Genomic DNA, 47,879 nt, shown 5'->3' on the forward strand with positions numbered 1-47,879 from the left:
GCCAGCGGCCTCGGCGGCGCCCAGGCGGGCGGCTCCACGGCCAGCGGCCTCGGCGGCGCCCAGGCGGGCGGCTCCACGGCCAGCGGCCTCGGCGGCGCCCAGGCGGGCGGCTCCACGGCCAGCGGCCTCGGCGGCACCCAGGCCGCCAACCCTCAGGCTCGGCGCCATCCGGCCCGGCCATCCGACACCCGAGCGGCAGTCACACTCAACGACGCCGCGTCCGGCATCCTCACAACGACCCGGCGTTCCAACGCCGCTTCGCGGCAACACCCACGCAGTTCGTCGGCACGCTCAGCGCGGCTCCGCACGCCGAGATGTCGCCGGCGGCAGTACCGCCAGCTGGAGGTTCTTCCGGTCGGCGACCCAGCCGTGCAACCGGACGCCGCTTAGGGGGTGTCTCGTACATTATGACGGCCTGTTGCACGGTCTCAGCCAACGCGAGTAGGCCCTCTCCGCCGGCGGCCGCGATCACCGCGCTCAAGGACTTCGAGTGGCGTCGCCGGCCGGAGCCACAGCCGGCGCTGGTCGCGGTGGCGACTGACGCTCCATGCCGGCGGGCGCCCGGCCCATACCGGCCGCATCCCGCGCCGCCAGAGGGTTCACCGGCGCGGGACCACACCAGCTCACTTCAGCTGAGGTCGAACTCCTCGCCCCGCACCCCACGCAAAAAGTCCTGAAAAGTCTCCCGGCTGAACGACAGCACAGCGCCCTGTGGGTTCTTGGAATCCCGGACAAGGATCGCCTGCGGCCCGGCGCTCACCTCGACACAGTTGCCGCTGGAGCTGCGCTTGCTCTTGCGCCACTGATGGACCTCGTCGGGCGTGTTCATCCGGCCTCCAGCTGTATAAGAGCGCCCGGCGGTCGAAGCACCCCAGGCTGATAAGTCTGATTTTACGTTTTTGTCCGCGTCTGACCCGGAACTAACGCAAGCAAAAATGGATGCTAGACCATGCCGGTGCAAACATCCAGTTGCAAATTGCACTAAGGTAAGGGAGATCCACGATTGCCGACGTCACCGGAGTTGATCATGACCGAGCCGGTCGGCCCAGCCATCGCGCGCCTGCGGTTGCACACCTATCTGCGTGAGCGGCGGGAGGCGCAGGGACACACCGCTTCCGCTGTCGCCCGCAAGATGCGGTGGTCGCAGAGCAAGCTCAACCGCATCGAGAACGGCGTCGTCACGATCCAGCCGATCGAGGTCAAAGCCCTCCTGGAGTTCTACGACGTCCAGGATCCGGCCGAGGTCGAGCGGCTGATGGACCTCTCCGAGATCTCCCGGGAGCGCCGGTGGTGGCGTGAGGAGAAGCTGTCGCAGGAGTTCAAGGACTTCGTCGCCTTCGAGAGCGAAGCCTCCGGCCTGTACGGCTACTTCGCCCTGTTCATCCCCGGCCTCCTGCAGACCCCCGAGTACGCCAAGGCACTCAGCTCGCCGGTGATCAAGGAGGCCGTCGCCGACTCGACGGGGATGAATCTGACCGAGGTTCGCCGCAAGCGTCAGGAGACCCTGTTCGACCGGCTCGACAGCAGCCGCCCCCCGGCGCTCAACATGGCCGTGGACGAGGCCGTGCTGCTGCGTCCGGTCGGCGGGACCGAGGTGATGGCCGCCCAGCTCGATCATCTGCTGGCCGTCTCCAAGCGCCCGACGGTGCATCTCACCGTGGTTCCGCTCGACCTCGGCGCCCACGGTGGCCTGGGCGGCACCTTCGAGCTGCTGGAGTTCGCCGGCCGCCAGGACGACGACGTGGTCTTCATCGAGACGCCGGCGGACGATTTCCTGCTGACCGACAAGACCAAGACGGAGACCTTCCGCAAGATCATGGACGACCTGCTCTCGTCGGGACTGTCCGGCAAGCACGCCACCGACGAGATCGGCCGGGCCCGCCGGCGCCTGAAGGTCTGAGCGGGTCACGGGAACGGGGAGCGGTTGATCTCGAGGGCCCGGATCAGCGCGCGGCGGACCCGTTCGAACTGGGCCCGGTCACCGGTGCCATAGAGGACCACCTCCGTGCCGTGGTGCAGGGCGCGGATCTCCCGCCAGCGCAAGCCACGCCGGGGGTCGAGCACAACGGCGACGTCCTCGAGGTCGGGAATCCGGTAACGCTGGTGCTGCGTCTCGACGTACCAGCTGGTGACGACGATGCGGCGGTCGGCGTAGTAGACGGCCCAGCCGCATCGAGGGGCGCTCGGGGAAGTGCGGTCGATCGACATCTCGGTCCCCTTACCTCGATCCTGCCTCCGATTGTCCGCAGAAATTTCCGGACAGCAACAGTCTGATCACAAATTTCTAACGGCTAAGCGCTATCTGCAAAATGCACTCTGGGTCGGCGACCCTGGATCTTCACCCGGCTAGAGTCTTGGTCGAACGATGAGCGCGCCGATTCGGCCTCGTCGTTTATCGTGGGGGCACACCGCAAACTGAACTTCCCTTCAGGCCGGTCGCAGGGAAGGCCAGCTGCAACGAAGGTCAGTCGCAACGAAGGAGGGAGCGGCTCCCATCCAGCTCAGGACGACGGCGTAGTCGGACCTCACCAGTGGAAGAGGCTCGTCATGTCACAACCCACCGGACCAGCACTCGCCCGCGATCGGCTCCTGGCCCCGCTGAGCGAGCTGCGAGATTCACTGCGACTGTCGTCTGATCACCGGGATCGGGACAGCGACTGGTGGGCGCTCCACCAGTTCACCATCGAATACCCGCGCTTCCTCGACCACGAGGCCCGGGCCGCCCAGCTCGGCGTGTGCCAGCCGCTGGTCGTGCCCGGCATCCTGCAGACCCCGGCGTACGCGCTCGCGGCGACCACGGCGATCACCGGGCGGGTGCCCGACGATCCTGCCGCTCTGGCCCGCGTCGAGGTACGCCTGGGACGGCAGTACGAGCTGCTCGACCGGATGTGCGGGGCAGAGCCGCCGAGGCTGACCGTGGTGCTGGACGAGTTCGTCCTGCGCCGGCCGGTCGGCGGCGTCGAGGTCCTCAAGGCACAGCTGGAAGACCTGCTCTACCTGGGCGAGCTCGAGACGATCACTCTGGTGGTCAAGCCGGCCGAGGACGGCGCGCACGCCGGCCTCGGCGGATACTTCGAGCTCCTGCGGTTCGCCGACGACAGCGCCGAGGTGCTCTTCCTGGAGTCGACCGCGACCGACTCACTGCTCACCGGCGCGGCGGCGACCAGGCCGTACAGCGACTGCCTGGACCGGCTGCTGGCCGGCACCGACGGCAACGCCGCGGCCCTGGCCACCGTCCGCCGGATCCGCGACTCACTGCCCTCGGACCCGTCCTAGAAGACCACGACCGAACGGGCCCCCTCGCCACGGGCCATCCGCTCGAAGGCCGCCGGGACGCCGGCGAGCGGAATGCGGTCGGTGATCAGGTGGTCGAGCTTCAGCGCGCCCGAGAGCACGTCCTGGGCCAGCGCCGGCACCTCGACGTCCGGGTCCGACGAGCCGTAGACCGAGGCCCGCAGCGTACGGGCGCTGGAGAAGATGTCCAGCGCGCTCAGTTCCACCATGTCGTCCGCGCGGCCCATGCCCACCACGGTCACCTGGCCGCCGCGGCGGGTCGCCCGCCACGCCGCCCGGATGGTCGCCGCCCGGCCCACGCATTCGAAGGCGTGGTCCGCGCCCAGCCGGTCCGTGCGCGACCGGATGTCCTTGGACAGGTTTTCCGAGGAGACCACGAAGTCGGTCGCCCCGGCGGCCTCCGCGAGCGCCTTCTTGGCCTCCGACACGTCCACCGCGATGACCGTCGCGGCACCGGCGGCCCGGGCCGCCGCGACCACCGACAGACCCACCCCGCCGAGGCCGATCACCACGACCGAGTCACCCTCGGCGACCCGCGCGGTGTTGCGCACCGCTCCGGTGCCGGTCAGCACCGCGCAGCCCAGCAGGGCCGCGCTTTCCCAGGCCAGTTCATCCGGTACGGGGATGACGGCCCGCTCCGGCACCACGACCTGCTCGGCGAAAGCGCCCAGCCCCAGCGTCACGTGCACCGGCGCACCGTCCAGCGTGCTGCCGTTCTCCAGCGCCGCCACGTTCGCCGTCGAGCACAGCCACGGCTCGCCGTGTGTGCAGAACCAGCATTCGCGGCAGGGCGGTGACCAGTTCAGCGCCACGTGACTGCCCGCGCGTACCCGGGTCACGCCGGTGCCGGCCTCCACCACCTCGCCCGCCGCTTCGTGCCCGAGGACCAGCGGGTGCGGCGGGCTCAGCGTGCCGTTGACCATGGACAGGTCGGAGTGGCAGACGCCGGCCGCGCGGATGCGGACGCGGACCTGGCCGGGGCCGATCTCGGGCAGGCGCAGCTCCTCGACCGCGGGTGCCGTGCCGGCCTCCCGGACGACCAGGGCCTTGATGTAAGAGGTCACCGCTGAATCGCTTTCGTCTGCTGGAACTCGCTGAGGCCGTACGCGCCGAGCTCGCGGCCGAGGCCCGACTGCTTGTAGCCGCCGAACGGGGCCACCGGGTTGAACGAGCCGCCGTTCACGTCGACCGCGCCCGTACGCATCCGGCGGGCCACGGCCAGCGCCCGGTCCGGTGAGCCCCACACGCCACCGGCCAGACCGTACTTCGAGTTGTTGGCGATCTCCACCGCGTGGTCGTCGTCGTCGAAACCGATGATCGACAGCACCGGGCCGAAGACCTCCTCCTGGGCCAGCTCGCTCGCCGGGTCGACGTCCGCGAACACGGTCGGCGCGACGAAGTAACCCTTGTCCGGGACCGGGGCGTCGCCGGCCACCTGCCGCGCGCCGGCGCGGGCGATGAAGCCTCGGACCCGCTCGCGCTGCGCCGCGGACACCAGCGGCCCGAGCCGGGTGCCCTCGTCGAACGGGTCACCGGTGGTGTACGCCGAGGCGGCGGCCGCGGCGAGCTCGACAGCGGCGTCGTAGTGGCTGCGGTGCACCAGCATCCGGGTCCAGGCCGTGCAGGTCTGGCCGGAGTTGAGGAAGGCGTTGCCCACGCCCACCTTGACCGCCTTGGTGAGGTCGGCGTCTTCGAGGATGACGTTGGCCGACTTGCCGCCGAGCTCCAGCGCCACCCGGGCGATCCGGTCGGCGGCCGCGTGGGTGATCGCCCGCCCGGTCGCGGTCGAGCCGGTGAACGACACCATGTCCACGTCCGGGTGCCCGGCGATCGCCGCGCCCACCACCGGTCCGGTGCCGGGCACCAGGTTGAGCACCCCCGGCGGCAGCCCGGCCTCGTCGGCCGCATCGATCAGCAGGTACGCCACCAGCGGCGTCAGCTCGCTGGGCTTGAGCACCACTGTGCAGCCGGCCGCCAGCGCTGCGGCCACCTTGGCGACGACCTGGTGCAACGGGTAGTTCCACGGAGTGATCGCCCCGACCACGCCGACCGGCTCGTGCACGATCAGGGAGTTGCCGATGGTCTCCTCCGGCACCGGCTGGGCGGCCAGGTCGGCGTACCCCCGGAGGACCGTGAGCGGCAGTCCCGCCTGGACCGCCTTCGCGACCTTGAGCGGCGTGCCCAGCTCGAGTCCGACGGTGCGGGCGATGTCGCCCGCGCGGGCGGCGAGCGCCTCGTGCAGCTTGCCGAGCACCGCCCCGCGTTCGGCCATCGGCGTCCCGGCCCAGCCGGGGAAGGCGGCCCGGGCGGCCGCGACGGCCCGGTCCACGTCCGCGGCGGTGCCGGCGGGCACGTGGCCGAGGATCTCCTCGGTCGCCGGGTTCTCCACCGGGATGGTCTCGGTGCCCACGGCAGCCGTCCAGGCCCCGTCGAGGTAGATCCGGTCGCGGGAGAGGGTCATGTCAGGCTCCCTTTCAGCGGGTCGAGCCGGGCCTTGAGCGCGTCCAGGCCGGTGAGGACGGTTTCCAGGCCGAGGGCGAACGCGCCTTCGTCGACGCTGCGCCGGTGTTCGGCCAGCAGGTGGGCGTCGCGCAGGTGCGGGTAGCGCTCGGCGTACAGCTGGGGGTCCTCGTCGAAGCCTAGGGCGAACGAGCCGAGGGCCGCACCGGTGACCAGATAACGCATCACGGCGCCGATGTGGGTCGCCCGGGCCGGCGGCCAGCCGGCGGCGATGAGACCGCCGTAGACCGTGTCGGCCATGGCCAGCGCGGCCGGCCGGCGGCCGGGGCCGTGGGCCAGGACCGGCACGATGTTGGGGTGGGCGGAGAGCTCCGCGTGATACGAGTACGCCCAGAGCCGCAACGCCTCGCGCCAGTCGTGGTCGGCGAAGAACGAGACGTCCACCCGGGCCACCACCGCGTCGGCGACCGCGTCCAGGATCTCGGCCTTGGTCGGGAAGTGGTTGTAGAGCGAGGGCCCGGCGACGCCCAGCTCGGTGGCGAGCCGGCGCACGGAGACGGCCTCGAGTCCTTCGGCGTCGACCAGCTGGCCCGCCACCTCGACGATCCGCTCTCGGCTGAGCAGGGTGTGCCGGGGCCGGGCCATTTAACGCTCCTGAAACTCTGGACGGCACAAAACTTACACCGCTAGTTTTATCACGTGGACTTTCAACTCAGCGACGAGGAGCGGGCCGTTCGCGACACCGCCCGTCAATTCATCACCCGCGATGTCATGCCGCTGGAGCAGGAAGCTCTGCGGCGCGAGCGCAACCACCAGCCCGGGCTGGAGCGCAGCGAGCTGCGCGAGTTGCAGCTCAAGGCGAAGAAGTTCGGCTTCTGGGGCCTGTCGACCCCGGAGGAGTACGGCGGCATGGACCTCCCCGCGGTCCTGCAGTCACTGATCTGGACCGAGGTCGGCCGCACGTTCGTGCAGTTCAAGTTCGGTGGCGAGGCCGACAACATCCTGTATTACGCCAACGACGCGCAAAAAGCCGAGTATCTGGTGCCGACCATCGAGGGCGACCGGATCTCCTGCTTCGCCATCACCGAGCCGGGCGCCGGCTCGGACGCGGCCAACATCAAGCTCAGCGCCCGCCAGGACGGTGACGACTGGATTCTCAACGGCGAGAAGACGTTCATCACCAACGGCAACGACGCGGACTTCGTCATCGTCGTGGCAGTCACCGACAAGGAGAAGGGCGTGCGCGGCGGTGGCACGACCGCCTTCCTGGTCGACCGGGACATGGGCTGGCGCTCGGAGTTCATCCAGACCATGGGCGAGGGCGGCCCGGCCGCGCTGATCTTCGACAACGTCCGGGTGCCGTCGCGCAACATCCTCGGCGAGCTCGGCCAGGGCTTCGAGCTGGGCATGAAGTGGATCGGCAAGGGCCGCTACCTGATCCCGTCGAACGCGGTGGGCATCGCCGAGCGGGCCCTGGGCATGGCGATCGAGTACGCCAACACCCGCGAGACCTTCGGCCGCACGATCGGTTCCAACCAGGCCGTCCAGTGGATGATCGCCGACTCCGAGGTCGAGCTGGAGGCGGCCCGCTGGCTCATCCTCAAGGCGGCCTGGACCGTGGACCAGGGCTGGGACCCGCGGCACGCGTCCTCGATGGCCAAGCTGTACGGCGCCAACATGGTCAACAACGTGGTCGACCGGGTCATGCAGATCCACGGCGGCATGGGCTACACCCGCGAGCTGCCGATCGAGCGCTGGTACCGCCAGGTCCGGCTGATGCGCATCTACGAGGGCACCGACGAGATGCAGCGCCTGATCATCTCCCGCGATCTGCTGCGTGGTTACACCAAGATCGGAGGCCATCTCTCATGACGATGTTGTCGCTGGCGGCTGTGCTGGCCGAGGCCGCCCGGCGGTATCCGGACAAGGTCGCGATCGTCGACCACGCCGAGCGGATCAGCTACCGCGATCTCTGGCAGCAGTCGCTGGCGTACGCGGCCGGGCTGCGGGAGCTGGGCATCGGGCCGGGCGACACCGTCGCCGTGCTGATCCCCAACGTGGCCGACTTCCCCCGGGCGTACTACGGGGCGCTGGCGGTGGGCGCCCGGATCGTCCCGGTCCACCTGCTGCTCACCGCGGACGAGATGGCGTACGTCCTGCGCGACAGCCGGGCGGACCTGCTTGTGTCCCACTCCAGCCAGCTGAAGACGGCAATGGGCGCCGCGAGCATCTCCGGCACGCGGGTCGCCAGTGTCGGCCCGATGCCGCCCGGAGTGCCGGACGCCCCGCCGCGGCTGGAGGAGGTGTCGGCCGCGGTCCCGCCGCTGCCGACGTACGTGAGCCGCGAGGCCGAGGACGTCGCGGTGGTGTTCTACACCAGCGGCACCACCGGGGAGCCCAAGGGCGCCCTGCTCACCCACCTCAACCTGGTCATGAACGCGACCGTCAACGTCTTCGACGCCAACGAGGTACGCGCCGACGACGTGGTCATGGGCTGCCTGCCGCTGTTCCACACCTTCGGGCAGACCGTGGGCATGAACGGCACCTTCCGGCTCGGCGGGACCCTGGTGCTGCTGGCCCGCTTCACCGGTGAGGCCGCGATCGACCTGATGGTGCGTGAGCGGGTGACCGTCTTCCACGGCGTGCCGACGATGTACATCGGCCTGCTGGAGGCGGCGGCGAAGGCCGACAAGCTGCCGGAGCTGCGGATCTGCGTCTCGGGCGGGGCGTCGCTGCCGGTGGCCGTGCTGGAGCGCTTCAGCGAGACGTTCCACTCGACGGTGTTCGAGGGCTACGGGCTGTCCGAGACCTCACCCACCGCGACCACCAATCAGCCGGCGTTCGGCACCCGGGCCGGCACCATCGGCCACCCGATCTGGGGCGTCGAGGTGGAGATCGCCCGCGCGGAGGTCGACGAGCGCATCGAGCTGTTGCCCACCGGCGAGCTCGGCGAGATCGTGATCCGCGGTCACAACGTCTTCGCCGGCTACCTGAACCGGCCCGAGGCCACCGCCGAGGCGGTCGTCGACGGCTGGTTCCGCAGCGGTGACCTGGGCACCAAGGACGCCGACGGGTTCATCACGATCGTCGACCGCAAGAAGGACCTGGTGATCCGGGGCGGCTTCAACGTCTATCCCCGCGAGGTGGAGGAGGCGCTGGCCCGGCACCCGGCCGTCGTGCAGGTCGCGGTCATCGGCGTGCCGGACCCGGTGCACGGCGAGGAGATCTGCGCGGTCGTGGTGCCCGATCCGGGCGGCATCACCGAGCAGGAGCTGATCGACTGGTCCCGGGAGAAGCTCGGCAAGCACAAGTACCCGCGGCAGATCCGCTTCGTGGAGGCGCTGCCGATGGGACCCAGTTTCAAGGTGCTCAAGCGCGAGCTACGCCGGACCTTCGGCCAGTAGCACCGGTAGTTCCGCGACGATCGGCCTGTCCGCCGGCAGCCAGGGCACACTGTCCAGCTCGTCGGCGGCCAGCCAGCGCATCGCCGTGTGTTCGAGGGCGCGCGGCTCGTCGCCGTTCAGCAGCGTCACCGTGAAGACGCGCAGGACGGCCCGGCCGTGCGCCAGCGGCACGTCCGGCCCCACCCGGGCCCCGACGGCCACCCGTACGCCCAGCTCCTCCGCGCACTCGCGGGCCAGCGCCTGAGCGTCGGTCTCCCCGGGCTCGACCTTGCCGCCCGGGAACTCCCAGCGCCCGGCGACCTCCGGCGGCGCGGAGCGCTCACAGGCGAGCACCCGGCCGTCCTGCACGATCACTGCCGCGACAATCACCCTCGGTGACGGACGGCCGTTGACGTGGCGTTCATGGGACATGAGCCAAGAGCGTGCCACAAAACTTGACCGATCAGGTTGAACGATGCGTCCCGATCGTCACGAGAACACGGATATGTGGGCGTGGACATAGTTGACGGGGAAGACAAGACTGTGGGCACCGACCATGACGACACGGCGACAGTTTGGCCACAAGCCGGCAACGACGCCAGGGAGGTGCGGCCATGCGGGGCAGGAAACTACGGGGTACCCGCTCCGACTACTTGAGTGACGCGCTCGCGGTGCTGGGCGGATGGACCCAGGACGGGGTCCAGCTCAAGCGCATCCTCGCCTGTGACGACAGCCAGCATGCCGCTCTGACGGAGCGGATCAAGGTCGCCGCCGACACGTTGCGCCTTCGGCCCAGCATCCGGCGCATGGACGGTCACACGCAGATCCTGCTCGGCGCGTCCGACGGCGAGACCATCACCGACGGTGAGGTCACTCTCGCGGCCCGGATCGAGGACGCCTACCGCACAGTGGTCGGGCCTCAGTAACCTCGGGATCATGACGGCGCCGATTTACGACAGCAAGGGCCAGCTCCAGCAGATCGAGAGCGGCCTGCTCGAGGGTGAACAGATCATCGCGGTGTACGACGCCGTCGGCGCCGGCACCGGCTTCATCGGGCTCACCACCCGTCGCGTGATCATCCAGGACAAGTCCTTCGTGGGGAAACGCTTTGCGATCACCAGCATCCCGTACTCCAAGGTGAGCAGCGTGAGCGTGGTGAGCAACAAGAGCTGGGCCGGGCAGTTCTTCTCGACCGGCACGATCGCGATCAGCGTGGGCACCCACACCTACGAGGTCGAGTTCCGCGGCTCGGAGAAGACCCAGCACGTGCACAACGTGATCCTGCACTACGCGTCCTGACGCGTTCTTTCGTCATCACGATGCGTCGCCCACGTCGGGCGGCGCATCTTTTTGTTGCAATCGACAAAAGTCCATGCCGTCGTGTCAAAAGTATGGACAGCTGAGCGAGAAGTTACTAACGTTTGCTCACTGTTACATGCCGGTAACACGCGACGCGGTCATTCCCCGGACCGCGCCGCCGTTGCCCACACCTGGCAATTCCCCTACGTCAGGAAAGGGACGGTCACCCGTGTCCCCAAGATATCGACGCATGCCCAGACTTCGATACGCGGCCGGCGCTGCCCTGCTCGTCGCCGCGAGTCTGGTCGCCACCGCCGCACCGGCCGCGGCCCACGACATCAACCCCGCCGACTTCCAGCAGGTCACGCTGGCCAAGGGCGTCGCCGAGATGGGCGAGCCGATGGCCCTCGCGGTGCTGCCCGACTCCTCGGTGCTGCACACCGCCCGCAACGGCACGCTGCGGCGTACCGACAAGAACGGCACCACCGCGGTCATCGGCACCCTCGCGGTCTACAGCCACGACGAGGAAGGGCTGCAGGGCGTCGGAGTCGACCCGGGCTTCGCCACCAACCGGCAGATCTACCTCTACTACGCGCCGCCGCTGAGCACCCCGGCCGGGGACGCCCCGGCCAGCGGCTCGGACTTCTCCGCCTGGACCGGCGTCAACCGGCTCTCCCGCTACACGCTCAACGCCGACTTCACCCTCAACACCGCCAGCAAGGTCGACGTGCTCGACGTGCCGGCGAGCCGTGGCCTGTGCTGCCACGTCGGCGGGGACATCGACTTCGACGCGGCCGGCAATCTCTACCTGTCCACCGGGGACGACTCCAACCCGTTCGAGTCCGCCGGCTACTCGCCGCTGGACGAGCGCACCGACCGCAACCCCGGATACGACGCGCAGCGCAGCGCCGGCAACACCAACGACCTGCGCGGCAAGGTGCTGCGGATCAAGGTGAACGCGAACGGGACGTACAGCGTCCCGGCGGGCAACCTGTTCGCACCGGGCACGGCGAACACCCGTCCCGAGATCTACGCGATGGGCTTCCGCAACCCGTTCCGGATGAGTGTGGACAAGGCCACCGGCGTCGTCTACCTCGGTGACTACGGTCCGGACGCCGGTTCCTCCGACCCCAACCGCGGGCCCAGCGGCCAGGTCGAGTTCAACCGGATCACCAGCCCGGGCAACTACGGCTGGCCGTACTGCACCGGCAACAACACCAGTGCCGAGACCTACAACGAGTGGAACTTCGCCAACGGCACCACCGGGGCCAAGTACGACTGCGCCGGCGGGCCGACGAACAACTCGTTCCGCAACACCGGCCTGAGCAAGCTGCCGCCGGCCCGGGCGGCCTGGATCCGGTACGCGGGCGACGCCGGCACCCCGCCCGAGTTCGGCGGCGGCTCGGAGTCCCCGATGGCCGGTCCGGTCTACCGCTACAACGCGAACCTCAACTCCCCCACCAAGTTCCCCGCCGCGCTGGACGGCCACTTCTTCGCCGGTGAGCTCGGCCGCGGCTGGATCAAGCCGATCCACGTGGGCACCGACGGCTCGGTGGGCGAGATCTCGACCTTCCCCTGGGTCGGCAAGCAGGTGATGGACATGGCGTTCGGCCCCGAGGGCTCGCTGTACGTCCTGGACTACGGCACCGGCTACTTCAACGGTGACGTCAACTCGGCGCTGTACCGCTTCGACTACCTGGCCGGCTCGAACCGGGCGCCGACCGCGGTGGCCGGCGCGAACCGGACCTCCGGGCAGGCACCGCTGGCCGTGACGTTCTCCTCGGCGGGATCGTCCGATCCGGAGGGTGGTGCGCTGACGTACTCGTGGAACTTCGGTGACGGCACCACGTCCACCGCGGCCAACCCCACCAAGACGTACACAGCCAACGGGACGTACCAGGTGACGCTCACCGTGCGGGACCCCGAGGGGCTGACCGGTACGGCCAACGTGACCATCGGGGTCGGCAACACCGCCCCCACGGTGACGATCAACAACCCGCCCAACGGCACGCTCTTCTCCTACGGCGACAGCATCCCGTTCTCCATCACGGTCACCGACCCGGAGGACAGCTCGATCAACTGCGCGAACGTCAAGCTGACCTACGTGCTGGGCCACGACAGCCACGGTCACCAGATCACCTCGCAGAACGGCTGCACCGGCACCATCACCATCCCGGTCGACGGTGAGCACGACTCGGCGGCCAACATCTTCGCGGTCTTCGACGCCGAGTACACCGACGCCGGCGGCCTGACCACGCACACCCAGCACACCCTGCAGCCACGGCACCGGCAGGGCGAGCACTACAAGACGTCGTCCGGTGTGGACAAGATGAGCAAGACGGCGGCCGAGGGTGGCCAGACCGTCGGCAACATCAACAACGGGGACTGGATCGCGTTCGAGCCGTACCGGCTCAGCGGGGTCACCTCCTTCACGGCCCGGGTCTCCTCCGGCGGCGTGGGCGGCACGCTGCAGCTGCGTACCGGCTCGGCGACCGGCACGGTCGTCGGCTCGGCCGCGGTGCCGGTGACCGGCGGCTGGGACACCTTCACCAACGTCACCGGTACGGTCAGCGGCGCCCCGAACACCACCGGCCCGCTGTACCTGACCTTCGCGGGCGGTGCCGGCGCTCTGTTCGACCTGGACGCGTTCACGCTGAACGGATCCGCGGCCCGCGTCGGTCCGATCGTCGGGCTGGCCGGCAAGTGCCTCGACGTGGCCGGCGGCGCCACCGCCGACGGCACGAAGATCCAGCTCTACACCTGTAACGGCAGCGCGGCGCAGAACTGGACCGTGACCGCCGGGAGCACGGTCAAGGCCCTGGGCAAGTGCCTCGACGTGGCCGGCGGCGCCACCGCCAACGGCACCAAGGCCCAGCTCTACACCTGCAACGGCAGCGCCGCGCAGAACTGGACCGCGAACGCCGACGGCAGCCTGCGCAACCCGCAGTCGGGCAGATGCCTCGACGTCAGTCAGAACAGCTCGGCCGACGGGCAGCAGATCCACATCTGGGACTGCCTGGGCGCCGCCAACCAGAAGTGGGTGTTGCCATGATCGGCAAAGTGCTAGGTGCCCTGCTGTTGATCCCGGCCTCGGTCGCGATCGCCTCCCCGGCCGCGGCCGCGGACGACCCGTACGACGTGCTGGTCTTCTCCCGGACGGCAGGCTTCCGGCACGACGCCATCCCGGCCGGCATCCAGACCATCCGGGATCTGGGCGCGGCCAACGGTTTCTCGGTCACCGCGACCGAGGACCCGGCGGCGTTCACCACAGCCGGGCTGGCCACCTACGAGGCCGTCGTCTTCCTCAACACCACGGGTGACGTGCTCAACGCCACCCAGCAGACCGCCTTCGAGGGCTACATCCGCGGCGGTGGCGGCTACGTCGGCGTGCACGCCGCGGCCGACACCGAGTACGACTGGCCGTTCTACGGTCAGCTGGTCGGCGCGTACTTCGCCTCGCACCCGGCGATCCAGCCGGCCGCCGTGGTGATCGAGGACCGCGCCCACTCGGCGACCGCGCACCTGCCGCAGCGCTGGAACCGCACCGACGAGTGGTACAACTACCGCACCAACGCCCGGTCCACGGCGCACGTGCTGGCCACTCTGGACGAGAGCTCGTACTCGGGCGGTGGCATGGGCGCCGACCACCCGCACGTGTGGTGCAAGACCTACGAGGGCGGCCGGTCCTTCTACACCGGCGGCGGCCACACCATCGAGTCGTACGCGGACCCGGCCTTCCGGGCCCACCTGCTCGGCGGCATCCGGTACGCGGCCGAGGCCAGCAACGCCGACTGCCGCCCGGAGACGGGTTACACGCCGCTCTACAACGGCTCCACCGCCGGCTGGTCGCAGGCCGGTCCGGGCGCCTTCACCAACAGCGACGCGACGCTCACCTCGACCGGTGGCATGGGCCTGTTCTGGTACAGCCAGAAGCAGTTCACCAACTACTCGCTGAAGCTGGACTGGAAGCTGGCCGGCGACGACAACACGGGCGTCTTCATCGGCTTCCCCCCGTCGACCGACCCGTGGTCAGCGGTGAACAACGGCTACGAGGTGCAGATCGACGCGACCGACGCCGCCGACCGCACCACCGGCGCCGTCTACACGTTCAAGTCGGCGGACCTGGCGGCCCGCGACGCCGCCCTCAACCCGCCGGGCGAGTGGAACACCTACGAGCTGCTGGTCGAGGGTGAACGGCTGCAGGTCTTCCTGAACGGCACGAAGGTCAACGACTTCACCAACACCGACCCGGTGCGCTCACTGGCCGGCCACATCGGACTCCAGAACCACGGTGACGGCGACGACGCCGCCTTCCGCAACGTACGGATCAAGGAGCTCGGTGGCACCCAGCCGCCGCCCGCCGGCACCGGCCCGATCGTCGGCCTCGCCAACAAGTGCCTGGACGTCGCCGGCGCCGGCACCGCCGACGGCACCAAGATCCAGCTCTACACCTGCAACAACAGCAACGCGCAGAAGTGGACCGTGACCGCCAACGGGCCGGTCAAGGCGCTGGGCAAGTGCCTCGACGTGGCCGGTGGCGCCACCGGCAACGGCACCAAGGCGCAGCTCTGGACCTGCAACGGCTCGGGCGCACAGGTCTGGTCGGCCCAGCCGGACCAGAGCCTGCGCAACCCGCAGTCGGGCCGATGCCTGGACGTCAGCCAGAACAGCTCGGCCGACGGCCAGCAGATCCACATCTGGGACTGCCTCGGCGCCGCCAACCAGAAGTGGAAGCTGCCTCAGTAGTTCAGTAGTCCAGCACCCGGGTGGGCAGCGGCGTCTCGGTCACCGAGCCGTCCGCTGCCCGCTTGAGTTCGTACCCCCGAGGTCCTTGCTTGTCGGCCACGACCTCCGCCAGGCTGGTGCCGCGGTAGACCAGCCCGGCCCCGTCGTCGGTCGCGTAGCCGTCGCCCAGCGTGCCGTCGCCGATGAGCTTGTGCATCATCGGCCGGCGCTGCTCCTCGGCGTCGTAGTGCACGCCGTTGCTGTACGGCAGCCAGCCCAGCCCGTCGGTGAACGCCCGCAGGTCGGGCCCGAAGCTGTCGGTGCTGCCGCCCTGGTGCCAGCAGATCGAACCGGCCGAGACGCCGCCGAGCACCACGCCGGCCTGCCACGCCTCGTGCAGGATCTCCTCGAGCCCGTGCACCCGCCACACCGCCACCAGGTTGGCCACGCTGCCGCCGTTCACCCAGATCACGTCCTGGTCGAGCAGGTGGGCGCGGATGTCGTCGTGGTTGGGCATCGGGAAGAGCTGCAGGTGCGAGGCCCGGTAGCGGGTCTTGGCGAAGGCGGCGTAGGTGGCCCCGATCCAGTTGTCGGGATCACCGACGGCCTGGTGCAGGAAGCAGAACTTGGCGGTGTCCCCCGCGTTCGCCAGATCGGCGGCGAAGCGGTGGACCGGGCCGGGACGCATGTCGAAGGGGCCGTACCGGCCGCGGGCGAATCCGGCGCTCGTGGCGAGGATGGTCGGTTGATCGGCGGTCATCGCGTCATCATGGCGCACGCGTCGGCCGTCTCCAGAACGAGGTCGGCCGCCGCGTCGAGAGCCGCGGTCAGATGCACCGGATCGCCGTCCACCGCGGTGAAGACGGCGTCGACCTGTGCGCGGAACCTCGGCGGGGCGCCGGGCAGGGCGGCGGCCGCGGCGACGGCGCCCTTCTCATTGACGAGCCAGCGGCCGGCCGCACCGTGCAGGGCGTGCGCGCAGACGCCGACCAGGCGGAACAGGCAGCCGGCCACGTAGGCGGCGTCACCGCGGGTGACCGCCTTGCGGCCCAGCCCGGTCAGGAAGTCGGCCTCCCAGAGCCCGGCCACCAGCGCCTCGCGCAACGCCGGCGGGTAGGTCGACATCTGCGCACGCAGGGCGGTCAGCTCACCGTTCGGGTCGGTCAGGATCACCCCGAGGGCGACCTCACCCGCGTACGCGAAGTCGGGCACGCCCAGCGGATGGCCGGCCTGGGCGTGGAACGCATATCGGCCCTGCTCGGCGTCCGCCCAGGCGGCGGTGACGCGGTCGAGGTCACGGTAGATCCAGTCGACGGCCGCGCCGTCCACGGTGAGCCACCCGCCACCGTCCACCCACGGCCCCCAGCCACCGACCGGCGTGACCTGCGCGGCCGGCCCGCCGAAGGTCCGGGCCAGCTCGCCGAGGACCGCCACGTCGAGGGGCCGGTGGTAGTAGACGCCCAGGTCGGTGTCGGACTCCGGGGTGTGGGTGCCGCGGGCCCGGCTCCCGCCCAGCAGCACCGCGGTCACGCCCGGCACCTCGGTCAGCCGGGCCGCCAGCTCACCGAGCCGCTCGTCACTCAACGCCACGCCGCTCATCCTCGCCTACCTCAGCCCGGTTTGCGCGCCTCGATCAGGACCCGCCGGGCGTACGAGACGAACGGGCCGCCGGCCTGGATCCGATCGTGCACGGCGCGCAGCTGGGGCCGGTACTTCTCGACGCTGAACCCGGGCACCGTCCAGACGACCTTGCGCAGGAAGTAGGTCACCGCGGCCACGTCGAAGTACTCCGCCCGCAGGGTCTCCGCCCGTACGTCGAGCACGCTCAGGCCCGCGGCCCGGGCGGCCGCCGCCAGTTTCTCCGGGTGCCGCGGGTCGGGCGGCGGCAGCGGGCCGAGCATGGCCTCGGACAGCTCCCGGTTGGTGCCCGCGCCGATCTGCTGGGACAGGAAGGTGCCGCCGGGCCGCAGCACCCGGGCGACCTCGTCCCACAGCGTTCCGACCGGGTGCCGGCTCACCACCAGGTCGAACGCGCCGTCGCGGAACGGCAGGGTGGGCGCGTCGGCCGCTTCCACCACCAGCGCGCCGAGGGGCCGCAGATTGCGGGCGGCGACCGGCAGGTTCGGACGCCACGAGTCGGTCGCCACCAGCCGAGCGGGCGGCTTCGGCACGGTGGCGAGGACCTCCCCGCCACCGGTCTGCACGTCCAGCGCCGCCTCGGCACGCGCCATCCGGTCGGCGACCAGCCGGGCGTAGCCCCAGGACGGGCGCTGCTCGGTGGCCCGCCCGTCGAACCAGGAGAAGTCCCAGCCCTCCACCGGTACGGCCGCCGCCTCGGCGATCAGCTCGTCGAACGTCGCAGGCATCGGGGCAGTGTCCGTCGCCGCGCCCGGCCCGGGCCAACGATTTACTTCGGCTCGTCGCCGGCCTTGCCGGTGTCCTCCTCGTCCGGGCAGGGCAGCGTCAGCTCCAGCTCGTCGATGTCCGAGGCGTCGAGCAGGCTCAGGTCGCCGTCGATGATGCTCTCCGGACGGGTGTCGGCCTTGTCGCCGTGGGTGCAGACCGCTTCGCGGCCCATCCGTACGCACGAGCCCAGCAGACGGCATTCCCGGTGGCCCTGTCCCCGGTCGTGCCGGCCGCGCCCGCCGCTGTGCTGGCCGCCCCCGCCGCGTCCCCGGTTGCCGAAGGCCACCACCCGGTCCTGCGGCTCGCGGGTCACTGTCGAGTCGAGCAGGCGCCGGCTCGTCTCGCGGTCCCCGGTGTAGGTGACCTCGTAGCGCAGCAGCCGCTCGCCGGGCACCCCGGGCGTCTCGATCTCCCGGGTGCCGGGCGGCAGCGACGGGTCCCGGACCAGCGTGGTCCGGAACGGGATGGCCTCCGTCTCGGAGACCACCTCGGTGCGGACCTTCGGTGCGGCGGGTGCTCCCGCCGGAGCGGGCGCGGCCGCCGCGGCGCCGGCCGCGGGGGCGACGGCACCACCACCCGTACGGCCGCGGTCGGCCGAGGCGGCGCGGCGTGGCGAGCGGGTCGCCGTGCGGTCCGCCTCGCCGGGCGCCGACCGGGTCTCGTCGGCCTCCCGCTCGGCCTGGGCATGGCCGAGGACCCCGTCACCGAGGCCGGTCGCACCCGCCTGGGACGGGAGCGGCACCTCGGCCGCGGGCAGGTCGACGACCGGGGACTCCCGACCCACGGCCGTCACGACACGCGTGTCTTCGCTGGTCAAGGCGGCGATCCCGCCTGCTGTGCCAGCCACGAGGGCGAGCACCCCGAGCCCGGCAGTGGCCATCCGTACCCCGAATGGCAGCCGCGCCCAGAGGGACTTACGCGGCATTTCGAGTAGATGCTGCCAGGTATCACTAGATGTCTGGTTTAGCACCAAAGCATTGTGCTGCCGCGGCGCCGCCGGGCCAGCATCACAGCCGCACCCGAAAGGATGACGCCGAAGCGCCCGACGGCTATCCGACACCGCCGAGCGGTGATCTGTTTCGGTCCGCCGCGCCGCACTCCGTGTGCACCGCGCCGCCGCACACCCGGCCGACAATGCTTGCGACCCGCCCAAAAACCCTGGAGGTACGGTGCGCAGAACGGTCAGCATCCTGGCAGCGGCAGCGATGGCCCTCACCGGCACGCTCGCGATCAGCGGCCCGGCGTCGGCGGCGACGCCGGGCCTGCGCTTCCACGGCGCCCAGTACGACTCGCCGGGCAAGGACACCCGCAGCAACGCCAGCCTCAACGCCGAGTGGATCTCGCTGGTCAACACCGGCAGCAAGGCGGTCAACCTCAAGGGCTACACCATCCGCGACGCGTCGCGGCACACGTACACGTTCGGCAGCACGACGATCGCGGCCAAGGGTGGCCGGATCTGGGTGAAGACCGGCAAGGGGACCAAGTCGGGCCGCAACGTCTTCTGGGGCAGCGGCAACTACATCTGGAACAACACCGGCGACACCGCGACCCTGCGCAACGCCTCGGGCAAGTCGCTCGACACCTGCTCCTGGAAGTCCAAGGCGAACCGCACCTGGGTCGCCTGCTGATCGTCGCGCCACGCGAGAGCGGGCCGCCGGGGTGCTCTGCTCACCCCGGCGGCCCGCCGTATCTGTGCTGCCGGATCGGGTCAGGCGGCGACAGCGGCCTGGCGCAGCGGCGCGAGGGCGGTGCTCCAGGCCACGACCTGGTCCAGCACGGTGGTCAGCGCGCCGGTCTGGTGGGCGCCCGGGGTGAACTGGCTGTAGTTGACGAAGTCGGTGGCCAGCGACAGGGTGACCGCCGCCCGGACGTCCGCCATCATCAGCTCGCCGGCGATGAGGCGCAGCGACTCCACGGCGCGGGCGCCGCCGACCGAGCCGTAGCCGACGAAGCCGACGGCCTTGTTGTTCCACTCGGCGAAGAGGAAGTCGATGGCGTTCTTGAGCACGCCGGAGGTGGCGTGGTTGTACTCCGGGGTGACCATCACGAAGCCGTCGAAGGACGCGATCTTGGCCGCCCACTCGAGGGTGTGCGCCTGGCTGTACTGGGCCATCGAGGGCGGTACCGGCTCGTCGAGGTGCGGCAGCTTGTAGTCGAGCAGGTCGACCAGCTCGAACTCCGCATCGGTGCGCTGCGACGCCAGGTCCAGGACCCACTTGGCGACAGCCTCGCCGTTACGGCCGGGGCGGGTGCTGCCGAGAATGATTCCGATCTTGGTCATGGCCGATGCTCCGTTGCTCGATCTGTTGTTTGCTTCGTCAAGCAAATAGGTCTGGGCGGCGTGGTGTCAAGGTCGTAGGATCTTTGTCATGTCCGCCACCCCTCTCGCCGGGCCCGCCGCGGTGGTGCCGCTGAGCCCCGCGGAGGAGGCGGTGATCCGGGCGCTGGGCCGACTCATCCTGGTCATGCCCCGTGAGCTGGACGCGGACCTCCAGGCGGAGCAGCGCATGTCGCTGAGCGAATACGCGGTCCTGCGGCACCTCTCGGAGTCCGAGCACGGCCGGATGCGGATGAATGAGCTCGCCGCCGCCTGCGACATGTCGATGAGCGGGATGACCCGGCTGGCCGCCAAGCTGGAAGCCCAGGGTCACCTGCGCCGGATCCGCTGCGAGAACGACGCCCGCGGGCTGAACGCGGTGCTCACCGACGACGGCCTGGCCCGGCTCCGCGAGGCGTGGCCGACCCACCTGCGCAGTGTCCGGCGCCACATCGTGGATCACCTGGAAGGGTTGGATCTGTGCCGGCTCGCGACGGCTCTCGAGGCGATGGCGGGCGGTGCCGGGAACGCGTGTCAGAGTTCCCCGCATGACGACTGACCCCCGCCCGGCCGCATGACGTTCCACCCCGGAGAAACGGTCGTCCGGCGCTTCCTGCACTCCGATCGGCGCATCGCCGCCGTCCAGGCCGCCCGGGTGGTCAGCGACGACGACCGCGGGCTGCTGCTGTTCGTCGACATCGGCGCCGAGTCGATGCGGCGCACGGACCTGACCGGCGCGCCGACCCGGCACCTGAGCGTGGCCGACGAGCTGGCGATGCCGACCATGCTGTCGCCCGTACGCCGGGAGACCTTCCGGTCGCTGCTGCTCCTGCCGCCCGGCGCGCCGCACTCCGTCTCGTGGAGCTGGCTGGCCGACGGCACCTTCGCGGGCTGGTACGCCAACCTCGAGACCCCCGCGCGCCGCTGGACCGGTGGCGTCGACTCGCACGATCAGACACTGGACGTCCTGGTCGGCGCCGACCACTCGTGGTTCTTCAAGGACGAGGAGGACCTGAGCTCGCTGGACCCCGCGGAGGCGGCGGCCGTGCGCGCGGAGGGCGAACGGCTGGGCAAGCTGGCCGAGACCGCGACGTTCCCGTTCGACGGCACCTGGCTCGGCTTCACGCCCCCGCCGCAGTGGACGCCGGCCACCCTGCCGTCCTGGTGGGACGCCACCCCATGACGCATGCCGTTATGGGTATACGATCGGCCGATGGCACGAGCGGCGACGACGACGGACGCGTTCAACGCGGTGGCCGAACCCCGGCGGCGGGAGATTCTCGACCTGCTGGCCGACGGTGAGCTCGGGGTCAACGATCTGGTCGAGCTGCTCGGCCTGGCCCAGCCGCAGGTCTCCAAGCACCTACGGGTGCTGCGCGAGGTCGACCTGGTGCACGTCCGCGACCAGGGCCGCCGACGGCTCTACCGGCTGAACCCGGAGCCCCTCAAGCCGATCCAGGAATGGCTGAGCCAGTACGACTCGCTGCTCGATCTCCTCGCCCCGGCCGCCTGACCGGTGACCGTCTCCACCGCCGACCGGACCGCCCGGATCGCCTCCGAGGTCCTCGCCCCCGCCGTCCTGGTCGCGGGCCTGCTGCTCGTGGTCGGCTGGCACGCCGGTGACCAGCCCGGCGTCTCCCGCTGGTGGGGGCTGCCGGGTGCCCTGTTCGCGGCCGGCATCCCGCTGGCCTACGTGCTGCGCGGCGTCCGGCAGGGCCGGCTGACCAGCCACCACATCCCGGAACGGGAGCACCGCCGGATCCCGCTGCTGTTCGGCATCGCCTCGGTGGCGGCCGGCCTGCTGGTGCTGGTGCTGCTCGGCGCCCCGCGCGAGGTGTTGGCCCTGCTGGCGGCGGGCGGCGTGGGCCTGGTCGTCTTCACGGTGGTGACCCACTGGTGGAAGATGTCGATCCACGCGGGCGTGGCGGCGGGCACGGCGATGACCCTGACGGTGGTCTACGGCCCATGGGCCCTGCTCAGCCTGCCGCTCGTGCTGCTGGCCGGCTGGGCACGGGTGCGCCTCTCCGCCCACACCGGCGCCCAGGTGATCGCCGGCGCCCTGGTCGGCGCCGTGATCGCCGGCACGGTCTTTCCGGCCCTGCGCTGACGATCACCGGCTCGCCGCGACCCGGATCCCGATCAGGACGGTCACGCCACCGAGCAGCGTGGTGAAGACGAACGGACCGGTGAACGGGGCCAGCGTGAAGAGCAGGCCGGAGAAGGCCAGGGCCATGCTGCCACCCACCGCGTCCGTGATGCTCTTGGCCGCGGTGTTGAAGCCCTCCTCCCCAGGGGCCGACAACGCCAGCACGAGCGTGCTGATCCGTGGGTACAGCGTGCCCATGCCCGCGCCCGCCGCGAACCAGCCGATCGCCGCCACCGCGGGGTGCAGGGTCAGCACCACGGTGGCGAGTTCCAGGGCCGCTCCTCCGGCCACCAGCGTGGCGCCGGTGCGGATCGCCGTACCCGGGTCCAGCCGATCGCCCAGCCGGCCCTGCACCGCCGACGCCAGCGCCCACGCGATCGCGGCCGCGGTCAGCGTGACGCCGGACAACCAGGCCGGCAGGCCGTAGCGGTCGTGCAGCAGCAGCGGCAGGTAGACCTCGGTGCCGAAGAAGACCCCGCCGGCCACGCCACAGAGCACCACCGTGGCCGGGAGGCCGGCGCGGATCCGGAACGTGCCCGGCGGCACCAGGTTGCGCAGCGCGAAGCCGATCACCACCACGGCGGCCGGGGCCAGCAGCCAGGCCGCCGCCCGGTCCAGCTCACTCAGCGAACTGAGGGCCACCACGGCGACCGCGACCACAGCCGCCTCGACAACCCGGCGTGCGTCCGCCGCCGAGGCCGGCACCCGGTCGGCCGGTGCCCGGTCCCGGCCGCGTACGGCGGGCAGCATCAACCCACCCGCCACAGCGACCAGCGCGACCACCCCGATGAACACCCAGTGCCAGCTCAGGGTGTCGGCGACGAAACCGGCGACGAACGGCCCGACCATCGACGGCAGCACCCAGGCGGACGCGAAGGCACCGAAGATCTTGATGTGCAGCGGGGTGGGATAGACCAGCGCGACGAGGACGTACAGCGCCACGGTCATCCCGCCCGCACCGAGGCCCTGCAGGAAACGCGCCGCCACGAACACCGGCATCGACGGGGCCGTGCCCGCGACGGCCAGCCCGGTCGCGAAGACGGCGATCGCGGTGAACAGCGGGACCGCCGGCCCGCGCCGGTCGGCCCACGAACCGATCGCGACCATGCCCACCACGCCGGCAGCCAGCGTCGACGAGAAGGCGAGAGCGTACAGGCCGCGCCCGTGCAGGTCGGTGGTCACGATCGGCATGATCGTGGTGACCGCCAGGGACTCGAACGCGGCCAGGAAGACCAGGCTCCACGCCCCGACCGTGGTCAGGGCGTACGGCCGCCGCAGGATGCCGGCCCGGGTGATCTCGCTGTCGACGCTCACCGCACGAACCTAGAACCTCACCCCGGCTTGAGGTCAAAGTCCGCGTCAGGTGGCGCCGGTCACCGCACGTCGACGTAGTCGCTCCCGCCGGTCGTCGCGGTGGAGGCCGCGTCGCCCGGGTACGTCCAGCGGAACGAGCCGTCCGCCGTCGCCTTCACCGTGGTCTTGAGCTTGCCGCTGGTGTCGGTCTTGACGGTCTTGACGGCCGTCCAGGTGGTCGTGCCCTTCTTCGAGTACTGCAGGGTGACCGTGCGGGAGCCGTACCCCTGGTAGGTCCAGCTCTCCCAGCCGGCCCGGGTCAGCGTGCCCGTCACGGTGATGGTCCGGCCCTTGGTGACCGGCTCCGGCGTCGCGTCGATGACCAGCTTGCTGACCCGCTTCACCCCGACAGTGCCGGCGGCGTGCCGGTCGGTGAAGCCGTCGCCGCCGGACGCGCGGGCCCAGGCGGCAACGGTCCAGGCGCCGGACAGCGCGTTGCGGGCCGCGTCGACCTTGACGTCCATGGTGAACCGGGCCGTGCAGACCGACGAGGTGTCGCTGATCTTGTCGCAGTCGGCCGGACCGGACGCCAGCACCACACCGTCCGGCGCGGAGTAGCCACCGTGATAGAGGTAGGCGTCACCGGTGGCGATGCCGGCCGGGTCCGTCGCGGTGAAGGCGACGGTGAAGACCCTGGTGCCGGACACGCCGAAGGTCAGGTCGGCACCGTCGTTGACCACGACATTCGTGATCTTCGTAGCGCCGGCGGTCTCGTCGGCCGGGGCGGCGGGACCGGCGAAGGCGCGGATCACCGTACGCCGCAGCCGGCCGTCCTGATCGCCGGTCGCGGTGACCCGCAGCGACACGAAGGCCGCCGTGGCCGGCACGGCGAGCGAGGCGTCGTCGAGCTCGGTCCACTCGGCGCCGTCGTTCGTCGAATACTCGACCTTGTCGACCGCGGCCGCGCCGCCGCCCCGCGCGGACGCCGAGGTGGTGACCTCCACGGCGCCGGCCGCACGGTTGCGCGCATCCAGGCCGGAGACGTCGACGCCGAGGTCGATCAGCGGCAGTGGCCCGTCGTCGGACGCCCGGAAGTCCCACTCGCTGCGGACCTTCGTCGAGAGCTGCGACCAGGCGACCCGCCGGGTGATGGTCTGGTCGTAGTGGTGGACGGCGCCGTCGGCGGTCAGCTTGCCGGTGACCGTGGCCCGGGCGTCGGAGCCGGGGCTACCGGCCGCGTCGGCGTACGAGGCCGGCTCGTTCATGCGCAGCTCTCCGCCCTCGCGGACCGAGGAACCGGGTCCACGCGGCAGGAACGGCCCGGCGCCGACGGTCGTGCCGGCCGAACTCCCGGCGGGCAGCGCGCGGTCGGGCAGCACCAACGCGCTGTCCCCGGCACCGAGGGTGAGCTTGCGGTGCAACGTCGGACCGGGCGTGACGTACTCGGTGACCGTGCCCGGCAACTGCACCGGCGACTCCAGATAGGACCCGCTCCACTTGTCCTTGAGCGCGGACCCCAGCGCGGCGTTCGTGTTGACACCCTGCGCGCGCAGCGTGGTGACGGTCTTCGCGAGCTGGGCGGTGGTCACCTTGGCGATCGGCGCGGCGGGCACGCTGGGCCAGGACCGCTGCAGGTCATACCGGTACGGGCTGGGTACGGCGGCCGACGAACCGGCCTTGGTCTGGAGCTCGTGCAGGCGCAGGGTCACCCCGGTCACGGCGTACGGCGTCACATAGGTCTTGGCCGGGCCACCGCTGGTGAAGCCGACCTTGTCCTGGGGGCCGACCTCCAGCCAGTACGCCGCCGTGGATCGCGTGGCGGTGGCGTCATCGGTGAGGAAGCCGGTCTCCTTGGCGCCGGACTCGGCGAACGAGACCGAGAGCGCGGCGTTGGTGACCGTGAACGTGCGGACGAGCAGGTAGTTGCGCTGGCGGAAGTAGCCGTACCGCGCGACGGCGAAATAGTCGCCCGGGGGCAGCTGGGCGGTGCCGTTCGGGCTGTCCCCGTCACCCTGCACGACGTGGTACTGCCAGGTGCTGCGGTCCCAGACGTACATGAACTTGCCGGAGACGGGGGTGCTCGCGGTGATGGCGAACTTCACCTGATACGTCGCCGCGGCACTCGCGGCCGGCGGCGCCAGAGTCAGACCCAGGGCGACCACCAGAGCGGCCGCGGCGGTGCGCAAGATTCTCACCATCGGGCCACATTAGAGCCACGGCCCGCCGCCCGGGGTCCCCTGATCGGCCACACAGTCCTGTTCGGCTACAGGAACGCCTCGGGGTCGAAGGCGTCCAGGTCGATGATGCGCACCCGGGGCAGCACGCTGGTGAAGCAGCCGGCGTCGAACTCCAGGTCGAACAGGGCCAGGCCACTGTCGACCAGACCGGCGAAGCCGCCGTTGAAGAACTCGGGAAACCCGATCACCCCGACCCGGCGGCCGTCGTCGCCCAGCAGACGCGTGACGTGCGGCAGGAAGTCACCGTCGTGACTGGCCAGCAGCACATCGCCCGGCCGCCGGCCGATCGCGTCCAGGGTGCGCTGGATGCCGATGTCCACGACCTTCTGATGCGGCGCACCGGACAGCGGGACGGGCCGGTAACCCATCGACTGCAACGCGCGGATGAACGGGGTGGGCAACACCCCGGACGACGCGTTCAAGAAGAAGAGGGCAGTGACCGGCTGACCCCACTGATCCTCGGCGAACTGCCGCAGCCGCTCCCACCGCGGCCGCTCCTCGGAGTTGGGCCGGCGCTCGAGGATCTGCTGCCCGAGCGTCGAATCGATGTTCTCGCCATCGATGATGAGGTACGTGACAGCGTCGGCCATGGGGCTACCTCAGACGTCGGAGCGGAAATACCGCAGTTTAGAACCTCGGCGAAGAGCACGAGCGCCGAAATACCGCAAAACCGGGTGCGACATGCGCAGACGTCGCACGTCGCGGCTTACCGTCGACCAACGTCGAGGCAAGAGGTAGATGTCGAGCGTCTACTAGACGAGCGACTATCACCCGCACCATACTGGACACGTGTTCGAACAAGTTGGCGCCACCGTCGCGTCGTCCCGGTCGCCATCAGTGAGCCCTTACACTCGGAGGTCCCGCAACCAGCGACAGCTCAGCCTGTTCAGCGACCTGGAGTCTCCCCTGTCACCCACGCAGCAGCCCGATCCGCTCGACAACCATGGCGAGATCTTCACTCGTCGTTGGGTCGTGGAACTAATCCTCGACCTCGTCGGATACGACGCCGCTGACGCATTGGTCGACCGGGTCGCCGTCGAGCCGGCATGCGGACATGGGGCCTTTCTTCTTCCCATGGCCGAGCGGCTGATCGAAAGTTGTCGGCTGCATGGACGAACGTTGTCCGACGCTACCGGGGCAATTCGCGCCTACGACCTGCTTGCCGCAAATGTCGATGCCACCCGCACGGCGGTAGCCGCCCTCCTCATCCGCAACGAGGTTGAACCGAGGACAGCGCGTAAGTTGGCCGAGGCCTGGATCGTCCAGGATGACTTTCTGCTCGGTGAGCGGGACGAGGTCGCCGCCGACTTTGTCATAGGAAACCCGCCGTATGTTCGGCTTGAAGACATTCCGGCGGCGCGCTCGAACGCCTATCGCGAGATGTGCCCCACGATGGGTGGACGAGCTGACATCTTCGTCGGGTTCTACGAGCAAGGCTTGCACTCACTGAAGCCCGGAGGACGACTGGCATACATCTGCGCCGACCGGTGGATGAGAAATTCGTACGGCAAGGCCCTGCGTGGCCTCGTCGCTGCCGACTACGCCGTCGAAGCCGCAATCACCATGCATGATGTCGACGCCTTCGAGGAACAGGTCGCCGCATATCCCGCCATCACAGTCATTCGGGCGGGGACCCAAGGCAGAGCAGCCATCGCCGACACGACGGCGGCGTTCGGCGAGGCCGAGGCCGTGGCACTGAGCCGTTGGTTCCGGCAAGACGAATCTGAGCCGCTGCACCAGCCAGGGGTGTCAGCGGCCTGGTTGAATCACTGGTTCACCACCCAGGCGGGATGGCCGACCGGCAGTCCAGATCGTCTTGCGCTGATCGTCGATCTGGAAGAGCGCTTCCCGCTACTCGAAGACACCGGAGCGAAAGTCGGGATCGGACTGGCCTCCGGCGCAGACGAGGTCTACGTCACCAAGGACAGCACCGTCGCCGAGAAGGCGCGGATGTTGCCCATGGTGATGCGTGGCGACCTGAATTCCGGGGAGGTGGACTGGTCCGGGCACTATCTGGTCAACCCGTGGAGTCCGCAAGGCTTGGTCGATCTCGCAGAATGGCCACGCCTCGCCGCTTACTTCCGGCGACACTGGGATGTACTCGCCAGCCGAAACGTGGGCCGCCGGAATCCCGGACGCGAGCATCGAACCATCGACCGCGTCATCGAAGGGCTCCAGCAACGGCCGAAGCTGCTACTTGCGGACATGAGCCGGCGCATCTGGCCGGTCTTGGACAAGGGCGAGTTCTATCCTCATCACAACTTGTACTGGATCCACGAGGACGAAAGCGACTGGGATCTGGAGGTTCTCGGCGGCCTTCTGCTCAGTGACGTCGCAGAGCTGTTCATCTCGACATACTGCGTGCGGATGCGTGGCGGGACGCTGCGATTCCAGGCCCAGTATCTTCGCCGCATCCGGGTGCCTCAGTTCTCCGCTATCAACTCTGAGGCCCGCGATGCACTGAAGGTCGCCTTCCGGGCAAGGGATGTCAGTGCCGCCACTGAGGTAGCCCTGCAGCTCTACGGCATCCCGCAAATTCCGTCCTGACAACCACCCGCCGGATGCGCTCAGGCAAAGCCATGTAAGGTCTTTCCACCCTTCGATGCTTGGGAGACCGAACACAATGGACGGTAGAGCTGCGGCACGTGTCGAACTCGCGCTGAGAACCTGGCTGGACGTGCGCCGCGCGCAAGCAGAAACGTCGATGGCATCTGGGCGTGGCCAAGAGGGCCGACGAAGTGCCGTCACCGGTGGCCGGCACATGGACGCCGTGCATCAGCTGGTCGCCGACGAGATCCACGCGACCGGAGCGGCAGGGCTGCACATTCACAAGAACAAGGGCGCCACCCTGCCCGGATTTTACCGGGCCACCAAGTCGTGGGACCTGGTGCTGGTGCAAGACGGAATTCCCGTCCTCGCGGTCGAGTACAAATCAATGCTCGGGAGCGAGGGAAAAAATCTTAACAATCGAGCGGATGAGATTTTTGGGGTGGCCGAGGACACGCGCCAGGCTGAGCTCAACGGGCTTCTCCCCCCGCAGATGCGGCGCGCCTACATCTTCGTCATGGCCGACAACGCGGACACCAGTCGACCCGTGGGGGTCAGCCGCACGCTAGGCGTAGCTGACCCGATCTTCGACGGCGCCTCATATGTGCAGCGCATGGCCATCATGCTGAGACGTATGCGGGAGAGCGGCCTTTTCCATATGACGTGGGCCGTTGCCGTCAAGGAAGAGCCCTTCTCTTGGAGCGAGCCTGATCCCGAAGTCGGCTGGGATCGCTTCGCGGCCGACTTGCATGCCGCATTCAGGACCGGAATGCCCGAAGCTGACCCCGACCGGCCCTGACCAACGCTGAAGCGGTGGCGCTCCGCCCACTCCGGGCTAGACGTTGAAGCGGAACTCGACGACGTCGCCGTCCTTCATGATGTAGTCCTTGCCTTCCATGCGGACCTTGCCCGCTGCCTTGGCCGCGGCCATCGAGCCCGCCGCCATCAGGTCGTCGTAGCTGACGATCTCGGCCTTGATGAAGCCTCGCTGGAAGTCGGAGTGGATCACGCCCGCTGCTTCCGGGGCGGTCGCGCCGACCGGGATCACCCAGGCGCGGGCCTCCTTCGGGCCGGCCGTCAGGTACGTCTGCAGGCCCAGGGTGTTGAAGCCGACCCGGATGAGCTGGTTGAGTCCCGGCTCGGTCTGGCCGGTCGACTCGAGCAGCTCCATCGCCTCGTCCTCGGGCAGGTCGATGAGCTCCGACTCGATCTTCGCGTCCATGAAGACCGCCTCGGCCGGGGCCACCAGGGCGCGCATCTCGTCCAGGAACGCCGCGTTGCCCAGTTCGGCCTCGTCGACGTTGAAGACGTACAGGAAGGGCTTGGTGGTCAGCAGGTGCAGCTCGGCGAGCAGCTCCAGCTCGATGCCCGCGGCCTTGGCCCCCGTGTACAGGGTCGTGCCCTCGTCGAGCAGCTTGAACGCCGCCTCGGCGGCCGCCACGGTGGGCAGCCGGTCCTTCTTGAGCTTGGCTTCCTTCTGCAGGCGGGGCAGCGCCTTCTCGACCGTCTGGAGGTCGGCCAGGATCAGCTCGGTGTTGATCGTCTCGATGTCGTCGGCCGGTGCCACCTTGCCGTCGACGTGCAGCACGTTCGGGTCGGAGAACGCGCGGACCACCTGGCAGATCGCCGAGGCGTCGCGGATGTTGGCCAGGAAGGCGTTGCCCCGGCCCTGGCCCTTGGACGCGCCCCGGACCAGTCCGGCGATGTCGACGAACGAGACCGGCGCGGGCAGGATCTTCTCGGAGCTGAAGATCTCGGCGAGCTTGCCCAGCCGCTCGTCGGGCAGCCCGACCACGCCGACGTTGGGCTCGATCGTCGCGAACGGGTAGTTCGCGGCGAGCACGTCGTTCTTGGTCAGGGCGTTGAACAGAGTGCTCTTGCCGACGTTGGGCAGGCCGACGATCCCGATGGTAAGGCTCACGACAGGCCAGTCTACGGGGCGCGCCATTCGTGCAGGACGGTCCCGTCCTGGGTCCAGTCGGGGGTGATGACCTCACCGGCGACGACGGTGACCCGGGCCAGGATGCTGTACGTGTCCCCGGGCCCGTACCGCCGCTGGAGGTGGTTGCGGTTACGGTCCCGGAAGCGCGGGTCGGTCAGCGTGCGGACGGCGGCGTACGTGCCCCGGCCGTGGGCGCCGTTGCAGATGGTGACCGACCGCATCCGGTTGAACGGGTTCGGCGCCCGGCAGAAGTGCGCGACGTCCTCGACGAGCCGCAGGTCCGGCGCCGTGCCTTCCAGCTTCGAGCGGAACGTCGCCGAGTGCCCGTCCTCGTCGACCACCCGGAAGCCGGCGGCGTCCCGGTCCCGGGTGACCGGAAGGTTCAGGGCCTGCGTCACCCGGCGGGTCATCGGCCCTTCGATGCCGCCCAGCAGCACAAGGTGATTGGTGACGTCACTCTGGTCCAGTTCGTCGGCGAGCTTGCGGTGCACCGGCACGCCGGGGTTGGCGGCGCAGACGTGACCGTAGAGCTCCATCAGGGCGTCGAGGTCGGAGTAGGCGTACAGCTCGACGTAATCGGGGCTTTCCGGGGAGAGGTGCGCCCGCAGCCGGGCGCAGACCAGGGTGATCGGCGACCGGTCGGCGAAGTGCCACAGGCCTTCCCACGGCGACCGGGTCGTCAGCTCGTCGCTGCCCGGCTGCCCCGCCGGGACGGCCGAGGGGGTGGCCGAGCGCAGCTCCAGCAGCTCCCGGCGGAGTTGCTCGAAGCGGTCCAGCTCCTCGCCGTCGAGTTCCTCCAGGGCCGGCAGCCGGCCTTCGGCGGGCGCGCGGGCGCCGGCGAACAACCGGGCATACGCGGTCAACCAGTCCTCGGACGGGACCGCTTTGCCCTTCTCCCAGGAGGAGATCAGCGGGACGCTCTTGTGGAAGGCGCGGGCGACCACTCCCTGGGTGACCGGTTCGCCGTTGAAGCCCCTCTCCCGCAGCCCGCGCAGGCGATCGCCGAGGCGCCGCTTCCCGCCGTCCATCATCGCCGGCCCTTCAGCCCTACTTCAGTTTTCCACTGAACGTGCGCACCGCGAGGGGTGCTACGGGCGGCGATTACCCCTGAAAGCCGCAATCATGCTTCAGCGGGCGCTGAAGTCGGGCTACCGGCTGGTCAGCCCCAACGGGTTGTCGGCCATCGTACGGAGCTGGGTCACCATGGTCCGGGCGTCGCCGTCCGGGTTGCCGGACAGCGCCTCGGCCAGGGCCCGCAGCTGTGCACCGGGCAGCTGCGCCATACCCACCCCGTGCAGCGGGATCGTGACGCTCGGGCCACCCGCCGGGTCCGAGGCGATCAGGGTCGGCGCCTGCACCACCGACTCACGGCTCGTGCCCCGGTTGCGGCGGTAGGCGGTCGCGCCCCCGGTGATCGTCGCCGTCGCCAGGTCGGCCGTGCGGCTGCGCAACGCCGTACGCACCGTCACCCGCGTGCCCTCCAGCCAGGCCGCCGTGCGCAGGGCGCTCAGTGCCAGGTAGAGCCCGACCAGCATGAACGGGATGCCGAGCAGACCGATCAGCCGCAGCGGGCCGAAGCCGTCGCCGCCGTTGAACCAGCTGCCGTCCGAGATGCACTCGCGGACCGACGGGGGCAGCATCTCCGGCGGGATGCCCGAGACCTCCGACGCGCCCGGGCAGGAGTCGTCGGCGCCGAACGCGCGGCCCAGCCAGCCGTCGACCACGAAGGGCAGCAGGGCGAACGCCGCACCGGCGGCCGCGAAGACGAGGCCGAACGCGACGCCGAAGGCCTTCTGGGCCGGTGGGGAGCCGATCGACAGCCGCAGTCGCTCAGTGATCACGGCCCGAAGCATACGGGCCACACAGTCATGTCCGAATCCCGCCAGCCGAGCGCCCGGCCCGGGGAGCAGACTGAGGTCCATGGAGTTGGACTTCGAACGGTGCTACCGGGCCGTCGACAGCCGTGACCAGCGGTTCGACGGCTGGTTCTACACCGCGGTCCGGACCACCGGGATCTACTGCCGGCCGTCCTGTCCGGCGGTCACCCCCAAACGCGAGAACGTCACCTTCTATCCCAGCGCCGCGGCGGCGCAGCGGGGCGGCTTCCGGGCCTGCCGCCGGTGCCGGCCCGACGCCGCCCCCGGCTCCCCCGAATGGGACCTGCGGGCCGACCTGGTCGGGCGGGCCATGCGGCTCATCGCCGACGGGGTCGTCGACCGCGAGGGCGTGCCCGGCCTGGCCGGCCGGCTCGGCTACACCGAGCGCCACCTCAACCGGCTGCTCACCGCCGAGCTCGGCGCCGGGCCGCTGGCCCTGGCCCGGGCCCAGCGCGCGCAGACCGCGCGCATCCTGATCGAGACCACCGACCTCGGCCTGGCGGACATCGCGTTCGCCGCGGGTTTCGGCAGCGTGCGGCAGTTCAACGACACCATCCTCGAGGTGTACGCGCGGTCGCCGAGCGCGCTGCGGGAACGCCGGACCGCCCGGCAGCCGGAGGCGGGCACCATCAGCCTGCGGCTGGCGTTCCGGGCACCCCTGCACGCCGGCGCGTTGCTCGGGTTCCTGGCGACCCGGGCCCTGCCGGGCATCGAGGAGTGCGACGTCACGACGTACCGGCGGGGGTTGAATCTGCCGCACGGGAGCGCGACCGTCGCGCTCACGCCGGGCGACCGGTGGGTCTCCGCGACGCTGCGGCTCGCGGACGTCCGCGACCTCGCGCCCGCGGTCGCCCGCTGCCGGCGGCTGTTCGACCTGGACGCGGATCCGGTCGCCGTCGACGGCATGCTGGGTGCCGATCCCGCGCTGGCGGCGGCGGTGCGGGCCGAGCCGGGGGTACGGGTCCCGCGCGCGGTCGACGGCTTCGAGCTGGCGGTACGCGCGATCGTGGGCCAGCAGGTCTCGGTCGCCGGCGCCCGCCTGACGCTGAGCCGCATGCTGCCCCCGACCGCCGCCGGTGAGCTGCGCGGCTTCCCGGACGCGGCCACCGTGGCGGAGCTGGGCGACACCGCGTTCCGGATGCCCGCCGCTCGCCGGCAGACCATCCGCGCGCTCGCCGAGGCGGTCGCCGACGGCAAGCTCGACCTGGAGCCCGGCGCCGACCGCGAGGAGTCCGTCGCCCGGCTGCTCGACCTGCCCGGCGTCGGCGCCTGGACCGCCGGTTACGTGGCCATGCGGGCCATCGGCGACCCCGACGTGTTCCTGCCCACCGACGTGGCGGTCCGGCGCGGCGCGCGAGCGCTCGGCCTGCCCGACTCCGCCAAGGCGCTGGCCGCGCACGCCGAACGCTGGCGGCCCTGGCGCTCCTACGCCCTGATGAGACTCTGGAGAGCAGCATGATGCAGTACTCGACCCTCGACACCCCGGCCGGACCGTTCACCTACGTCGTCAGCTCCGCCGGGGCCGTACGGGCCAGCGGGTTCACCACCGACGTACAGGCTCTGCTCGCCCTCGTCCATCCGGCGCTGCTGGACGAGGTGGAACCGGTCGACGACGCCGGCGGGATCGGCGTGGTGGTGCGGTCCTATCTGGACGGTGACCTCGGTGCGCTGGACGCCGTACCGGTGGAGCAGCGGACCGGCGGGCCGTTCATGACCCACGCCTGGCAGGTGATGCGCGAGATCAAGCCGGGCGCGCCGCTGACCTACCGAGGCTACGCCGAACTGGCCGGGCGGCCCGCCGCGATCCGGGCGGCCGCGGCGGCTTGTGCGCGCAATGCCGCCGCGTTGTTCGTGCCCTGCCACCGGGTGGTCGGCACGGACGGGACGCTGCGTGGCTACCGCTGGGGCCTGGACGTGAAGACCTGGCTGCTGGCTCACGAGAGCCACGGCGCCTAGCTGTTCGACATCGAAGATCAGCTGTTCGGCCGTACCCGGTGCCCTTGATCCTTTGATTGGGTCGGACGTCCGCTGTCGTCCGGCCCGGAAAAGGTCTTCATGCGCACAATGGCGCCGCTGCACCGCAAGCGAGTCGTCCGGGCCGCCTTCGGTGTGGCGGTGATCCTGCTCTCGACGCTGACCCTGGCGCAGGCGGACGCGACGATGAGCGCCGGCGCGGCGGCGACCGTGCAGCCCGGCACCTTCTCCGGCAAGGCCTTCGACGCCTGCACGGCACCGTCCAGCGCGACCATGGCGGCGTGGCGCAAAGCCTCGCCGTACCGCGGGATCGGCATCTACGTCGGCGGAAACAACCGCGGCTGCACCCAGAAGAACCTCACCGCCGGCTGGGTACGCACCCAGGTCGCGGCCGGCTGGCACCTGATCCCGCTGTACGTCGGCCCGCAGGCGTCCTGCACGACGACCAAGAAGAAGAACCTGATCAGCAACACGAAAGCGGCCGCGCAGGGAGCCACCGCCGCGCAGGACGCCGTGGTGCAGGCCCGCGCGCTCGGCCTGGCCGCGCAGAGCGTGCTGATCTACGACATGGAGGCGTACCGGACGAACGACGCCGCCTGCCGCAAGGGCGTGCTGGCCTTCATGAGCGCCTGGACGGCCAAGCTGCACGACCTGGGCTACCTGTCCGGCTTCTACAGCAGCATGGGCTCCGGCGTGGCCGACCAGGTCGCCAACTACGCCGCCCCCGGCTACGTACGCCCCGACTACCTCGACTTCGCCCGCTGGGACAAGGTCGCCACGCTGACCGACACGGGACTGCCCGCCACCCACTGGTCCCCGCACCGCCGGATGAAGCAGTACCAGGGCGACCACAAGGAGACGTGGGGCGGCGTCACCATCAACATCGACAGCAACCTGGTCGACTTCGCCCCGCTGCCCGCCGCGAAACTGGCCGACCACAACGGCAACGGCTGGTCGGACGTCCTGGCCCGGACCTCCAGCACCGGCAACCTGTTCCTGTATCCGGGCAACGGCACGTACGCCGACGAGAAGACCCGCAAGAAGCTCGGCAGCGGCTGGCAGACGATGAACTCGATCGTCCGGATCGGCGACCTCAACCGCGACGGCTACCCCGACGTGGTGGCCCGGGTGGCCGCCAACGGCTACCTGTACTTCTATCCGGGCCGCAGCAGCGGCAGCCTCGGCACGCGCAAACTGCTGTCCAAGGACTTCAAGAAGATGCGCGAGATCACCGCGATCGGCGACCTGAACAAGGACGGCTACCCGGACCTGGTGGCGGCCCAGACCAGCAACCACCACCTGTACCTCTACCCGGGGGTGAAGGGCACGAAGCTGGCCGGCCGCAAACTGATCGCCAAGGGCGGCTGGGACCAGCGCAACGAACTGACCGGCGTGGGCGACTTCAACCGCGACGGCCACCCGGATCTGATGGTCCGCCAGGGCAAAGCGGGCCAGCTGTTCCTGTACCCGGGGCGTAAGGGGACGCTCGGTGCGAGGAAGCAGCTCGGTACCGGGTGGAACAACAAGCGGGATCTGCTCGGGGTGGGCGACTTCGACCGGGACGGGTACACGGACCTGGTGGCGGTGCTCAAGACTCCGGGCAGCCTGATGCTCTACCGGGGTACGGGGAGCGGGCTGCGGCCGGGCCTGCGGTTGGCGACCGGCTACAAGGGACGGTCACCGCTCTTCTGAGCCCGCCCGGGTCGGGCGCGGGTCCGTCATGCGGACTCGACCGGAAAGACGTGATGCGGGCCGCCCCGGACCAGCACCCGCCATGACTCGACCCGTCCGGAGGAGTCGACGAATGCCCGCAGCGAATAGCCGGGGTGCCAGGTGACGGCGAGATCCCCCCGTTCGCCCACCGTCACGTCCTCGACGACGGGCCGGCGGTGACCCAGAATCGCCGTGAGCTGCCCGGCCCGGTCATCGTAGACCGTGGAGAAATTGTCGAACGCCTCCGGCTGACTGCCCGTGCGCGCGAAACGCATGTCCCGGGAACCGACGATGACACCGTCGCCTCGCTGCACCCGGAACGGGCATTGAAGATGAACGCCGACGGCCTCACCGCCCGCGCCGACAAGCTCCAGCACACCCATATCGGCAGCTCGGCCCAGGCTCCGGACGGTCGCCCCGACCAGCAGCGCCCGGATGGCTTGTGCGTCAACCACAGGACTTGAACATCCCTTCGCCTTTCGCCACCTGCGTGGTCTCGGAGTGGGCAGCCGTCACCTCGACGCGGCAATCAGAAGCTACTGCGGCGGCGACCACCTCGGCCTCACCGGCTCGCTCCCTGGGCTTCACCGGCTTCTCGGCCACCGGTGCCGCGGGCGCGGCAGCAGCCGGACGGACGAACACAGAAGCGGACTGGAGAACGATCGTCGCCGCCGCTCGCGGATACCGCTCGTCCTTCCGCCGCAACCGCCCTACGCTGGCCGCATGACGGAGCCTGCAAGCGGCCGGATGCCCGACCGCCCGACCCTCGACGGACTGGAAGACAAGTGGGCCGCCCATTGGGAGGCCGAGGGGACCTACCGGTTCGACCGGTCGGTAGCCGAGCGGGCCAACGTCTACGCGATCGACACCCCGCCGCCGACCGTTTCCGGTGAGCTGCACATGGGGCACGTCTTCTCCTACACGCACACCGACACCGTCGCGCGGTTCCAGCGGATGCGGGGCAAGGCCGTCTTCTATCCGATGGGCTGGGACGACAACGGGCTGCCGACCGAGCGCCGGGTGCAGAACGTCTACGGCGTCTACTGCGATCCTGCACTGCCGTACGACCCGCAGTGGCAGCCGCCGGCCGCGCCGCCCAAACAGCCACTGCCGGTTTCGCGGCGTAACTTCGTGGAGCTGTGCGGCCGGTTGACCGTCGAGGACGAGAAGGTCTTCGAAGCGTTGTGGCGGCGGCTCGGGTTGTCGGTCGACTGGGCGCTGACCTACACCACCATCGGCGCGCGGGCTCAGGCCGTCTCGCAGCGGGCGTTTCTCGACAACCTGGCCCGGGGTGAGGCGTACACGTCGGAGGCGCCGACGTTGTGGGACGTCGGGTTCCGTACCGCTGTCGCCCAGGCCGAGATCGAGGACCGGGAGCGGCCCGGGGCGTACCACCGGTTGCGTTTTCACGGCCCGGACGGGCCGGTCGAGGTCGACACGACCCGCCCGGAGCTGCTGCCCGCCTGCGTCGCGCTGGTCTGCCCGCCGGAGCATCCGCTGGCCGGCACCACCGTGCGCACGCCGCTGTTCGACGTCGAGGTGCCGGTGCGGGCCCATCCGCTGGCCGAGGCCGGCAAGGGCACCGGCATCGCGATGGTCTGCACCTTCGGTGACCTGACCGACGTCATCTGGTGGCGGGATCTGCAGTTGGAGACCCGGGTGGTGCTCGGCCGCGACGGCCGTTTCCTGGCCGACCGGCCGCCGGGCGTCCCGGCTGCGGCGTACGCGCAGTTCGCCGGGCTCACCGTCAACGCCGCCCGCCGCGAGATGGTCCGGCTGCTCACCGAGACGGGTGATCTGCTGGGCGAGCCGCGGCCGATCACCCATCCGGTCAAGTTCTACGAGCGGGGCGACTCGCCGCTGGAGATCGTCACCAGCCGGCAGTGGTTCATCCGCAACGGCGGGCGTGACGCTCAGCTGCGGGACGAGCTGGTGGCCCGCGGGGACGAGCTGACCTGGATCCCGCCGCACATGCGGCACCGCTACGACCACTGGGTCAACGGCCTGACCGGGGACTGGCTGGTCAGCCGGCAGCGGTTCTTCGGTGTGCCCGTGCCCGTCTGGTACCGGCTCGACAACGCTGGCGAGCCGGACCACGACAAGCTTCTCATACCGGATGTTTCAGCGCTGCCGGTCGACCCTTCCTCGGAGTGTCCGCCCGGATTCACCGAGGAACAGCGCGACGTGCCCGGTGGCTTCACCGCCGACCCGGACGTCATGGACACCTGGGCCACCTCGTCTCTGACCCCGCAGATCGTCGGCGGCTGGGGCAGCGACGAGGACCTCTTCCGACGCGTTTTCCCGATGGATCTGCGGCCACAGGGCCAGGAGATCATCCGGACCTGGCTGTTCTACTCGATCGTCCGGTCGCACGCCGCGCACGGGACGCTGCCGTGGCGCACCGCCGTGCTCTCCGGCTGGATCCTCGACCCCGACCGCAAGAAGATGTCCAAGTCCAAGGGCAACGTCGTGACCCCGATGGACCTGCTGGTGCAGAACGGCGCCGACGCGGTGCGCTACTGGGCCGCCAACGGGCGCCCCGGCGCCGACCTGGCGTTCGACCCGGCGCAGATCAAGGTCGGCCGGCGGCTCGCCACCAAACTGCTCAACGCGTCCAAGTTCGCGCTCGGGCTGGGTGCGGCGGACGCGCTGCGGCGGCCGGTCACCGCGGACCTGGACCGGGCGGTGCTCGCCCGGCTGGCCGAGGTCGTGCAGGCGGCCACGGCGGCGTTCGACGCGTACGACCACACGACCGCGTTGCAGGTGAGCGAGGCGTTCTTCTGGACGTTCTGCGACGACTACATCGAGCTGGTCAAGGACCGGGCGTACGCCGAGGGGCCGGGCGGCGACTCGGCCCGGGCCACGCTGGCGGCCGGGCTCTCGGTGCTGCTGCGGCTGTTCGCGCCGTTCCTGCCGTACGCGACCGAGGAGATCTGGTCCTGGTGGCGCTACGGCTCGGTGCACAGCTCGACGTGGCCGACGACGTACGAGCTGACCCGGGTCGCGCCCGGCGGCGATGCCACCCTGCTCGACCTGGCCGGGGACGCCCTGCGTCAGGTCCGCCGGGCCAAGTCGGACCGCAAGCTGTCGATGAAGGCGGACGTGCCGCTCGCCGAGGCTCTGGGCCCGGCGGAGGTGCTGGACCGGCTCGCGCTGGTCGAGGACGACCTCAAGGCCGCGGGCCGGATCGCCAAGCTGGACCTGCTGCCCGGCCGGACCACGGAACTGGTGATCGCCAGCGCTTTCTGAAGCTGGCACCGGGGACGTCACCGACACGGCAGCATAGGGGTCATGTCGATCCCGCCCGACGAGGTCGCGCCGCCGGCCGACGACGCCGTGCTCTTCCGGTCGTCGCCGTGGCGCACGTTCGCGCTGCTGGCCGGCACCCTGCTGGTCGCCTACGTCGTCGTGTCCCCGCTGGTCGCGCTCATCCTGGGCGCCCCGGACGACCCGTGGTGGTCCACGCTCGCGCAGGGTGCGGTGATCGCCGTCCTGGTCGCCGGGGCGTACTCGCTGTCGGCCCGTTCCGCGCTCAGCACCTGGGTGCGCGCGTCCTCGGGCGGCCTGGAACTGGCCGCCCAGGGCAGCGACCCGGTCCTGCTGGCCTGGCCGGACATCGACCACGTGGTGGTACGCCGGGACGGCCTGCGCACGGTGCTCGACGTGACCCCGGTCGACCTGGACCGGGTGCACCCGGTGTCGGAGGAGGACGAGGGCTGGCCGGCGATCCGCGACGACGACGCCGATCCGCAGGGCCGGCCGGCCTTCACCGCGGACCTGACCCAGGTGTGGCCGGGCCCGCGGGCGCTGCGCCGGGAGCTGGCCCGCCGCATGCACTGAGCGCGGTCACCGCCCGGGCTCAGAAATCGCCGCCGCCACCGAAATCGCCGCCGCCGAAATCGCCGCCGCCGAAGTCACCGCCGCCCCAGTCGCCGCCGCCGCCGAAGTCGCCGGCCTGGGTGGAGTCGCCGGCGTCGCCGCCGAAGTCACCGCCGGCCGCGTCCTGGAAGCCGTCCTGGTAGCCGTCGCCGTAGCCCATGTCGCCGAAGCCCGGTGAGAGCAGCGCGTCGAAGATCAGCATGCCGCCGAGCACACCCGCGCCCGCACCCAGCGCCGTCTTCCAGACCGGCGTCGAGTACCAGCCCGACGGGACCGGGCGGCCCTGCACCCGGCCGCCCGGGTAGTAGTACGGGGTGTCGGGACCCGGCTGCGGGCCGGCCTTGTACTGGTGTCCCTGGACGTTGACCTCGCGCTCGCGGGTGAGCTGCCCGGCGCCCTGCGCACTGGCCAGCGGCGGCAGGTCGGGACCGGGGTCGATGCCCATGGCCAGCCGGGCCGCGCGCACGTACGCCAGTCCCTCCAGGGCCGACTCGCGGGCCAGCTCGAACTGGCGCACCGACTTGGCCTGCTGCAACTGTCCACCGGCGGCGTTGTAGCGCTCGCTCGCGTCGGCCAGCGCCTGCCGGGCCGCCGGGTCGTCGCCGTGCAGGTTCATCACCTGCCCGCCGAGCCGCTCGTACCAGCGCTGGGCCTCGGCGCGGGCGTCCTCGAGCCGGTTCTGCTCACGAGTCGCGCCGCTGCGCCGGGCGAGGGTGACGACAACCAGGACAACGGCGATGATCAGAACCAGAAGCAGCAACACCTTCATGTCTCGACGGTACCCTCGCCGATCTCGTCGTACCCCTCTGGCAAGCTCCGAGGGTGACCTTCTCGACGCTCGCCGTGGTGCTCATCTGTCTGGGGGTCGGCGCCGCCCTCGGCTGGTCGGCTGCCCGGCTGCGCGCCGCCACCGACATCGCCCGGCTCGAGGCCACTCTGCAGGCCGGCCGGGACGGTGAGGGCCGGCTGGAGCAGTCTCTGCGGTCACTGTCCTACGAGGCGACGGCGCAGTCCCAGGAGGCGGTGGCCCGCGCGGTCGCCCCACTGCACGAGACGCTGCGCCGCTACGAGCAGCGGGTGACCGAGCTGGAGCGCGACCGCGTGGACGCGTACGCCGAGCTCCGGGAGCAGGTCCGCTCGATGGGCACGGTCTCCGGTGAACTCCGCACCGAGACGAAACAGCTGGTCGCGGCGTTGCGCGCGCCGCAGGTCCGGGGTCGTTGGGGCGAGCATCAGCTGCGCCGCATCGTCGAGGCGGCCGGGCTGCTCGACCACTGCGACTTCAGCGAGCAGGTCACCGGGGCGACCGACCACCAGGGCGTACGCCCCGACATGCTGGTGCGGCTGCACGGTGGACGTTCGGTGGTGGTCGACGCGAAGGCGCCCTTCGACTCGTACCTGTCCGCCATGGAGGCCCGCGACGAGCGCACCCGCGACTCCCACCTCGACCAGCACGCCCGGGTGCTGCGCGGGCATGTGGACGCGCTGTCGGCCAAGGCGTACTGGACGGCCTTCGATCAGACGCCGGACTTTGTGGTGCTCTTCGTGCCGGCCGACCCGTTCCTGGACGCGGCCCTGCAGCGCGACGCCACTCTGATGGAGCACGCGTTCAGCCGCAACGTGGTGCTGGCGACCCCGGCGACCCTGGTCGCGCTGCTGCGCACGGTGGCCTACTCGTGGCGGCAGGAGGCGCTGGCCCGCAACGCACTCGAGGTGCACAGCCTGGCCCGCGAGCTCTACGGCCGGCTCTCCACCCTCGGCGATCACGTCGGCAAGCTGGGCACCTCGCTCAGCGGCGCCGTGACCGCCTACAACCGCGCGGTCGGGTCGCTGGAGTCCCGGGTGCTGGTCAGCGCGCGCAAGCTGGCCGAGATGGGCGTCTCGGACGAGGAGCTGGCCGTGCCGGCCCAGGTCGAGCTCACCCCGCGCCAGCCGCAGGCACCCGAGCTATTCGACGACAGCCGTGGCCTTTTTTAGCGCGGCCGCCGCCTTCATGTCGCGGCGCAGCTCCTGCGGCAGCGAGAAGGTCAGCCGCTCCTCGGCGGTGGTGAATTCGGTGACCTCGCCGAAGCCCCGGTCGGCCAGGTGCGCGAGCACCTCCATGACCAGGTCGTCGGGCACGCTGGCGCCCGAGCTGACCCCGACGGTGGTCGCGCCGGCCAGCCACTCGTCCTGGATCTCGGCGGCGTAGTCGACCAGGTGGCCGGCTCGCGCGCCGGCACCGAGCGCCACCTCGACCAGGCGCACCGAGTTCGACGAGTTGGTCGAGCCGACCACGATCACCACGTCGCACTCCGGGGCGATCTCCTTGATCACGTGCTGGCGGTTCGACGTGGCGTAGCAGATGTCGTCGCTGGGCGGCGACTGCAGCAGCGGCAGCCGGGTCTTGAGCCGGGCGACGGTCTCCATCGTCTCGTCCACCGACAGCGTGGTCTGGGAGAGCCAGACGACCTTGGCCGGGTCCCGGACCACGACGTTCTCCACGTCGTCCGGCCCGTCGACGAGCTGGATGTGCGCCGGGGCCTCGCCCGCGGTGCCGATGACCTCTTCGTGCCCCTCGTGCCCGATGAGCAGGATGTCGTAGTCGTCGGCGGCGAACCGCTTGGCCTCGTGGTGCACCTTGGTGACCAGCGGGCAGGTCGCGTCGATCGCCTTGAGATTGCGCTCGCGGGCCTGCTCGTGCACCTCCGGCGCGACGCCGTGAGCGGAGAAGACGACGGTCGACCCCTCGGGGACCTCCTCGTTCTCCTCCACGAAGATCGCACCGCGGCTCTCCAGCGTGGTGACGACGTGCTTGTTGTGCACAATCTGCTTGCGCACGTACACCGGGGCGCCGTAGAGCTTGAGCGCCTCCTCGACGGTCTGCACGGCGCGGTCGACACCGGCGCAGTAGCCCCGCGGCTTGGCGAGGAGCACGCGCTTGCGTCCTGGGCTGATCGGGTCGGCAGTCACCCGGCCATGGTACGTGCCCCCGGCCGCCATCAGCAGGCGTGCGACGGGCGCCACAGCCCGGCGACCGGCCCGGCCGGCGGCGCCACGGCCTGAGCCAGGGGTGATCACGCGCCCGCGCGGCATACTCGTGCGGTGGATGCGACAAGCAAGACGATGCGGGACCGGGCCGGTGCCGCCGTACGGGGCGTGCTCGGCGCGGTGAGCCTCGTCGGCGGCCTGACCTGGATCCTGCTCAACCTGGGCGCGCCGAGGCCGGTGACCGACATGATCGTCGGCGTGGTGCTGGCGATCGGCGGCCTGGTGCTGCTCATGCCGCACCGCGTACCCCTGCCCGGCCGGACCACCGCGGCGGCGACGATCGGGGCCGCGGTGGCGGGCACCCTCGGTGGTGGCCTGGCGGAGAGCACCCAGCTGGGCGGAATGTACGTGTACCTGGCCAGCCGGGGCTGGCCGTCCGCCTGGATCGCGCGGGCGGGCTCGGGCGGCGATCCGGCGACCGCCCGGCAGGTCGCTGAGCAGTCGCGCTGGCAGCTCGACGCGGTCAACCTCGCCGCGAACGTGTACTTCTGGGCGTTCGTGGGGCTGCTGCTGGTGACCGCCGCCGGGCTGGTCCGCCGCGACTCGCGGACTTCGGAGCCCGTCCTCACCGGCCGTTTCGGCACGTAGCACGATCGCCGGGCGCGATACTCGGGCGATGAGCGCCGTGGGCAACGCCGGTGCACCCACCGGGGCGCCCGGCCTGTGGGGTTCTTTCGGGGGTGGCCTGCGGCTGCTGGTCGGCTGGTTCAGCGTGGCCATCGCGATCCTGAACGTGCTGGTCGACATGGACCACGCGCCGGACCGGGCGTACCTGCTGTTCCACGCCATGCTGCTGGTCGGCGGGTCGCTGCTGATCTCGCTCGGCCGGAGCGCCGCCGGCACCGGACCGGCGGGCTGGTCGGCCGGCGCGGCGCTGCTGGTCGGCGGGATGTTGTTCAGCGCGCTGCCGGTCATCGACGCGGTGTGCTGCATGACCACCTTCTCGGTCCGCCACGGCTACCCGTTCACCTTCCTGGCCCGCAACGACGGCGGCGGCTGGCACGTCGACAGTCAGCACCTGCTGGCGGATCTGCTGTTCTGGGCGTACGCGGGCCTGGTCCTGCTGGCGCTGGCGCGCCGCGCCACCCGGCCCCGCGCCGGGGGGTGAAGCGCCCGTAGGCTGGCCCGGTGAGTCAGCCCGAGCAGCCCGCGAAGTCGAGCGCCGAGGAGCCCTGGCCGGTCCGGGTGGTCAGCCAGAAGATCGGCGCCTGGGTCGCCAAGCTGGGCTGGGTGTGGGTCGACGGTCAGGTCGCGCAGATCAGCCGCCGTCCCGGCGCCAGCGTGGTGTTCCTGACCCTGCGGGACCCGTCCGCCGACCTGAGCCTGACCGTCACCGCCCACCGCGATGTGCTCGACGCCGGTGCGCCCGAGCTCGCCGAGGGCGCCCGCGTCACGCTGCACGCCAAGCCCGAGTTCTATCCGGCCCGCGGCTCGCTGAGCCTGCGGGCCGACGAGATCCGCCAGGTCGGCCTGGGTGAGCTGCTCGCCCGGCTGGAACGGCTGAAGAAGCTGCTCGGCGCCGAAGGCCTGTTCGCCCGGGAGCGCAAGCGCCGGCTGCCGTTCCTGCCGCAGCGGGTCGGCCTGATCACCGGGCGGGCGTCCGCGGCGGAACGCGACGTGCTGATGAACACCCGCCGCCGCTGGCCGTCCGTGGACTTCCGGGTGATCAACGTGCCGGTCCAGGGTCCGACCGCGGTGCCGCAGATCATCGACGCGCTCAAGGTGCTGGACAACGACGACACGGTCGACGTGATCGTGCTGGCCCGCGGCGGGGGCAGCGTCGAGGACCTGCTGCCCTTCTCCGACGAGGCGCTGTGCCGGGCGGTGTTCGGCTGCCGTACGCCGGTGGTCAGCGCGATCGGGCACGAGACGGACGCGCCGCTGATCGACTACGTGGCCGACGTACGCGCGTCCACCCCGACCGACGCGGCCAAGCGGATCGTGCCGGACCTCGGCGAGGAGACCGCGCTGATCGAGCAGGCCCGCCGCCGCCTCGACCGCGCGGTGATCACGCTGGTCGACCGCGAGACGCACCGGCTGGAGTCCTGGCGGTCCCGGCCGGTGCTGGCCCGCCCCGAGGTCCTGGTGGACCAGCGGGCCGCCGATGTGACCGGCCTGCGGGACCGGGCCACGCGGAGCCTGGACCAGCGGCTGCGCCGCGCCGACGACGACCTGCGGCACACCCTGGCCCGGCTGCGGGCCCTGTCGCCGCGGGCGACCCTGGAACGCGGGTACGCGATCGTGCAACGGGCCGACGGCCATGTGGTCCGCGCGGCCGGCGAGGTGGAGACCGGAGACGTTCTCCGGGTACGGCTGGCCGACGGCGAGCTTCGAGCGGGAGTGCAGGAATGACGGACGAGAAACTCACTTACGAGCAGGCCCGGACCGAGCTGGCGACAGTGGTGGAACGGCTGGAGCAGGGCGGCAGTTCGCTCGAGGAGTCGCTGGCGCTGTGGGAGCGCGGGGAGAAGCTGGCGGACGTCTGCCAGCGCTGGCTCGACGGCGCCCGTGAGCGGATCGAGGCCGCCCGCGCCGCCCGGACGGACAGCTGACAGTCAGCGCAGCGACGAGGCGAAACTCTCCAGGCTCCTCGACTCCGCCTGGCCCACCACGATGATCGTGCGGCCCTTCTCCAGCAGCAGCAACGCGTTCTCGCCCTTGCGGGCCTCGTAGCGCTGCCAGGTGCGGGCCCCGTCGCTGTAGGTGCTGACCCCCTTGGGGTTCGCGCCCAGCTCGGCCGGCAACAGCTTCTCCGTCGGGATGCTGCTCTCGACGAGCAGGAGCGGGTCGTCGTCCGGGTCGACGTAGCCCAGTCGCAGGGTGGCGCCGTCGGTGTCGCGCTTGAAGGTCGCGCTGACCGTGTGCCAGTCGTCGCCCAGCCCCTGCGGCACGGCCACCGGGAAGACGGCGGCGCTGCGGGCCTGGTCGATCGTCGACTCGGCGTTCTCGACGCTGACCGGCTTGTCGCCGTCCAGCACGACGCGGTAGAAGAGCAGCAGCAGCACGATCGGCAGCAGCAGGATGCCCAGCGACAGCGCCATGTCGCGCGGGGACCGGCCACCGCGCTTGCCGACGGTCACGGGGTCGGCGGCGGCTTCGGGCGCGGGTGCTGCTTCAGGGGTGGCCACCTCTCCATTGTTAACCATGTCGCGGACACGGGACTTGGCGCATATCCGCGTGTGAGGATCTGTGCACCACACCCGCACCGTCGCGAGGAGGCCCCCATGCCCGTAGCGCAGAACCCACAGGATCTCGACCGCAACATCGCCCTCGATCTGGTCCGCGTCACCGAGGCCGCCGCCATGGCCGCCGGCCGCTGGGTCGGCCGCGGCGACAAGGAGGGCGGCGACGGCGCCGCCGTCGACGCCATGCGCAAGCTGATCAACTCGATCCAGATGCGGGGCGTCGTCGTGATCGGCGAGGGCGAGAAGGACAACGCCCCGATGCTGTTCAACGGCGAGGAGGTCGGCGACGGCACCGGACCGGAGGTGGACGTGGCGGTCGACCCGGTCGACGGCACGACGCTGATGAGCAAGGGGATGCCGGGCGCGGTCGCGGTGCTGGCCGTCGCCGAGCGGGGCGCGATGTTCGACCCGAGCGCCGTGTTCTACATGGAGAAAATCGCCGTCGGGCCGGACTGTGCCGACGTCATCGACATCAACGCGGGCGCGACCGAGAATCTGCGCCGCATCGCCAAGGCGAAGCGCTCCAGCGTCTCCGACGTGACGGTCTGCATCCTCGACCGGCCGCGGCACCAGAAGCTGATCGAAGAGGTCCGCGCGGCCGGCGCGAACATCAAGTTCATCTCCGACGGCGACATCGCCGGCGCCATCTCGGCGGCGCGCACCGAGTCGGACGTCGACGTGCTGATGGGCATCGGCGGCACCCCCGAGGGCATCACCGCGGCCTGCGCGCTGAAGTGCCTCGGCGGCGAGATCCAGGCCAAGCTGTGGCCGCTGGACGACTCCGAACGGGAGAAGGCCCTGGCCGGTGGGCACGACCTGGACCGGGTGCTGACCACCGACGACCTGGTCACCGGCGACAACTGCTTCTTCGTGGCCACCGGCGTGACCAGCGGCGACCTGCTCAAGGGCGTCCGCTACCGGGCCGGCGGCGCGCACACCCAGTCGATCGTGATGCGTTCCAAGAGCGGCACGATCCGGGTGATCGACTCGTACCACCGGCTGGAGAAGCTGGCCCTGTACTCGGCGGTGGACTTCGACGGGCACCTGCCGACGGTGCGCGAGTGACCCAGACCTCGGCTGCCCCACCCGCGGTCTCGACCGCGCGCCGGGCCGGCGGGGCGGGTCTCGCGATGGTCGCGGGGACCGCCCTGGCCGTGCAGTCGAGGATCAACGGCGAGCTCGCGGTGCGCCTGGCCGACCCGATCGGCGCCGCGACCATCTCGTTCGGCTCCGGCCTGCTGGTGCTGGCGGTGCTCGTGCCGCTGCTGCCGGCCGGCCGGGCCGGGCTCGGCCACCTGCGCGCCGCCCTGCGCGAGGGACGCATCCGGCTCTGGCAGTGCGTGGGCGGCATGTGCGGCGGTTTCCTGGTCGCGACCCAGGGCCTGACCGTGCCGACGCTCGGCGTGGCCGTTTTCATCGTCGCAGTGGTCGCCGGCCAGTCGTCGAGCAGCCTGCTGGTGGACCGGGCGGGCGCCGGGCCGGCCGGACCGCAGCCGGTGACCACCCCGCGGCTGGCCGGGGCGGTACTGACCGTCTGCGCGGTGCTGCTGGCGGTCGGCGACCGGATCGGTCACCCCAGCGCCCTGGCGCTGGCGGTGCTGCCGCTGGTGGCGGGCCTGGGCATCGCCTGGCAGCAGGCCGTGAACGGCCACGTCCGGGCCGTGTCCGGCAGCGCATTGGTCGCGGGCCTGGTCAACTTCTTCATGGGTACGGCGGTGCTGCTGATCGCGTTCGCGGTGTCGGTGGCCGTGCGCGGCTTCCCGACCCGGGTGCCCGAGGGTCCGTGGTGGCTCTACGCCGGCGGCACCCTCGGCATCGTCTTCATCGCCCTGGGCGCCGCGGTGGTGCGCTACACGGGCGTGCTGCTGCTCGGCCTGGGCATGATCGCCGGCCAGGTCACCGGCGCGCTGCTGCTGGACGAGGTGGTCCCGGGCGACGCCGGCCGGCCGGGGTGGAACACGGTCCTCGGCGCGGCCCTGACCCTGGCCGCCGTCGCCGTGGCAGTCCTGCCGACCCGGCGCAGCCGAGCCTGACTTACCCGGCCAACTCAGCCTGCCCCCGGCCTGGCTTGAACCCGCCCAGCCCGCCACCCGGCCCGGCTCGACCCGCCCGGCCCGGCGCGGCGGCACGGCCCGGCGCGGCTACCCGGCACGGCCGCCCAACACAGCGCGG

At 70.8% G+C, this 47,879-nt stretch carries 49 protein-coding genes; 27 read left to right on the forward strand and 22 right to left on the reverse strand.

What is annotated here, in order from left to right:
• Positions 1–628 precede the first annotated feature (628 nt).
• A complete protein-coding gene (locus tag AB0C12_RS07415) occupies positions 629–829 on the reverse strand; it encodes a DUF397 domain-containing protein (RefSeq protein WP_360545218.1) in 201 nt (66 codons plus the stop codon).
• A gap of 198 nt (positions 830–1,027) precedes the next feature.
• Here AB0C12_RS07415 and AB0C12_RS07420 point away from each other — a divergent pair, with 198 nt between their 5' ends.
• Entirely contained in the window at positions 1,028–1,900 is an 873-nt protein-coding gene (locus AB0C12_RS07420) for a helix-turn-helix transcriptional regulator (RefSeq protein ID WP_360545220.1), read from the forward strand.
• A gap of 5 nt (positions 1,901–1,905) precedes the next feature.
• Here AB0C12_RS07420 and AB0C12_RS07425 read toward each other — a convergent pair whose 3' ends face one another.
• The gene (locus tag AB0C12_RS07425; protein ID WP_360545222.1) at positions 1,906–2,208 is read right to left on the reverse strand and encodes a hypothetical protein; all 303 of its coding nucleotides are present in this window, start codon (positions 2,206–2,208) and stop codon (positions 1,906–1,908) included.
• A 339-nt stretch (positions 2,209–2,547) separates the two neighbouring features.
• Between AB0C12_RS07425 and AB0C12_RS07430 the strand changes: the two genes are divergently transcribed.
• Positions 2,548–3,276 carry a DUF5753 domain-containing protein gene (locus AB0C12_RS07430; RefSeq protein WP_360545224.1) on the forward strand — a complete coding sequence of 243 codons (729 nt, stop codon included), beginning with the start codon at positions 2,548–2,550 and terminating at the stop codon, positions 3,274–3,276.
• Here AB0C12_RS07430 and AB0C12_RS07435 read toward each other — a convergent pair.
• From AB0C12_RS07435 to AB0C12_RS07445, 3 genes are read right to left on the reverse strand one after another with little or no spacing between them, the layout of a single operon-like run.
• Positions 3,273–4,358: an alcohol dehydrogenase catalytic domain-containing protein gene (locus AB0C12_RS07435; RefSeq protein WP_360545226.1), complete on the reverse strand. Its 1,086-nt coding sequence runs from the start codon at positions 4,356–4,358 to the stop codon at positions 3,273–3,275. The genes AB0C12_RS07430 and AB0C12_RS07435 overlap by 4 nt on opposite strands.
• Positions 4,355–5,755, reverse strand: a complete 1,401-nt coding sequence (locus AB0C12_RS07440; RefSeq protein WP_360545228.1) for an aldehyde dehydrogenase family protein — start codon at positions 5,753–5,755, stop codon at positions 4,355–4,357. Before AB0C12_RS07440 ends, AB0C12_RS07435 begins: the two co-directional genes overlap by 4 nt.
• A complete protein-coding gene (locus tag AB0C12_RS07445) occupies positions 5,752–6,399 on the reverse strand; it encodes a TetR/AcrR family transcriptional regulator (protein ID WP_360545230.1) in 648 nt (215 codons plus the stop codon). Before AB0C12_RS07445 ends, AB0C12_RS07440 begins: the two co-directional genes overlap by 4 nt.
• 54 nt (positions 6,400–6,453) lie before the next feature.
• Here AB0C12_RS07445 and AB0C12_RS07450 point away from each other — a divergent pair, with 54 nt between their 5' ends.
• Both AB0C12_RS07450 and AB0C12_RS07455 read left to right on the forward strand, forming a co-directional pair.
• Positions 6,454–7,626: an acyl-CoA dehydrogenase family protein gene (locus AB0C12_RS07450; protein WP_360545232.1), complete on the forward strand. Its 1,173-nt coding sequence runs from the start codon at positions 6,454–6,456 to the stop codon at positions 7,624–7,626.
• Positions 7,623–9,158 carry a long-chain fatty acid--CoA ligase gene (locus AB0C12_RS07455; RefSeq protein ID WP_360545234.1) on the forward strand — a complete coding sequence of 512 codons (1,536 nt, stop codon included), beginning with the start codon at positions 7,623–7,625 and terminating at the stop codon, positions 9,156–9,158. Before AB0C12_RS07450 ends, AB0C12_RS07455 begins: the two co-directional genes overlap by 4 nt.
• Here the strand turns inward: AB0C12_RS07455 and AB0C12_RS07460 are convergent.
• Positions 9,135–9,569: a (deoxy)nucleoside triphosphate pyrophosphohydrolase gene (locus AB0C12_RS07460; RefSeq protein ID WP_360545236.1), complete on the reverse strand. Its 435-nt coding sequence runs from the start codon at positions 9,567–9,569 to the stop codon at positions 9,135–9,137. The genes AB0C12_RS07455 and AB0C12_RS07460 overlap by 24 nt on opposite strands.
• Before the next feature lie 182 nt (positions 9,570–9,751).
• Between AB0C12_RS07460 and AB0C12_RS07465 the strand changes: the two genes are divergently transcribed.
• From AB0C12_RS07465 to AB0C12_RS07480, 4 genes are all read left to right on the forward strand, one after another.
• On the forward strand, positions 9,752–10,063 hold the full coding sequence (locus AB0C12_RS07465) for a pterin dehydratase (protein ID WP_360545238.1): 312 nt from the start codon (positions 9,752–9,754) through the stop codon (positions 10,061–10,063).
• A gap of 10 nt (positions 10,064–10,073) precedes the next feature.
• Positions 10,074–10,436, forward strand: a complete 363-nt coding sequence (locus tag AB0C12_RS07470) for a PH domain-containing protein (protein WP_125812592.1) — start codon at positions 10,074–10,076, stop codon at positions 10,434–10,436.
• Between the two features lie 250 nt (positions 10,437–10,686).
• Positions 10,687–13,488: a PQQ-dependent sugar dehydrogenase gene (locus AB0C12_RS07475; protein ID WP_360545240.1), complete on the forward strand. Its 2,802-nt coding sequence runs from the start codon at positions 10,687–10,689 to the stop codon at positions 13,486–13,488.
• Positions 13,485–15,182 carry a ThuA domain-containing protein gene (locus AB0C12_RS07480; protein ID WP_360545242.1) on the forward strand — a complete coding sequence of 566 codons (1,698 nt, stop codon included), beginning with the start codon at positions 13,485–13,487 and terminating at the stop codon, positions 15,180–15,182. Before AB0C12_RS07475 ends, AB0C12_RS07480 begins: the two co-directional genes overlap by 4 nt.
• 1 nt (position 15,183) lies before the next feature.
• On the opposite strand, the gene AB0C12_RS07485 is transcribed toward AB0C12_RS07480, so the two are convergent.
• From AB0C12_RS07485 to AB0C12_RS07500, 4 genes are read right to left on the reverse strand one after another with little or no spacing between them, the layout of a single operon-like run.
• The gene (locus AB0C12_RS07485) at positions 15,184–15,921 is read right to left on the reverse strand and encodes a peptidase E (protein ID WP_360545244.1); all 738 of its coding nucleotides are present in this window, start codon (positions 15,919–15,921) and stop codon (positions 15,184–15,186) included.
• On the reverse strand, positions 15,918–16,760 hold the full coding sequence (locus tag AB0C12_RS07490) for a nucleotidyltransferase domain-containing protein (protein ID WP_360545246.1): 843 nt from the start codon (positions 16,758–16,760) through the stop codon (positions 15,918–15,920). The genes AB0C12_RS07485 and AB0C12_RS07490 overlap by 4 nt, the downstream gene beginning before the upstream one ends.
• A gap of 11 nt (positions 16,761–16,771) precedes the next feature.
• The gene (locus tag AB0C12_RS07495; RefSeq protein WP_360545248.1) at positions 16,772–17,527 is read right to left on the reverse strand and encodes a class I SAM-dependent methyltransferase; all 756 of its coding nucleotides are present in this window, start codon (positions 17,525–17,527) and stop codon (positions 16,772–16,774) included.
• 41 nt (positions 17,528–17,568) lie between these two features.
• Positions 17,569–18,360, reverse strand: a complete 792-nt coding sequence (locus AB0C12_RS07500; RefSeq protein ID WP_360545250.1) for a G5 domain-containing protein — start codon at positions 18,358–18,360, stop codon at positions 17,569–17,571.
• A gap of 376 nt (positions 18,361–18,736) precedes the next feature.
• On the opposite strand from AB0C12_RS07500, the gene AB0C12_RS07505 reads away from it, so the two are divergent.
• Positions 18,737–19,195 carry a lamin tail domain-containing protein gene (locus AB0C12_RS07505; RefSeq protein WP_360545252.1) on the forward strand — a complete coding sequence of 153 codons (459 nt, stop codon included), beginning with the start codon at positions 18,737–18,739 and terminating at the stop codon, positions 19,193–19,195.
• A gap of 80 nt (positions 19,196–19,275) precedes the next feature.
• On the opposite strand, the gene AB0C12_RS07510 is transcribed toward AB0C12_RS07505, so the two are convergent.
• On the reverse strand, positions 19,276–19,848 hold the full coding sequence (locus AB0C12_RS07510; RefSeq protein WP_360545254.1) for an NAD(P)H-dependent oxidoreductase: 573 nt from the start codon (positions 19,846–19,848) through the stop codon (positions 19,276–19,278).
• A gap of 88 nt (positions 19,849–19,936) precedes the next feature.
• Here AB0C12_RS07510 and AB0C12_RS07515 point away from each other — a divergent pair, with 88 nt between their 5' ends.
• From AB0C12_RS07515 to AB0C12_RS07530, 4 genes are read left to right on the forward strand one after another with little or no spacing between them, the layout of a single operon-like run.
• The gene (locus AB0C12_RS07515) at positions 19,937–20,443 is read left to right on the forward strand and encodes a MarR family transcriptional regulator (protein WP_360545256.1); all 507 of its coding nucleotides are present in this window, start codon (positions 19,937–19,939) and stop codon (positions 20,441–20,443) included.
• 15 nt (positions 20,444–20,458) lie between these two features.
• Positions 20,459–21,067, forward strand: a complete 609-nt coding sequence (locus tag AB0C12_RS07520; RefSeq protein WP_360545258.1) for a DUF402 domain-containing protein — start codon at positions 20,459–20,461, stop codon at positions 21,065–21,067.
• Positions 21,068–21,097: 30 nt separating this feature from the next.
• Positions 21,098–21,397: a metalloregulator ArsR/SmtB family transcription factor gene (locus AB0C12_RS07525; protein WP_360545260.1), complete on the forward strand. Its 300-nt coding sequence runs from the start codon at positions 21,098–21,100 to the stop codon at positions 21,395–21,397.
• Between the two features lie 3 nt (positions 21,398–21,400).
• The gene (locus tag AB0C12_RS07530; protein ID WP_360545262.1) at positions 21,401–21,991 is read left to right on the forward strand and encodes a phosphoesterase PA-phosphatase; all 591 of its coding nucleotides are present in this window, start codon (positions 21,401–21,403) and stop codon (positions 21,989–21,991) included.
• Positions 21,992–21,994: 3 nt separating this feature from the next.
• On the opposite strand, the gene AB0C12_RS07535 is transcribed toward AB0C12_RS07530, so the two are convergent.
• From AB0C12_RS07535 to AB0C12_RS07545, 3 genes are all read right to left on the reverse strand, one after another.
• Positions 21,995–23,344, reverse strand: a complete 1,350-nt coding sequence (locus AB0C12_RS07535) for an MFS transporter (RefSeq protein ID WP_360545264.1) — start codon at positions 23,342–23,344, stop codon at positions 21,995–21,997.
• A 59-nt stretch (positions 23,345–23,403) separates the two neighbouring features.
• The gene (locus tag AB0C12_RS07540; protein WP_360545266.1) at positions 23,404–25,521 is read right to left on the reverse strand and encodes a hypothetical protein; all 2,118 of its coding nucleotides are present in this window, start codon (positions 25,519–25,521) and stop codon (positions 23,404–23,406) included.
• Positions 25,522–25,586: 65 nt separating this feature from the next.
• Positions 25,587–26,150 (reverse strand): NYN domain-containing protein, encoded by a 564-nt coding sequence (locus tag AB0C12_RS07545; RefSeq protein ID WP_360545268.1) that lies wholly within the window; start codon positions 26,148–26,150, stop codon positions 25,587–25,589.
• A 199-nt stretch (positions 26,151–26,349) separates the two neighbouring features.
• On the opposite strand from AB0C12_RS07545, the gene AB0C12_RS07550 reads away from it, so the two are divergent.
• Positions 26,350–28,107: an N-6 DNA methylase gene (locus AB0C12_RS07550; RefSeq protein WP_360545270.1), complete on the forward strand. Its 1,758-nt coding sequence runs from the start codon at positions 26,350–26,352 to the stop codon at positions 28,105–28,107.
• Between the two features lie 157 nt (positions 28,108–28,264).
• Positions 28,265–28,906, forward strand: coding sequence for a PaeR7I family type II restriction endonuclease (locus tag AB0C12_RS07555; protein WP_360547048.1), 642 nt, complete (start codon positions 28,265–28,267; stop codon positions 28,904–28,906).
• A gap of 36 nt (positions 28,907–28,942) precedes the next feature.
• Here the strand turns inward: AB0C12_RS07555 and ychF are convergent, their stop codons facing one another.
• The 3 genes from ychF to AB0C12_RS07570 all read right to left on the reverse strand — a co-directional run bounded on the left by ychF (position 28,943) and on the right by AB0C12_RS07570 (position 31,890).
• Positions 28,943–30,028, reverse strand: coding sequence for a redox-regulated ATPase YchF (ychF, locus tag AB0C12_RS07560; protein ID WP_360545272.1), 1,086 nt, complete (start codon positions 30,026–30,028; stop codon positions 28,943–28,945).
• Between the two features lie 11 nt (positions 30,029–30,039).
• Positions 30,040–31,080 carry a helix-turn-helix transcriptional regulator gene (locus AB0C12_RS07565; RefSeq protein WP_360545274.1) on the reverse strand — a complete coding sequence of 347 codons (1,041 nt, stop codon included), beginning with the start codon at positions 31,078–31,080 and terminating at the stop codon, positions 30,040–30,042.
• A 117-nt stretch (positions 31,081–31,197) separates the two neighbouring features.
• A complete protein-coding gene (locus tag AB0C12_RS07570; RefSeq protein WP_360545276.1) occupies positions 31,198–31,890 on the reverse strand; it encodes a hypothetical protein in 693 nt (230 codons plus the stop codon).
• Positions 31,891–31,969: 79 nt separating this feature from the next.
• Between AB0C12_RS07570 and AB0C12_RS07575 the strand changes: the two genes are divergently transcribed.
• The 3 genes from AB0C12_RS07575 to AB0C12_RS07585 all read left to right on the forward strand — a co-directional run bounded on the left by AB0C12_RS07575 (position 31,970) and on the right by AB0C12_RS07585 (position 35,592).
• Positions 31,970–33,385: an AlkA N-terminal domain-containing protein gene (locus tag AB0C12_RS07575; protein ID WP_360545278.1), complete on the forward strand. Its 1,416-nt coding sequence runs from the start codon at positions 31,970–31,972 to the stop codon at positions 33,383–33,385.
• The gene (locus tag AB0C12_RS07580; RefSeq protein WP_360545280.1) at positions 33,382–33,882 is read left to right on the forward strand and encodes a methylated-DNA--[protein]-cysteine S-methyltransferase; all 501 of its coding nucleotides are present in this window, start codon (positions 33,382–33,384) and stop codon (positions 33,880–33,882) included. The genes AB0C12_RS07575 and AB0C12_RS07580 overlap by 4 nt, the downstream gene beginning before the upstream one ends.
• 99 nt (positions 33,883–33,981) lie before the next feature.
• Complete coding sequence (locus AB0C12_RS07585) at positions 33,982–35,592, forward strand: glycoside hydrolase domain-containing protein (protein WP_360545282.1); 1,611 nt, start codon at positions 33,982–33,984, stop codon at positions 35,590–35,592.
• Between the two features lie 26 nt (positions 35,593–35,618).
• On the opposite strand, the gene AB0C12_RS07590 is transcribed toward AB0C12_RS07585, so the two are convergent.
• Positions 35,619–35,996 (reverse strand): hypothetical protein, encoded by a 378-nt coding sequence (locus AB0C12_RS07590; RefSeq protein ID WP_360545284.1) that lies wholly within the window; start codon positions 35,994–35,996, stop codon positions 35,619–35,621.
• A 64-nt stretch (positions 35,997–36,060) separates the two neighbouring features.
• Positions 36,061–36,318 carry a hypothetical protein gene (locus AB0C12_RS07595; RefSeq protein WP_360545286.1) on the reverse strand — a complete coding sequence of 86 codons (258 nt, stop codon included), beginning with the start codon at positions 36,316–36,318 and terminating at the stop codon, positions 36,061–36,063.
• Positions 36,319–36,336: 18 nt separating this feature from the next.
• On the opposite strand from AB0C12_RS07595, the gene valS reads away from it, so the two are divergent.
• Complete coding sequence (gene valS / locus AB0C12_RS07600) at positions 36,337–38,862, forward strand: valine--tRNA ligase (RefSeq protein WP_360545288.1); 2,526 nt, start codon at positions 36,337–36,339, stop codon at positions 38,860–38,862.
• A 42-nt stretch (positions 38,863–38,904) separates the two neighbouring features.
• Positions 38,905–39,453, forward strand: a complete 549-nt coding sequence (locus tag AB0C12_RS07605) for a hypothetical protein (RefSeq protein ID WP_360545290.1) — start codon at positions 38,905–38,907, stop codon at positions 39,451–39,453.
• Positions 39,454–39,472: 19 nt separating this feature from the next.
• On the opposite strand, the gene AB0C12_RS07610 is transcribed toward AB0C12_RS07605, so the two are convergent.
• The gene (locus AB0C12_RS07610) at positions 39,473–40,261 is read right to left on the reverse strand and encodes a hypothetical protein (RefSeq protein ID WP_360545292.1); all 789 of its coding nucleotides are present in this window, start codon (positions 40,259–40,261) and stop codon (positions 39,473–39,475) included.
• 53 nt (positions 40,262–40,314) lie between these two features.
• Between AB0C12_RS07610 and AB0C12_RS07615 the strand changes: the two genes are divergently transcribed.
• Positions 40,315–41,469 (forward strand): DNA recombination protein RmuC, encoded by a 1,155-nt coding sequence (locus AB0C12_RS07615; protein WP_360545294.1) that lies wholly within the window; start codon positions 40,315–40,317, stop codon positions 41,467–41,469.
• On the opposite strand, the gene AB0C12_RS07620 is transcribed toward AB0C12_RS07615, so the two are convergent.
• Positions 41,440–42,474, reverse strand: coding sequence for a 4-hydroxy-3-methylbut-2-enyl diphosphate reductase (locus AB0C12_RS07620; RefSeq protein ID WP_360547050.1), 1,035 nt, complete (start codon positions 42,472–42,474; stop codon positions 41,440–41,442). The genes AB0C12_RS07615 and AB0C12_RS07620 overlap by 30 nt on opposite strands.
• Positions 42,475–42,576: 102 nt before the next feature.
• On the opposite strand from AB0C12_RS07620, the gene AB0C12_RS07625 reads away from it, so the two are divergent.
• Genes AB0C12_RS07625 through AB0C12_RS07640 form a run of 4 tightly spaced genes read left to right on the forward strand, consistent with a single transcriptional unit; the run spans position 42,577 to position 45,074 of the window.
• Positions 42,577–43,110 (forward strand): hypothetical protein, encoded by a 534-nt coding sequence (locus AB0C12_RS07625; RefSeq protein ID WP_360545296.1) that lies wholly within the window; start codon positions 42,577–42,579, stop codon positions 43,108–43,110.
• A gap of 28 nt (positions 43,111–43,138) precedes the next feature.
• Positions 43,139–43,630, forward strand: coding sequence for a hypothetical protein (locus AB0C12_RS07630; protein WP_360545298.1), 492 nt, complete (start codon positions 43,139–43,141; stop codon positions 43,628–43,630).
• Positions 43,631–43,650: 20 nt separating this feature from the next.
• The gene (gene xseA, locus AB0C12_RS07635; protein ID WP_360545300.1) at positions 43,651–44,874 is read left to right on the forward strand and encodes an exodeoxyribonuclease VII large subunit; all 1,224 of its coding nucleotides are present in this window, start codon (positions 43,651–43,653) and stop codon (positions 44,872–44,874) included.
• A complete protein-coding gene (locus tag AB0C12_RS07640) occupies positions 44,871–45,074 on the forward strand; it encodes an exodeoxyribonuclease VII small subunit (RefSeq protein ID WP_360545302.1) in 204 nt (67 codons plus the stop codon). Before xseA ends, AB0C12_RS07640 begins: the two co-directional genes overlap by 4 nt.
• A 3-nt stretch (positions 45,075–45,077) precedes the next feature.
• On the opposite strand, the gene AB0C12_RS07645 is transcribed toward AB0C12_RS07640, so the two are convergent.
• Complete coding sequence (locus tag AB0C12_RS07645; protein WP_360545304.1) at positions 45,078–45,650, reverse strand: DUF4245 domain-containing protein; 573 nt, start codon at positions 45,648–45,650, stop codon at positions 45,078–45,080.
• Positions 45,651–45,746: 96 nt separating this feature from the next.
• On the opposite strand from AB0C12_RS07645, the gene glpX reads away from it, so the two are divergent.
• Both glpX and AB0C12_RS07655 read left to right on the forward strand, forming a co-directional pair.
• Positions 45,747–46,772 (forward strand): class II fructose-bisphosphatase, encoded by a 1,026-nt coding sequence (gene glpX, locus AB0C12_RS07650; RefSeq protein WP_360545306.1) that lies wholly within the window; start codon positions 45,747–45,749, stop codon positions 46,770–46,772.
• 65 nt (positions 46,773–46,837) lie between these two features.
• Positions 46,838–47,740 (forward strand): DMT family transporter, encoded by a 903-nt coding sequence (locus AB0C12_RS07655; protein WP_360547052.1) that lies wholly within the window; start codon positions 46,838–46,840, stop codon positions 47,738–47,740.
• The last annotated feature ends 139 nt before the right edge of the window (positions 47,741–47,879 follow it).

Origin of the sequence: Actinoplanes sp. NPDC048967, from assembly GCF_040649415.1 — a bacterium.
Classification (GTDB): Bacteria; Actinomycetota; Actinomycetes; order Mycobacteriales; family Micromonosporaceae; genus Actinoplanes.

Bases quoted from the DNA above. Each gene is read 5' to 3' on its own strand.
- AB0C12_RS07415 (WP_360545218.1), bottom strand. From the start codon at position 829: ATGAACACGCCCGACGAGGTCCATCAGTGGCGCAAGAGCAAGCGCAGC.
- AB0C12_RS07420 (WP_360545220.1), top strand. From the start codon at position 1,028: ATGACCGAGCCGGTCGGCCCAGCCATCGCGCGCCTGCGGTTGCACACC.
- AB0C12_RS07425 (WP_360545222.1), bottom strand. From the start codon at position 2,208: ATGTCGATCGACCGCACTTCCCCGAGCGCCCCTCGATGCGGCTGGGCC.
- AB0C12_RS07430 (WP_360545224.1), top strand. From the start codon at position 2,548: ATGTCACAACCCACCGGACCAGCACTCGCCCGCGATCGGCTCCTGGCC.
- AB0C12_RS07440 (WP_360545228.1), bottom strand. From the start codon at position 5,755: ATGACCCTCTCCCGCGACCGGATCTACCTCGACGGGGCCTGGACGGCT.
- AB0C12_RS07445 (WP_360545230.1), bottom strand. From the start codon at position 6,399: ATGGCCCGGCCCCGGCACACCCTGCTCAGCCGAGAGCGGATCGTCGAG.
- AB0C12_RS07455 (WP_360545234.1), top strand. From the start codon at position 7,623: ATGACGATGTTGTCGCTGGCGGCTGTGCTGGCCGAGGCCGCCCGGCGG.
- AB0C12_RS07460 (WP_360545236.1), bottom strand. From the start codon at position 9,569: ATGTCCCATGAACGCCACGTCAACGGCCGTCCGTCACCGAGGGTGATT.
- AB0C12_RS07465 (WP_360545238.1), top strand. From the start codon at position 9,752: ATGCGGGGCAGGAAACTACGGGGTACCCGCTCCGACTACTTGAGTGAC.
- AB0C12_RS07470 (WP_125812592.1), top strand. From the start codon at position 10,074: ATGACGGCGCCGATTTACGACAGCAAGGGCCAGCTCCAGCAGATCGAG.
- AB0C12_RS07475 (WP_360545240.1), top strand. From the start codon at position 10,687: ATGCCCAGACTTCGATACGCGGCCGGCGCTGCCCTGCTCGTCGCCGCG.
- AB0C12_RS07480 (WP_360545242.1), top strand. From the start codon at position 13,485: ATGATCGGCAAAGTGCTAGGTGCCCTGCTGTTGATCCCGGCCTCGGTC.
- AB0C12_RS07485 (WP_360545244.1), bottom strand. From the start codon at position 15,921: ATGACCGCCGATCAACCGACCATCCTCGCCACGAGCGCCGGATTCGCC.
- AB0C12_RS07490 (WP_360545246.1), bottom strand. From the start codon at position 16,760: ATGAGCGGCGTGGCGTTGAGTGACGAGCGGCTCGGTGAGCTGGCGGCC.
- AB0C12_RS07495 (WP_360545248.1), bottom strand. From the start codon at position 17,527: ATGCCTGCGACGTTCGACGAGCTGATCGCCGAGGCGGCGGCCGTACCG.
- AB0C12_RS07510 (WP_360545254.1), bottom strand. From the start codon at position 19,848: ATGACCAAGATCGGAATCATTCTCGGCAGCACCCGCCCCGGCCGTAAC.
- AB0C12_RS07515 (WP_360545256.1), top strand. From the start codon at position 19,937: ATGTCCGCCACCCCTCTCGCCGGGCCCGCCGCGGTGGTGCCGCTGAGC.
- AB0C12_RS07520 (WP_360545258.1), top strand. From the start codon at position 20,459: ATGACGTTCCACCCCGGAGAAACGGTCGTCCGGCGCTTCCTGCACTCC.
- AB0C12_RS07525 (WP_360545260.1), top strand. From the start codon at position 21,098: ATGGCACGAGCGGCGACGACGACGGACGCGTTCAACGCGGTGGCCGAA.
- AB0C12_RS07540 (WP_360545266.1), bottom strand. From the start codon at position 25,521: ATGGTGAGAATCTTGCGCACCGCCGCGGCCGCTCTGGTGGTCGCCCTG.
- AB0C12_RS07545 (WP_360545268.1), bottom strand. From the start codon at position 26,150: ATGGCCGACGCTGTCACGTACCTCATCATCGATGGCGAGAACATCGAT.
- AB0C12_RS07555 (WP_360547048.1), top strand. From the start codon at position 28,265: ATGGCATCTGGGCGTGGCCAAGAGGGCCGACGAAGTGCCGTCACCGGT.
- AB0C12_RS07565 (WP_360545274.1), bottom strand. From the start codon at position 31,080: ATGATGGACGGCGGGAAGCGGCGCCTCGGCGATCGCCTGCGCGGGCTG.
- AB0C12_RS07575 (WP_360545278.1), top strand. From the start codon at position 31,970: ATGGAGTTGGACTTCGAACGGTGCTACCGGGCCGTCGACAGCCGTGAC.
- AB0C12_RS07580 (WP_360545280.1), top strand. From the start codon at position 33,382: ATGATGCAGTACTCGACCCTCGACACCCCGGCCGGACCGTTCACCTAC.
- AB0C12_RS07585 (WP_360545282.1), top strand. From the start codon at position 33,982: ATGCGCACAATGGCGCCGCTGCACCGCAAGCGAGTCGTCCGGGCCGCC.
- AB0C12_RS07590 (WP_360545284.1), bottom strand. From the start codon at position 35,996: ATGGGTGTGCTGGAGCTTGTCGGCGCGGGCGGTGAGGCCGTCGGCGTT.
- valS (WP_360545288.1), top strand. From the start codon at position 36,337: ATGACGGAGCCTGCAAGCGGCCGGATGCCCGACCGCCCGACCCTCGAC.
- AB0C12_RS07605 (WP_360545290.1), top strand. From the start codon at position 38,905: ATGTCGATCCCGCCCGACGAGGTCGCGCCGCCGGCCGACGACGCCGTG.
- AB0C12_RS07610 (WP_360545292.1), bottom strand. From the start codon at position 40,261: ATGAAGGTGTTGCTGCTTCTGGTTCTGATCATCGCCGTTGTCCTGGTT.
- AB0C12_RS07620 (WP_360547050.1), bottom strand. From the start codon at position 42,474: ATGGCGGCCGGGGGCACGTACCATGGCCGGGTGACTGCCGACCCGATC.
- AB0C12_RS07630 (WP_360545298.1), top strand. From the start codon at position 43,139: ATGAGCGCCGTGGGCAACGCCGGTGCACCCACCGGGGCGCCCGGCCTG.
- AB0C12_RS07640 (WP_360545302.1), top strand. From the start codon at position 44,871: ATGACGGACGAGAAACTCACTTACGAGCAGGCCCGGACCGAGCTGGCG.
- glpX (WP_360545306.1), top strand. From the start codon at position 45,747: ATGCCCGTAGCGCAGAACCCACAGGATCTCGACCGCAACATCGCCCTC.
- AB0C12_RS07655 (WP_360547052.1), top strand. From the start codon at position 46,838: ATGGTCGCGGGGACCGCCCTGGCCGTGCAGTCGAGGATCAACGGCGAG.